A 56,675-nucleotide genomic window follows, 5' to 3' on the forward strand; every position below is an offset into this window, starting at 1 on the left:
CGATAATTTGGTGGTTTCAAAAAAAGGAGTGTCAAAAATAAGCTCTCCACCGCTACTGGCGGCGCTGAATAAGTTGCAAAGTTATAAAAATATTTCTAGGAGTGAACTCAATGAGGTGTTGTCGACGCATGGCTTAAATCCAGAACCCGCCTTTGATTTTCTAGAAAAAATAATCTCTATAAAGGATGCCTGTGAGGATCTGTATTTCGATAAAACGATTGTGGCTCATGATTGGGATGAGAATATTAATCTGGAGGAGTTGTTGCGATCTGAAATAAATACTCCGTTGGAGGTGTGCAGTATTTCTGGGTTGGTCAGGGATCAAACATTAAATAAAAAATATTACATTGTCATAATGTGCAGGAATTATGATTATGAATTAATAAAAAAAATATACTTCGAGCTTGCAAATGTGGCACCTGAAAGTGCGATCAGTGTTTGTTACTCTGTGGGTGATGCTTATTGTATCAGTCAGCCATATTGTCCGAAGATTGGGAATCCATGTCATTTTTGCAATATAGATAGGTTGATAAATTATGAGGAGTATCATAGTGCCAGGAAAACATGGTCAAAGTTACTTCGGTATTGCAAAAACAAGCACATGGCCGTTCCTGTCAATTCGCTGAGTTTACTACAGCAATCATTGGTGGTTGGAGCGGTCATAAGAAAAATAAAACTGCTAACAAGTAGTGATAATGAATTTCGCTATCAGGATAATATACTTCAAGATTCTCATATTGATTTTGCTGGATGTTTTGTAAGAGAGGTTGCCACCTCTCACTGGCATATGTGTGATTGCTTGAGGGTGCAGGGATGAAGTATATACCGCACGACTATTATCTAAAATTTATGAATTCGGCTGTTCATGAGGAAACTCTGAGCTTTCATGCGAAGGGTAATTATACGATTCATGATGCATTCAAGCATGCTACTCGTCTGCACTGTATAAATGATAAGCATCTTGCCAAGCTTACCGGCAACGAATTGCGACTTTATCCTGATCTAAATTTGACTTTTCCCGTTGGGGTCGAATTAGAGTCTGATTCGCCTATTCGTCGAAATGAGTCGTGTGATTCATTTTCCAGTACGAACATAGACTTTTCAAAGATTGAAAAATTAATTTCCCCGATTCTCTCTTCTCGCAAAGGTAGTTATAAACGCGGGTATCCAAGCGGTGGAGCGCTATATCCAGCTGAGGTTTTTATTTGTTCGTTTATGGAAGATGAGAAAAGTTGGCCTTGTCCGGAAAAAATATTGCATTTGCTACCTCAATCCAGAACATTTGAAATAGTGCAGGGAACACAAAACGTTGATGACATCAAGAGTGCAGTACTTTCTTCTCCTGGGAGCATTGGTACACCTTCGATTGTAATTGCTTATTTTGTTTACATTCCCAAGACGCTGTTCAAATATAGGTATCGTGGTTACAGACTTGCGTTGATGGAAGTGGGTTCCATTTATATGTTGATTGAATTGCAGGCCAAAAAACTGGGTCTGCGAAGCAGGTTATGGTCAGCGTATACCGATACGATGCTGAGTAAGGCAATAGGACTTAATCCGACGCTATTCTTTCCTGTATGTGTACACTTTATCGGTGAACAACATGATGCTGAATAATCCTGGTCATTTAGCAACGCTTCCAAGTGCGCTGATTTATCAACCATCCTGCTTGTTATCCTTTCCATCCTCAGTTGAGTTGGTAGATTCTTGGTTAAATGGTGGGTCTGGAATAGGTAACGGGTCATCCTCTATAAAGACGGCGTTAGGGGAGTATTTTGAGAGGCGGCATTTCTATATGGAAGTTAAATCGGATGTGGTTGGTCATCTCAATTACTCGCTAGCGAATATAGAGGCGGAGAAATTTGCCTTCGCATTTACTCAGACTAATGAGGACGGGTTGGTATTTGAACAGGCTCTCAATCATTCCTATAACTTAACCAAGGTGTCTCGTGTGTCGGACTGGTCTGACTGCTATATACCAACCGCATGTATATCTCTTAATTATCATAAAATTGAAAGCGAGAACACGATATATCCGTTGCGAGATACCTGTGGGTGCAGTTTTCACTGGCGCTTTGAGGAGGCTGTTTTCGGATCGATAAAGGAATATCTAGAGAGGCAGTTTCTTGCAAAGTTTTGGCTGACAAAACAATGCGCTCGTTTAGTTTCGGTAAATGATGTCCGATTAGCCCTGAGACAAAGTGGCGCATGCTCAGTGTACGAAGCACTTTCCAAATCCGGAGAAGTCACCATTATCGATGTTTCTGATGCTACCTATCCTGGTTTATGCCTATTAGCTGTTTACGGCCAAAAAGATAAAACGCGTCATGTCAAATATTGTGCCGGAATTTCGTACGCGGAAACACTTAAAGCTGCACTCGAAAAGTCGTTATATGAATTATGGCAGACCTATAGGTTTATAGACCTTTTTCAAGCTACCGGCGGTGATGTGGCGGAGATTGAGGATTCTTATCTGAGATATTTTCTAAGCTGTAACGCTTATGAGACTTATCAAGAAATCACGGATGTTGAATTTAATAAGGTTGTCGTTCCGAATTCGTTACCTGATTTCAGTTTGCAAAATTTTTTGACTGTCTTGAATAAACGGAAAGTGGATGGTTATTTGTATGTAAATTATCTGGCCATGAGTAATGAGTTGTATTATTTCTGCAAGTTTATTTCTCCCGATTTTTTTCTACATATGAATAACTCCAGGGGGATAAATATCCTCAATAAATATTCTGAAGAATTTGTTGGGAAGATATTTCCTGGTCGTAGAAAAATTATGGTTCCATTTCCATGAAAAGGTGACTTATGCCAACTTTTGCAATGATAAGGTGCTTTGCACTGTCGTGGTTATTTATAAAAGAACAGTTGAAAGAGCCAATCGCACTTTTTTGGATGATTGTTTCTCCCGTTGCGACATATTATTTGTTGGGTTATTCCAGAGGGGGATATCCTTTCTCGAAAATTAATTATCTGGAAAATACCTCTTGGTTTTATGCTTATCTTTCTTCAAGTGTCGCTTTTTTTGGTTTTGCTTTTTATATTATAGGCAGAAGGGAAAGTGGGTTTATTAGATCGTTTGTATACGCGCCTGATGCCAGGTTGTTATTCATGGCGTCGCAATTTCTGGCTTACTCTCTCATTGCTTTAATCTACTGCATTGTTTTTTATGTCTTGACTTGTTCCTGTGTTGGCGGGGGAGATTTGGTCGGGTTGTTTCGGGTTATTTCCAGGTTTTATGTATGTTACATGTTTTTTTGTGTGCTCGGCATTTTGCTTAGTTTGGTGCCGATGAATTATCAAAACAGTAATACCACGTTCTCAATAGTATTATTTTCAATGCTTGTGTTAGGTGTTCTTGGAAGTCGTGACTCTCATTATGCAATGGATGCGTTTAATAAAATCAATCCTCTTTATATTGCAAATCAAATTATGTTGGGTGGCTTTGAGCAGCATTATTTTCTTGTTGCTTGGGTTGTTATTTTGTTTGTCGTTGTCTTTTCGATTTCGCTTCGTTTTTTACGAATAAACCCTGTATGGAGTCGATACTGATGAGTGTTTTGAGTGCTCGATCGCTATGCTTCGGATATTCCAGGCGGACAATATTTAATGAGGCAAATATTGAAGTTTTTCCAGGAGCTATTACTGGGCTGTTGGGCCCTAATGGGTCTGGAAAAACTACTTTTTTTGACATCGTATGTGGGTTAATAAAGACGGATAACGGCCAGTTGTTTAATGGTTTTTCCAGTCAGCTTTATTTGTCGCAGACTATCATGACGCCTCCCGTGCTACGTATGTTTGATATCTTCAAGATGATTTCGTTGCTGTGCTCTCCGACACCTGTATCGCAAGAGCAGGCGTTGAAAAAGCTTGTGGTTTGGAGTCCGGAAATAGTTGAGCGTTATAAGGAAATCTGGGAAAAAAAGTCATCGGTTTGTAGTTATGGGGAGAAACGCTGGTTCTTCACGCTATCGTTGTTGGCGGTGGGGGCGAGTTTGGTGATATTGGATGAACCTACTGCGGGAGTAGATCCTGAATTTCGATATTACATTTGGAAATGTTTGCGTGGAGCGGCAAATGAGGGAGTGGCAGTTCTGGTTTCATCCCATAATATTGATGAGGTTGCGAGTCACTGTGACAAGTTTTACATGATCAGCAACCATCAGTTTAGCCCGTTCAGTTCTGGTGAAGAATTTATGCGTCGATACGAAGCGAACACACTCGATGAGGCATTTATCCGCGCAGCGGCTGCTCCGGTGGTCAAGGCTTCATCTGCTCAAAGAAACCGAGAATGATCTCTCACGCTTCGCCAGAAATCGGGCATGCCTTGCGAATAGGCAAGTCCCTCATCAGATGATCGATTTGGCAGAACCGCCAACACGACTGGCACGCAGGGCAAAACCTGCGAATCACCGACCACCGACAATCCTGATCAACCTGCCGGGGCACCGTTGTCCCGGCACTTTCAGAGTTGGCGTTCGCTTGCTGGCGAATGCGCGGATTTTCAAGGTCGTTTCCTATGTTTACCTCCCTGCGTTTGCCTCTTTTCGGATTGTTGTCGTTGGCCCTGGCCCAGGCGGCGCTGGCGGCCGATTGCGCCCCCGATCAACGCCACGGCGCCGAGGTGTTTGCCAATGAATGCGGGGTTTGCCATTCGGTGACCAAAGGCGCGACCGGCATGATGGGGCCGAACCTGGCGGGTGTGGTCGGGCGCAAGTCCGGCTCGCTGGAGGGCTTCAGCTACTCGCAAGCCATGCGCAACAAAAACATCGACTGGCAAGCCGAGAACATCGCGCAACTGATTACCCAGCCTCAGGCCTACGTGCCTGGCACCTACATGCCTTACATGGGCCTGGCTTCGGCGGACGATCGCCAGGCGGTCGTGTGCTTCCTCAAAGAACAACACTAAGCGGCCGGTTTCCTGGCTGATCCAACCTTCACACCGAACGGTTTTATTGAAAGGTGAATTATGAGTAACGTTGAAATCCTGCCGCAGGTGGCTGCATTTATCGAACGCCGCCACGGCTGCTTCATTGACGGTCAGTGGGTGTTTGCCGAAGGCGACAGCATTGCCGTGGTCAACCCGGCCACCGGGCAGACCCTCTGCGAAACCCTCGATGCACCGCCCGAAATCGTCGAGCGTGCCGTGCAGTCGTCGCACAAGGCATTCAAGTCCGGGGTCTGGTCGGCACTGCGTCCGGCGGATCGCGAGCGCATCCTGCTCAACTTCACCCGCCTGGTGGAAGAGCACGCCGAAGAGCTGGCGCAGCTGGAAACCCTGAGCCAGGGCAAGTCGATCAACATGGCCCGCGCCCTGGACCTGAACGCCACTGTGGAATTCATGCGCTACATGTCCGGCTGGGCGACCAAGATCGAAGGGCAGACCTTCGACGTGTCGATCCCGTTGCCACCGGGTGCCAGGTTCACCGCCTTCACCAAGCGTGAGCCGGTGGGTGTGGTGGTCGGTATCGTGCCGTGGAACTTCCCGCTGCTGATCGCCGCCTGGAAACTGATGCCGGCGCTGGCCACCGGTTGCACGGTGATCATCAAGCCGGCCATGGAAACCCCGCTGACCGCCATGCGTCTGGCGGAGCTCGCGCTGGAGGCCGGCATTCCGGCAGGCGTGTTCAACGTCGTGACCGGTGGCGGTGCCTCGGTCGGTGGCGTGCTGACCCAGCATCCGCTGGTGAGCAAGGTCTCGTTCACCGGTTCTACCGCCGTTGGCAAAAGCGTCGGCGTGGCGTGCATGGCCAACATGACGCGTTTCTCCCTGGAACTGGGCGGCAAGAACCCGATGATCGTGCTCGCCGATGCCGATGTTGAAAAAGCCGTGCAGGGGGCGATCCTCGGTGGCCTGCTGAACAATGGTCAGGTGTGTGCCGCCGCCTCGCGTTTCTACGTGCACCGCTCGATCCACGACCGATTCGTCGAAGCCCTGGCGGCGGCGGTGTCGGCCATGCCGATGGGCGCGGGCATGAACTGTGATGCGGCGATCAACCCGCTGGTGTCGCGCAAGCAGCAGCAAAGCGTGCTCAAGCACATCGAACTGGCCCGTCAGGAAGGCGCCCGCGTGGTCTCGGGTGGCGAACGGGTCGAAGGCGACGGCTTCTACGTCCAGCCGACGATCCTCGCCGACATCGACCACAGCATGGCCGTGGCCCGTGAAGAAGTGTTCGGCCCGGTGCTGGGCGTGATGCCGTTCGACGATGAGGATGCCGTGATCGAACTGGCCAACGACAACCGCTATGGCCTGGCCGCCAGCCTGTGGACCAACGACCTGAGCAAAGCCATGAACCTGGTGCCGCGCATCGAAGCCGGTACGGTCTGGGTCAACGCCCACGTGCTGCTCGACCCGGCGATGCCGTTCGGCGGGGTCAAACAATCGGGCATGGGCCGTGAGTTTGGGCGTGCGGTGATCGAGGCTTTTACCGAGCTTAAATCCGTGTGTATTGCGCATTGATGCAAGGGTCGCCTGCGGCGTGATCGGGTATCACGCCGCCGGTGGCGGTTTCGCCAGTTCGATCCCGGCGGCGCCCAGTCGCTTGAGTATCTCAAACAGCAGTTCGCTCTTTATCGAGCCGACCGTGCGTGGGCTGGCGACGTAACCGGTGATCGTCAGCGTAATGCCTTCGGGTTTCAGCTGGCTGAAACGCACGAAGGGCATCGGTTTTTCCAGGATGGATTCGTGCTCGCAGAAGGTGTCGTACAGCAGGTTGCGCACCTGCTCCGGGTCGATGTCCAGCGGGAAGGTCAGTTCAAGTATCGCCACGCCTTGGGCGCTGCCGCCCAGGGTGACGTTGCGCAGGTTCTGCGAAATCAGCTGCGAGTTCGGCACGATGACAATCGAGCGGTCGGCCAGTTGTATTTCGGTGGCCCGCACATTGATCCGGCGGATATCGCCTTCAACCCCGCTGATGCTGATCAGGTCGCCGACCTTCACCGGGCGTTCGGTGAGCAGAATCAGGCCGGAGACGAAGTTCTTCACGATCTCTTGAAGACCGAAGCCGATCCCCACGGACAAGGCGCTGACGATCCACGCCAGGTTGGTCCACTTGACCCCCAGCGACGACAGCATGAGCAGGATCACCAGGGCATAGCCGATGTTGGAAAACAGTGTGCTGAGTGAGGCGCACATGCCCGGGTCCATTTCCGTTTTCGGCAGCAACTCGTTGTCCAGCCAGCGGCTCAGGGTCCGCACCAGATACATGCCGATCAGCAGCGCCAGCAGGCCGTGCAGCAGATTGGCCGGGACAATGTTCAGTTTACGCAGGCCGTCACCGCCAAGCATCGCCAGGGTGTTGTTTGCCAGTTGGCCGAGGGTCGAGCCCACGCCACCCACCAGCAGCGAGATGAAAGCGATCAGCAACAGGGCGGCACGACCGACGCCAGACAAAATGACCGAGATCTGCTCCAGGCGCGTATCGCCAATACCGAGTAACTGCTTGAGCGTTTTGCCGGTGGGTTGCCGAGGTGAAAACAGGTACTCACAGCTGTCCTTGAGCAGCTGTATCAGCAAATAGAAACCGGCAAAAATGATGAACAACCAGACCAGTTCGTAAGTGATGAAGCGCGACAGCGACACGTAGCCAATGAGCAGGGCGAACAGCGAGGCCACGGTCGCGATGCTGGCGAAGGCATACACCACGCCAGCCAGCGTCCGGCCCGCCTCAGGCGCAGCGCCGGCCACCACCATGGCGCGCCGGGTTCTGTTGACCCGTAACAGAATCGAACCGATCAAGGTTGAGATGATAAGTGCGACCAATCCACGGACCGTGATCACGACCTCGGTGCTCATGCCGGTGGCATTGGTCATCTGGGCCAATGACACGGCCACCAGCAAGACGGCAGCCAATCGCCGGGGATAGGGTTTGATCGCCAGTGCCACCTCGTCGGCAATGGCCGGCAGTCGCCATGATGGATGTTGGGTGGACAACAGCGCACGGCTCAAACCGGTGATCATCACGCAGGTGTAGACGATTTTTTCGAATTCCTCGGAAAACCCTGCCAGTTGCGGTGTCAACGGCAGTTCGCGGGTGAGGGCAAAAAACAGTACACGCAGGGCGATACCGGCGGTCAGCACCGTGGCGACGACCGACGCGAGCGCGAGGGCGCTGCGGCGCAGTCGTCCCTCGGGCATGCGGTGAATGCACACCCAGGTCAGTCCGCGTTCGGCGAGCCGACGGCCCAGGCCCCACAGGACCACGGCGAATATCACGAGTACGCTGGTCAAGAGGCGCTTGCCCGGTTGCCAGACCGAATGCAGCGTGTTGCCCGCTTGCTGTATGAATTCGATCAGCCGTTGCCGGTCGTCGGCAGGTGGATCGAATAGCGGGACCCAAAACCAGGGATTGAGGATGCTCCGGGTGCGTTGGGTCACTTCGGTTTCCAGCAGGCTGCGCCGGATCACAGCAATCTGGGTGAGCAATTCGGCAGCACTGGCTTTGATCGCCGCCAGGGTTCCAAGTTTGTAATCGACCTTGTTCTTTTGATCTGTGAGCGCAGCCCTTTGGCTGGCGATATCGGACTCCTCCAGCGTGGCCTCGGCCAGCGGAGCAGGGCTCAGCACCCCCAGTTGGGACTGTAATTGCGCTTGGTCGGGCAACAACAGTGCCGACAGGCGATCAGCCTCCTTGATCAGCGCCTGAACCAAGTCCTGCGGGGCTTCCAGTTGGTTGTAATTGCTGACCTGAGAGACCTGTTGTTTGAGGCTGTTGAGTTGGCCTTGCAGCGCCTCCAGATCACTGTCGGACACCCTGGCAACAGCGCTGCTCGCGCCGGCGCCCGGGACATCGAGCATGGGCGCCGCCGACAGCATCGCGCCGCTTGACGCCAATAGCACGAAAACGATGAATATCACGGACTTCAAGGCATTGCGCATAGGCGTGCTCGATGGGTGATGAGTCATTTAGCCTATGAGGTTAGGTCATGACGCGCACGTTAGAGCGTTGTTTGGTCGGATGCGCCGGGCGATGCCCGGTATCGCGCTTGTGTGGCGAGGGAGCTTGCGCCCGCTGGACTGCATCGCAGTCCCCATTTTTGGGGCCGCTGAGCAGCCCAACGGGACGGTGCGGCGTTCCGGCAAGCGCCCTCGCCACAGGGTGGTGTTGGGCCTGGACCGTTCTGGCTCAAGCCAGCATCGACATCAAGCCGCCCTGGCGATCCAGTTTGGCCAGGTCGTCGAAGCCGCCGATATGCGTGTCGCCGATGAAAATCTGCGGCACGCTGCGCCGGCCACTGCGGCTGAGCATTTCTTCGAGTTTGCCCGGCTGGGTCTGAATGTTGATTTCCTGCAGGGTGATGCCTTTGCTGGCCAGCAGTGACTTGGCACTGCGGCAGTAAGGGCAGGTGTCGGTGGTGTACAGGGTCACGGTGTTCATGGTCGGTTCTCCGTTCTTGAAGTGGCTCAGGCATCGATGGCCGGGAAGTCGATATCGGTCAGCGCGACGTTGTTCAGGTAGTTGGTCAGCGTCTGCGAAGCCACATGGGCAATCACTTCGATGATCTTGCCGTCGTCGAGACCGGCGGCGCGTGCCGCTGCTATCTGCTCGCTGCTCAGGTGTCCACGACTTTCAGTGATTTGCTGTGCCAGCAGGGCATAGGCGTCGAGCTTGCCGTCACGGGCGCTCAGGATGTCCTGGCTGGACAGACCGGCCTTGCCGGCAAACAGCGTGTGGGCCGCCAGGCAGTAGTCGCAACCGTTGACCTGTGACGTGGCAAGGAAGATGGCTTCCTTTTGCGTTGCGCTCAGGGACGTCTTGCCCAATGCTGCCGAGTTCTGCACGTAGGAGGTGAGCACGGCAGGGGCGTGGGCCAGGACTCTGAAAACGTTGGGCAGGAAGCCGATTTTCTTTTGCACGCCTTCCAGCAGCGGGCGGGTGGCGTCGGTGGCGTGTTCGAGGCTGACAGGGGAAATGCGGGTCATGATGATTCTCCGAGGGTTCTAGCGCGACAGGCGCTGGGTACGGAGTTCATGCTAAAGACCTGGGCTGGTCTATTGGGTGCAAATCGTCGACGATATGCAACAGATCGTCCAGAACTGCCTTCGGGAGCCCCCCTCATGGATCGCTTGTCCACGTTGCTCACGCATTTCGGCGTCAATGCCGGCACCTTTCACAGCGGCACGTTTTGCGGCACCTCGGCTTTCGATGGCAGCCAGACGTGCGGTCATCTGCATTTGCTGCAGGCCGGGGAGGTCGTGCTGAAACTGGCCGATGAGCGGGAGCTGAAGATCACCGAGCCGACGCTGATCTTTTTCCCCCGGCCTTACCGTCACCGCTTATCCGCCACGCAAGCATCGGCCACGCAGTTGGTTTGTGCCTCGCTGAACTTCGATGGCGGCTCGGGCAATGCCCTGGCCGGCGCGTTGCCGGATTACATGGTGCTGAAACTCGATGAAATCCCGACCCTGGCCAGCACCCTGGAATGGCTGTTCAACGAGGCTTTTGACGGCACCTGCGGGCGTGAAGCCGTCATGGACCGCTTGTTCGAGCTGCTGGTGATTCTGTTGCTGCGGCACATTCTGAGCAGCCGCAATCAACAGCCGGGCATGATGGCCGGTCTCGCCGATTCGCGTCTGGCACGCCCCCTGAACCTTATGCACGAGGCCCCCGGCAAGGCCTGGAGCGTGGCGGAACTGTCGGTGGCGGCCAACATGTCGCGGGCCAGTTTCGCCGAGCATTTTCGGCGGGTGGTCGGGCAGACGCCGGTGGATTATCTGGTGAGCTGGCGCATCAGCCTGGCGCAGAAACGCTTGCGCGAGGGCAAGCCCATTGCCCTGATCGCCGAAGAGGTCGGTTACGAAAGCCCCTCGGCTTTGGCTCGGGCGTTTCGGCGCAAGACCGGGGTGAGCCCGCGGGAATGGAGGGGGTAAACGCTGATGATCCAGTGCAAGCCTGTCGACGAGCCTGTCGCCGCCGAAGATGGACGACGTGTCCTGGTCGATCGGCTATGGCCGCACAATTGGCCCAAGGCCACGGCTTCGTTGCACGCCTGGCTGCCCGACCTTGCCCCCGCGATCGATCTGCCCCCCCACGCCGGACAGCCATTAAAAAAAGCAGCCCTCAGGCACCGATAACATCGTTTCTCGGGGGCGCGGCTTTTCAATATATTGGCCGCCAGATCCGGTGAGTGACTCAACATTCGCCGCCCTCAGTGCGAGTAGTCTTTATGAATAAAAAACCAGGCAGCGCGGCGTTGGTAAATGCGGGTTCGGGGACCCGCGCAGTGTGGGGCGGGGAGCAAGTCAGGCATCCCTACAATGCCACTCAAACCCCGATCGTCGTCAGTGCGGCATATGGTTACGACGACATCGACGTCTGGTACGACGTCGCTTTGGGCAAGGCACCGGGCTTCATTTACAGCCGCATGGGCAACCCGACGGTCGAGACCCTCGAGGCAAAAATTCGCGAGTTGGAAATGGCCGAGTCTGCCGTGGCGTTCAGTAGCGGAATGGCGGCGATAAGCAGTGTGCTTTACACCTTCCTGGCCCATGGCGATCGCGTCGTGTCGACCAAGGACAGCTATGGCGGCACCAACAAGATTTTCGAAGAGTTCCTGCCGCGTACCGGTGTGCAGGTGACGTTGTGCGAGACGTTCGATCACGAAGAAATCGAACGGGAAATCGCCAAGGGTTGCCAACTGGTGTACCTGGAAACACCCACCAATCCGACCCTCAAAATATTGGATATCCAGCGTCTGGTGGCCGCTGCCAAGCGTGTGGGTGCCATTGTGGTGGCGGATAACACGTTCGCCACGCCGTTGAACCAGAACCCGCTGGCGCTGGGTGTGGACGTGGTCATTCACAGTGCGACCAAGTTTCTCAGCGGGCACGGCGACGTGCTGGGTGGCCTGGTGTGCGGCAGCGAAGGGCTGATGGCCAAGGTGCGTCACTACCGGGAAATCAACGGTGCAACGCTCGACCCGTTCTCCGCCTACATGATCATTCGCGGCATGAAAACCCTGGTGCTGCGCATGCGTCAGCAGCAACGCAGTGCCCAGGCCCTGGCGGAGTACCTGTGCACCGAACCGTTGGTGGAGTCGGTCAATTATCCCGGCTTGCCCGGTCACCCGAATCACGCGGTGGCGTGCGCGCAAATGTCCGGCTTTGGTGCAATCGTCAGCTTTGTCGTGATGGGCGGCATGGACACGGTCAAGGTGCTCTTGCCACGCCTGCGTTTCGCTCACTGCGCAGGCAATCTCGGTGCGGTGGAAACCATCTATGGCCCGGCCCGGACCACCAGTCATGTCGAGAACACGCTGGAGGAGCGACTGGCCCTGGGTATCTGCGAAGGATTGGTGCGGATCTCCGTCGGCATCGAAGACACCGACGACCTGCTCGACGACCTGAAACAGGCTTTTGCCTTTGTCAGAAGTTCGGGCCACTCAGCGGTACAGGAAAACTCTCAACTTTCAATCAATGAAACATGTGCAGGGATAGCCGGTTGAAGATTTAACGTTAATGCCTCACTGCAAGGATTTAAGTGGGGAGTTCATGAAGTGGAATAATAATAAAACCTAGTGGCAACTTTTTTACTCTGCCCTGTTAGTCGTAGCAGACGTTAATTCGTGCCCTAATAACTTTCATGAGAACAACCATGTCCATAAAAGAACAACAACTTGATACGCGCTCGGGTTTTAAACAGGAAATGCAGACCCGCCATATTGTCATGCTGGCATTAGGCGGCGTCATTGGGACCGGGCTGTTTCTCACGTCCGGGTATACGGTCAACCAGGCCGGTCCCCTGGGCGCGGTGATCGCTTACATCATCGGTGCACTCATGGTTTACATGGTGATGATGTGCCTGGGCGAGTTGGCGGTGCAGATGCCGGAAACCGGTTCATTCAGTACGTACGCCACCCGGTTTCTCGGGCCGGGTACCGGGTATACGGTGGCCTGGTTGTATTGGCTGACCTGGACGGTGGCCATCGGTTCTGAATTCACCGCCGCCGGCATTTTGATGGTGCGCTGGTTCCCGGAAACGCCTGTATGGATCTGGAGCGCGTTATTTGCAGTTATGGTGTTTCTGACCAATGTGGTTTCGGTTCGCCTGTTTGCCGAGACCGAGTTCTGGTTGTCGCTGGTTAAAGTGGTGACCGTGATCGTGTTCCTGATGATTGGCGGTGGCGCAATTCTCGGTCTGTTGCACATTGAGCAAGGCCACAGTATCGGCTTGAGCAACTTTACCCGTGAAGGACTTTTCCCTACCGGGTTCATGCCGATTGCAATGACATTACTGGCTGTCTCCTTTGCCTTCTCCGGCACTGAATTGATCGGTATTGCCGCTGGGGAAACCAAAGATCCACAGCGCAACGTGCCGCGTGCCATTCGCACGACCGTGCTGCGCCTGGCGATCTTTTTCGTGGGGACCATTTTCGTTCTGGCGACCCTGTTGCCCCGTGAACAGGCCGGTCTGGTAGAGAGTCCCTTCGTGACGGTGTTCACCTACATCGGGATTCCGTACTCGGCCGACATCATGAACTTCGTGATCATCAGTGCCTTGCTGTCGGCCGCCAACTCCGGGTTGTACGCCGCGTCGCGGATGCTCTGGACGCTGAGTGACCAGGGGCACCTGCCCAAGCAGTTCTCGGCCCTGACCCGCATGGGCACGCCGCTCAACGCGATTATCGTCAGCATGGCCGGTGGCGCTGCTTCGTTGCTCAGTAGCGTGTTTGCGGCCGATACCATCTATCTGGCGCTGGTGTCGATCTCCGGGTTGGCGGTCGTGGTGGTGTGGATGAGTATCGCGGCGAGCCAGATTGCTTTCCGCCGTCACTATGTGGCCAATGGCGGTGATATCCGCGACCTAAAATTCCGCGTCCGGGGTTATCCATGGGTGCCGTTGGGTGCGCTGGTCTGCTGCAGCCTGGCGTGTGTCGGGATTGCTTTCGATCCTGAGCAACGGGTGGCGTTGTACTTCGGTTTGCCCTTCATCGCCTGGTGCTACTTCGTGTATTACATTACCCGCAAAAGCCGCGAGCGACGCTTGTCGGTGGCCCCCTTGGCACAACCGTCCGATGCGTTCTAGCCAGCGTCGACGGGATGGGCAAGCGTGCTCGGTGGAGGGGGCGTCCAAGAGGTTCAAGCCATGAAGCAAAAGACGCTACCCCCACTGAACTGGCTGCGGGCATTCGAGGTGTCTGCCCGCTGTTTGAACTTTACCCACGCCGCCGAAGAACTGTGTTTGACCCAGGGCGCCGTGAGCCAGCAGATCCGCCAACTGGAAAGCCACCTCGGGGTCGCACTCTTCAAGCGCCTGCCCCGTGGCCTGGGACTGTCGGAGGAAGGCCAGGCGTATCTGCCGGTGGTGCAGGACGCCATCACGCGACTGGCCGTGGGGACCAACGAAATTTTTGGCCAACACAAACGTCGGCCGATCAAGGTGCGCGGCAGCCTGGCGTTTTTCGTGCACTGGCTGGCACCCAAGCTGCTGGCGTTCAGCCAGGCTCATCCCCATGTGGATATCCGCTACATCAGCAATATCTGGGTCAAGGAGCTCGATGGCGAGGACGACATGGAGATTCGCTGGGGCCACGGTCAATGGCCCGGGCTGGTGTCGCAACGACTGACCTGGGACACGCTGTTCCCGGTGTGTTCGCCGGACCTGATGGCGAAGTCACCGCTGACGGTCCCTGCGGACGTATCGAACCATCCACTGTTGCATGTGCTGGGTTACGAGGAGGGTTGGGGCTACTGGTTGAACATGGTCGGCGCGCACAGCGTCGACTTCTCGACCGGCATGCAATTCGACACGTTGATTTCCACCCTGCGCATGGCCGAGCTGGGGCAGGGGATTGCCCTGGCGCGGTCCTCGATGGTCGATGACATGCTTCGGGACGGGCGACTGGTCGAGCCCTTTACCCAGCGTATCGACGCCAGCGAGTCTTTTTACCTCGTACGCGATTCCGGGGCCGAGCAGCACCCCGACGCGGCGATATTTTCCACCTGGCTGGTCGAGCAGGCCCATCGTTTCAAATAAATCGCCGGAGCCAACCATGCGTTATGTGAGTACCCGGAATTCGGCCGTGCAGGTCGATTTCGAAAAGGTCGTGTTGTCGGGAGTCGCCGAGGATGGAGGGCTGTTCGTACCGCTCCAATTGCCGCTGTTTGAATCACAGGACATTGCCAATTGGTCGACCTTGTCCTACGACGAGCTGGCCTACAGAGTGATCAGCCCGTTTGTGGGTGAGGCGATCGCCGAGGCTGACCTCAAGCGCCTGTTGAAAGAGGCAGGCAGCCAGTTCAGTCATCGCTCCCTGGCACCTTTGCATCAGGTCGATCGTAACGAGTGGGTGTTGGAGTTGTTCCACGGGCCGACTCGCTCTTCGAAGGATTTCGCTGCTCAGTTGCAGGCTCGGCTGGTGCAGCACTTTCTGCGTAAACGCGGGCGCAGCGGGGTGGTGATCGGCGCCACCAACGGCGATACCGGGCTGGCGGCCATCGAAGCGTTCAAGCACTGCGAAGAAACCACCGTGATGGTGTTTTACCCGGAGACGGGCGTGCCCCAGGACCAACTCCGGCATCTTCAGGCCGTGGCACACCCAAGGGTTCATCAGTTTGCCGTCAACGGCAGCTTCGACGAGTGCCAGACCATTGTCACCCGGCTATTGCGACAGTGGCCCTGTGCGCAGCATGAGGTGATCAGTTTCAACTCCAGCAATTGGGTCAGCGTATTGGCGCAACTGGTGTTTTACTTCCACGCGGTGCTGCAACTGGGAGGTGGTCAACGACCGATCGGTTTCAGCGTGCCCGCCGCGAGTTTTGCCGAGGTGTATGCCGGCTACATCGCGCAGAAAATGGGCCTGCCGATCACCCAGGTGATTGTGGCGACCAATCAGAATGACGCGTTGCATCAGCTGTTTCAGAAGAACCACTACAGCCGATCGCGCGCCAACAAGACGTTGTCGCCGGCCATGGACCTGTCGGTTTTTGCCAATCTGGAACGTTTTGTCTGGGAGCTCTACGGGCATGACGATCAGGCGGTAAGTGCCCTGATGGCGGGTTTCGAGTCCAGCGGCGAGATGGTCATTGCCAACGAGTTCTGGTTGCAGGCGCGGATGATCATCGACTCCTACGCGGTCAGTGATGAGCAGACGCTGAAGGAAATCACTTCGCTGTATCACGACACCGGTTACGTCATCGACCCGCATACCGCCACCGGCGTCCTGGCGGCCAGGTTGTATCGTCGAAGCCTGGTCGCGCCGATGGTGACCCTGGGGGAAATTTCACCGGCCAAGTCAGCGGCGCTGTTGGGCGAACTGGGCATCAGCCTGGCGGTGCCGCAACGTGAGGTCGCGGCACAAGGCCACGCGCAGCTTTACCGGATTGAGCCGGACGACCTCGATACCATCCATGCGTTGCTGAACACGCTGTGAAGACGCGGCAACAGGAGGCCAAGTGAAGCGAATTCTGGACCCTCTCGATGAGCACATCATCGCGCAGCTACGGCTCAATGCCAGGGCTGCACACGCCGAGTTGGCGGCCAAGGTCAACCTGTCGCGCAACGCCGTGCGTCAGCGTATCGAGCGACTTGAACGGGACGGTGTCATACAGGGCTATACGGTGAAAACCGGCGAAGGGCGACAAGCCGCCTCGGACATCAACGCGGTGATTTTCGTGTACCGCTACGACCGGATGCGCGGCGCAGAAGTGCTGCAAGCGCTGCGGGAAATTCCGGAGGTCCTCCAGTGCGATGTAATGAGCGGCGAGTTCGACTTGATGCTGCGGGTCGGCGCGGCGAGCCCGCAACGGGTGCACAAGGTCTGGACTGAAATTGCCGCATTGCCTGGCGTGGAAAACACCGTGACCTCCTTCGTCTTGTCGTCGGTCGTATAGCCCTGTTCTCGTGCAGCCATAAGCCAACCTGCGTTGGCTTTTTTTTTGCCTGAAACTTTGCTCCGGCGCTGGTCAAAACGCCCACAAAATAGAGCAAATTGGCCTATTTCACTGCCCTGGCCTGAGCCCTAACCTAGTCCCCAACAACCCATCACCCGGATCAGGGGGCATAACAAAATGACTGAATACAAACTGGCGCTGGTTGGCTTTGGCGGTGTGAACCGGGCGTTGGCTCAGCTGATTGCCGAACGTAACGAACAGTGGAAAACCGAGCTGGGTTTCACCCTGAAAATTGTCGGTGTGACCGACTTGTTTCTAGGCTCGATCATTGGCCGTGAAGGATTGGACGCCGGCGTGCTGGCCCGATTGCCAGCCGCCAAAGGTGCCTTGGCGCAGCTGCCGGGTGGTGAAGTCACCGCCCTCAATGAAGCGGTGATCAAGGATTCGGGAGCGGACATCATTGTTGAAGCCACCTTTACCAACCCGGTGGACGGTGAACCGGCGACGTCGTTCTGCCGTTGGGCGCTCGAGGGTGGCAAACATGTCGTGACCACCAACAAGGGGCCCATTGCCTTGCACGGTAGCGAGCTCAAGGCACTGGCCCGCCACAACAACGTTGCCTTCGAATACGAAGGTTCGGTGATGAGTGGCACGCCAGTCATTCGCCTGGCCAGGCAGGCGCTGGCGGGCAGTTCCATTGTCGGTTTCGAGGGGATTCTCAACGGCACGTCCAACTTCGTTCTCACCTCCATGGAAGGTGGTCTCGGGTTCGCCGAGGCCGTTGCCAAGGCGCAGGAGCTGGGTTACGCCGAAGCCGACCCGACTGCCGATGTCGAGGGGCATGACGTGCGCCTCAAGGTTGTGATCCTGGCCAACGAACTGCTGGACGCCAGGCTGACGGTCAACGACGTCACCTGCAGCGGTATTTCGTCCCTCAACCTTGGCGACATCGAAAAGGCCCGGCAGGACGGCGCTCGCTGGAAGCTGATCGGGGCGGCCCAACGTCATGTCGATGGCTCGGTCAGCGCCAGTGTCGAGCCACGTCTGTTGAGCAACGACCATCCGTTGGCCAGTGTCTGCGGCGCGACCAATGCCGTGTCTTTTACCACCGGGCTGCTTGGCGCCGTGACGGTTTCGGGGCCGGGGGCCGGGCGCACGGAAACAGCGTTCGCATTGCTGTCGGACATCATCAGCATCCATCAAACCCATGCACACAACCAGGAGTAAGCCTGTGAAACCATCGCGCCTGGCCCTGGATATCGTGGAGCCGCCCATTGAAGTCTTGAACCCCTTTGACGGCACCGTCATCGGCAGCGTAACCAATGTCTGCGCATCGCAGGTTCCGCAATTGCTGGAGAGCGGGCGCCAGGGCGCCCGGGCTTGCGCCGCACTGCCGCGTCATCGGCGGGCGCGCATTCTCGAGCAAGCGGCTATCAACATCGAGCGAGATGCCGGTGCGTTTGCCCGTCTGATCGTCGCCGAGGCCGGAAAGACGCTTAAGCAGGCGGAAAAAGAGGTCAAGCGCTGCATCAACACCTTGAAGTTGTCGGCCGAGGAAGCCAAGCGCAATGCCGGCGAGGTGGTGCCCTTCGACGCGTATGAAGGCTCCGAATCGCGTCAGGGCTGGTTTTCCCGCGAGCCCTTGGGCCTGATCGTCGCGATCACGCCGTACAACGATCCGCTGAATCTGGTGGCGCACAAACTCGGTCCGGCCATCGCCGGTGGTAATGCGGTGATTCTCAAGCCGTCGGAGCTTGCGCCGTTGTCGGCCATCAAGCTGGTGTCCTGTCTGGTCGCGGCGGGCTTGCCTGAAACAGTGGTGACGGTCGCCACCGGTGGTGCGGAGCTGGGCAAGGCTTTGGTCGCATCCCGTGAAGTGCGGATGATTTCCTTCACCGGCGGCTTCGTCACCGGTGAGCAGATCGCCCGCACGGCCGGCTTGAAGAAACTGGCCATGGACCTGGGCGGCAATGCGCCGGTGATTGTCATGGGTGATTGCGACCTTGAAGCCGCCGTCGAGAGCTGCCTGTCCGGTGCCTTCTGGGCGGCAGGGCAGAATTGCGTTGGCACTCAGCGCTTGCTGATTCAGGCGTCGATTTATGACGCCTTCCGGGAGCGTTTCGTCAGCCGGGCCCGAGCGCTTGTAGCCGGCGACCCGATGCTGGCCGATACCGACATCGGGCCGATGATTACGGCGCAAGCGGCACAGAATGCCGAGCAAGTCGTGAACGAGGCGTTGCAAGCGGGCGCGACTTTACTGTGCGGTCATCGACGCCAGGGATCGTGCTACGCGGCGACTGTACTGGAAAACGTCGACCACTCCAGTCGTCTCTGGCGCAATGAAGTCTTCGCTCCGGTGGTGGTCTTGCAGTGCTTTGAATCGTTCGACGAAGCCATCGATCTGGCCAATGAACCCGAATACAGCTTGCATGCGGGGATCTTCACCAATGACCTGGCGACGGCGATGAGCGCTGCACGGAGGATCGAAGCCGGAGGGGTGATGATCAACGACTCTTCCGACTACCGCTTCGATGCAATGCCGTTTGGCGGTTCGAAGTACGGCAGCCTGGGCCGGGAAGGGGTGCGCTTTGCCTATGAGGAAATGACTCAACCCAAGGTGGTGTGTTTGAACACCTTGGGTTAGGCGATTCACGAAGGTCTGTCAGGTCGTTTGCGTTGGGCAGGTTTGGTCACCTGCCCAACGCGTTTAGCTGAACGGGAAATGGTGCAGGCGGGGGCACCGCGCTCACGCAACAGGCTCATTCGTTCCGATGGTTACTAAGGCGCCTGTCGCAGGCCAATCGCGGATCATCTCGTGCGAGTTGATCCGCGTGCTGTTCCCTAGTCTTTGGTGCCAACCTTGTTTTGAACGGCTTCCTTGCCCGCGACATTCAACTGCGTTGGTTCGAGCTTGACGGTCAGTTTGTGCAGTGAACCGGTGAATGCAAACGGTACCTGATAGTCCTTGTCATCGACGGGGGTGCCGGTGTCGGAACCCACATCGAAACTTTCATCCACACCGAAGACGAATGGAACACTGTGGGGGATCGTCTGACTGGCCAGTTGCTTGCCATCCACCGACAGCACGCCGGTGCCGCCTTTACCGAATCCCGGCCCGGCATATTTGAAATCAAAGCTGATGCTGTGCTTTCCGGGGGTGAGCGCCTCGGTCCCTTCCCAGCGGAATCGCGCAACGCCTTCAAGGTTGTAGTTGAAGATCGGCTTGCCTTTCAGGAGGTACAGCGCGTAACCCCCAAAGCGGCCGCCGTCGGTCACCAGGACACCGTCGCCGCCGTTTTCCGGAACAGTGATGTCAGCCGTAATGAGGTAGGACTTGTTCAACACGTTGGGCTCGTTGCCTGGAAGAATGCCCGTCACCGGCGAAAGGTATTCGAACTCGGTGCGTCCGGCCACGATGCTCGGCCTCTGTGCAATGACGCGCGTAAAGCCGGAAGCGTCGAGCGGCAGCACCTGATATTTGTTCGCTTCCACCCAGAACAGATCCTGTAGCTCCTTGAGTTTTGCAGGGTTGGCGGCGGCGATATCGTCATTCTGCGTCCAGTCCTTGGTGATGTCGTACAGCTCCCATTTGACGCCATTGACGATGTCCTTGGGTGGCTGAGAAGTAATGTCCCAAGGTGCGCGGTAGGGCGTCGTCGATGCCATCCAGCCTTCGTGATAAAGCGCGCGCATTCCAAACATCTCGAAATACTGCGTGGTGCGTGTAGACGGCTTTTCGGCATTCTGCTTGTCGAAGAGGTAAGTCATGCTCGTGCCTTCGATGGGCTTTTGCGCAATGCCGTCTACCTGGAGCGGTGCATCAATGCCGGTGGCTTCAAGAATCGTCGGCTCAATGTCAATGACGTGGTGGAACTGGTTACGGATGCCGCCGGCATCCTTGATCCGGTTCGGCCAGGAGATGGCCATGCCCTGGCGGGTGCCACCAAAATGCGAAGCAATTTGCTTGGTCCACTTGAAGGGGGTGTCCATGGCCCAGGTCCAGCCCACGGCCATGTGTGGATAGGTCTGGTCCGACCCCCAGGCATCCAGGTACTTCATTTGTTCGGCGACCGGCACGTCGATTCCGTTGAAAGTGGTCATCTCGTTTGGGGTGCCGTTAGGGGTGCCTTCTGCGCTACTGCCATTGTCACCACTGATGTAGATGATCAGCGTGTTGTCGAGCTTGCCCATGTCATCAATCGCCTGGATCACCCGACCGATTTCATGATCGGTGTACGCGAGATAGGCCGCATAGACTTCCATCTGGTGGGCATACAGTTTTTTCTCGTCCGCCGAAAGTTCGTCCCATTTTTTCAGTGAATCCGGCCACGGTGTGAGCTTGGCGGTCGGCGGGATAACGCCAAGCCGCTTCTGATTGGCGAAGATCTGTTCGCGCGCAGCATTCCACCCCATGTCGAACTTGCCCTTGAATTTGTCGACCCATTCGGGCGTCGGGTGATGCGGTGCGTGGGTACCACCGGGCGCGTAGTAAAGAAAGAACGGTTTCTTCGGATCGAGTGCATTCAATTCATTGACATAGCCAACGGCGTCATCGGCCATTGCGGTGATCAGGTTCCACCCCGGTTTGCCGACGTAAGGGTGGATGGGCGTGGTGTTGCGCATCAGATTACCCGGTTGCCACTGGTTGGTTTCGCCACCCATGAAACCGTAGAAATAGTCAAAGCCCATACCAATGGGCCACTGATCAAACGGACCGGCCTGACTGATCTGGAATGACGGCGTGTTGTGGTTTTTACCGAACCACGACGTTGCATAGCCGTTGTCCTTGAGGATTTTGCCAATGGTCACTTTGTCCTTGGTGATGACGCTGTTGTAACCGGGGTATCCCGTTGAGATTTCCGAGATGACGCCGAAACCGACGGAGTGGTGGTTGCGTCCGGTGATCAAGGCTGCACGTGTGGGCGAGCACAGTGCCGTCGAATTGAATTGCGTGAAGCGCAATCCAGCTGCCGCAACGCGATCCATGCTCGGCGTCGGGATGAGACCGCCGAACGTACTGGGCGCGCCGAAGCCGACGTCGTCAGTGATGATCAACAAGACGTTCGGCGCATTTTTGGGAGGCACGACGGTCGGGGACCAGTAGGGCGTGGAGGTCGTGGCGTCGAGGTTGATGACCCCGCCAAACGCCGGAGGAGGGTTGGGCAGGTATCTGCCGTCGATGGTCGTGGTCGCACTGGGTGAACCGGGCGTGCCATTGACTTGCTGTGGCGCTGCATGGGCACAAGAGAGCGTAAGCATGGCAAAGGCCAGTACAGCACCAAGCCTGTTATGCAGCCGATTTGATTGAGTCCAGAATGCATTGGCCATGGCCAGCTCCTGTAACCCCCCGAAACCCCAAGTTCCGAGTGTAGAACCGTTTTCGTCGCTTGCCAGTCCATCTCATGGGAAACCCGCATGTCGTTGACTTTGGAGGCGTGGTGTCTATACCTGATCTTGATACTCATCAGGTTCAGCAAGATCCGCAGACTGATATGAGGAGGCGCGCAAATGCTCGTCAGGAAACGGCGTTTCGGTATCACCATCGTCTGCGCCGTGATCGTGTTGGCTTGCGTGGCGTTTGTGGGTTACCGGCACATTCGCGGCCCCGAGCCGTTGACGCTGGGTGATGGAAAAAATGGCCCAGTGGAAATGGTCTGGCTTCCTGCCGGCGAATTTTTGATGGGGAGCGACCATAAGCAGGCTCGTCCAAACGAGGGGCCGGCGCACAAGGTTCGACTCGACGGGTATTGGATCGACCGCTACGACGTCACCAATGCCGATTTCGCCCGTTTCATTTCTGAAACACATTACGTCACCACCGCCGAACGCAAGCCCAGATGGGAAGACCTGAAAGTCCAACTGCCGCCAGGGACGCCTGAGCCAGATGACAGCGACCTGGTGCCTGGCGCGTTGGTTTTTGTCGGTACAGACAGGCCAGTCCCACTTAATGATTTCAGCCAGTGGTGGGCATTCGTTCCGGGGGCCGACTGGCGTCACCCGCTGGGGCCAGACAGTACAATCGAGGGCAAGGAAACCCATCCTGTGGTTCAGGTTTCACGTGAAGATGTGCAGGCGTACGCCGCATGGGCGCACAAGCGCCTGCTCACCGAGGCTGAATGGGAGTACGCCGCAAGAGGCGGGCTGGAACAAGCGAATTATGCATGGGGCAATGACTTCTCACCCGGGGGGGAAAAGATGGCGAATACCTGGGATGAAATACAGCCGTTTCCCGTGACCGGACCCAGTAACACATTCAAAATTGGCACCAAGCCGGTCGGCAGTTACCGACCTAACGCCTATGGACTCTACGACATGTCCGGGAATGTTTGGCAATGGGTCGCCGATTGGTATCGTGCCGACGCGTTTAGAGTGGGGCTCAAGCGTCAACCGGCGGGCGAAGCAGCGGTAAACCCGGTGGGGCCTTCCGACAGCTACGACCCCGAACTTGGGGTGACGGCCCATGCACCGCAACGTGTCATCCGAGGCGGATCCTTTCTGTGCAGCGACAGTTACTGCACGAGCTTTCGAACCAGTGCCAGGCAGGGCGCAGACCCTATGAATTCCATGTCGCATCTCGGCTTTCGCTTGGCGATGAGCCATGACCAATGGGAAAAAAACCGTTGAATACAAAAAAAACACGCGTGCCACGCGTGAAAACACGTTTAGTCGACGTGACCCCGTTGCGAAAACTTCAGGTCCGTCTGAATGAGCGAGTACGCTGACGGTCTCATTCTGTTGGGTGAAACCCTGCAATGTTCAGTCATCCGCCTGTTTGCCGATAATTGGAATACCACTTTTCGAGTTTTCATAACGTCGCCGACTGTTGGAGTGATTCGCAGGCTGCCGCGGCCCTGGGTATCAGAACTTACGTGAGCGCGCCCATCAGATCCCAGGATGGCCAGGTGCTGGGGACGGTAGGTGCCGCCAGCTCGGACCCAGTGACTTGCTCTGCTGAAGTGAAACCCTTGCTGATGCTGCTCTCAGGGTTGCCGGGGTATTCCCTTGAACGAGGGCTGCTTGTTGAGCGACTTCAGGCCGCCAACGCCGAATTGACCCAACTGGCCCTGACAGATCCGCTAACCGGCCTGTCCAATCGGCGTGCCATTTTGAACATCGGGACAACCGTTTCCACAGGGTGTTTTGGGGAGTGATGTGAAGCTGCCATTCAGGGCGGCAGTTATTTGAAAAGATGTTTGCCGCGGTTCAGACAAGAGAGTTGCTTTTTCAATAGAATCGAGCCCTCACGGCCCATGATCTGTGCCTGCAAAAATCAAGGGCAATACGCTGCCTGTCCACCACCACTCACTCCTCCCAGATCGACACCCATGCCCGAAGAGTTCGAAGTTCCAAGCCCACACGAGCAACATATTGAGCACACCACCCATCATGCCCATGCACGAGGCGACAGCTTTGCCAGCAGGATTGCGGTGATGACGGCGATCATGGCGACCGTCGGCGCCATGATGAGCTATCAGGCCGGCTCAACGGAGAGTGAGGCGGCCATGGACAAAAACAACGCCGCCATCCAGAAGACCGAAGCCGCCAACGAGTGGAATTACTACCAGGCCAAGTCCAGCCGGCAGAACCTGTCGGAGCTGGCGAGCCATCTCCCAGGGCTGGATTCTGCCCACTATGCCGCTGAGGCGCGGCGCTACGGGGAGCAGAAAGAGGAGGCGCGCAAGAAGGCCGAAGCACTCGAGCAAGGGGCACGCGAGTGGGACGAAAAGTCAGAGCTGGTGCTGCATCAGCATCATCGCTGGGCCCAGGCAATGACGGCGATCCAGATCGCCATTTCGCTGGCGGCCATTACCTTGCTGACGCGTAAGGAATGGCTCAAGCGGGTCTCGTTTGGGGCCGCCGGTGTTGGCGTCCTGTTGGGCTCACTGGCCTGGCTGCACCTCTAGGCGAGGCCTGAATGTTCCGCGGTCATTCAGGCAAACCGGCCAACCGCAGTCCATCGACGAAGCGCGCGAAATCTTCGGGTCGCTGGATCGGCAGCCAGTCTTTCAGGTTGCCGAGGCGCAAAGCGGGATCCAGCTCCCGGAGACGCTGCATCGCCAGCCTCGCTTTATCCATTCGTCCGCTGAGGGCATGACTGGCCGCGATCACTGCCACCGGGGGCAGGAAACCGGGCAGGTTGCCCAGCGCCTTTTCCGCCCATTGCGTCGCGAGATCGAAGCGTCCGGCGAAAAAATGCGCGAGCGCCATTCCGATCTGCATCCTGAACATTTCCGGATCCAGCGGACTCAAGCGAACGGCATGGGCCAGATGCTCGATGGCGGCGTCCGTTTCACCGCGCAGTGCACGCAGGATGCCGCCCAGGAACCAGGCGGGGGCGAGGTTGGGATTGAGCAGGCGCGCCCTGTCGAGCAAGGCAATGCCGCCGTCCACATCACCGGTGAGATGGCCCAATGCATGTCCACCTCGGGTCAACGCGACCGCATCATCCCGGCCAAGCGTCACCGCCATACGCCCAAGTCGTATGCCCTCGGCGATCTCTTGCGTCCGATCGGTCATCCAGCCATTGATTTTGCGCCAGAAGTGGCACCAGGCTGCCATGCCATAGGCCGATGCAAATTCCGGATCGAGCTCGATGGCCTTGTAGAACAGCGGCAACGCCTCATCGAGGGCTTCCCGGGTGCCGTTGTGCAGTTTTGCCATTGCGCGCAGATAGTAGTCGTAGGCGCCCAGGCTTTCCGTCGGTTTGCGCTTGGCGCGTTCGATTTCTGCCCGTTCCAGTTGCGGCGCGATGGCGCCGACGACGCTTTCGGTGATTTGGTCCTGTAGCTCGAAGAGGTCGTTGAGCGTGCCTTCGAAGCGTTCCGCCCAGATATGCGTCCCGCTCGTCGCGTCGATGAGTTGCCCGGTGATGCGCACTTTTTCCCCGCACTTGCGCACGCTGCCTTCCAGCAGGTAGCGAACGCCCAATTCCTGGCTGACGCCCTTGGCGTCCACCGTCCGCCCCTTGTAGGTGAAGCTTGAATTGCGCGCGATGACGAACAGCCAGCGGATACGCGACAGGGCCGCGATCAGATCTTCCACGATGCCGTCGGCGAAATACTCCTGCTCCGGATCGCCGCTCAAATTCTGGAAGGGCAAGACGGTAATCGAGGGTTTGTCCGGGAGGAGCAAGGAGGGGGGCATTGCGTTCGCTGCTGGGGCCGAGTGCTCATCGATGACCGTCCGTTGCGGCTGCTGCGTTTCGCCGCTCCCGCTGACCTTGATCTGGCCGACGAAGCGGTAGCCCTTGCGGGCGACCGTGCGCACCAGGCGCTGTTCCTCACCGGTATCGCCAATGGCTTTGCGCACTGCATTGATGTGGCTGGTGATCGTCGATTCCGAGACGATCCGGCCGTTCCACACCGCCTGGAGCAGATCGTCCTTGCTCATGACGCGATCAGGGTTGTTGACGAACAGCAGCAACAGATCGAAAACCTGCGGCCCGACGGCCACGACTTGCCCGCGCAAGGTCAGTTCCCGGCGCTCTTCGTCGAGCAGGTAGTCTTCAAACACGAATGGCAAAGTGAGGATCCCCTGGCAAAGCGCCCTCAACTCCGTGTCCCAGGCGGCTGACGTTTTGTATTGAATATCAATGATACGGCAGCGCTGAACCCGCCGCATCGTCTGCGGCCGAGGCAACATAAGGCTTCGGCGTCTTTGGACGAAAAACCAAGCCTGCGTGGAGGGAAAACCACAGCAGGCACAAGGACTTCGTTCATGCGCACAGGCAATCTCCCTTCACACCGACGCAATGCTTGCCGTCGACACGTGGAGAACGCCCATGAAAATCGTCGTCATCGGAGGCTCCGGCCTCATCGGATCAAAACTTGTGAAGAACCTGCGCGAGCGTGGCCATGACGTGCTCGCAGCCAGCCCCAGCACGGGCGTCAACAGTATCACCCGCGAGGGCCTGGCCCAGGCGATGGATGGTGCCGACATCGTTGTCGACGTGGCGAACGCGCCGTCGTGGGAGGACCAGGCCGTCCTCGAGTTTTTCGAAACGTCCAGCCGTAACCTGCTGGCCGCTGAAGCGGCCGCCGGTGTTCGGCATCACGTTGCGCTGTCGATTGTCGGGACCGAACGGCTGCCCGAGAACGGCTATTTCCGGGCCAAGGTTGCGCAGGAAAGCCTTATCAAGGCTTCCGGCATTCCTTACTCCATTTTGCGTGCCACGCAGTTCTTCGAATTCGTCAGCGGCATTGCCGATTCGTTTGCCGTCGGCGAGGAACTTCATGTGTCGCCAGCGCTGATCCAGCCGTTGGCGTCCGACGACGTGGTGGCGGCACTCACCGACGTCGTGCTGGCAGCGCCGCTCAATGGCACGGTCGAAGTCGCGGGGCCCGAGGCCATGCCGATTGACGAGCTGGTCAGGCGCTTTCTGCGAGCCACTCGGGATACTCGCCGGGTCGTGCCGGACGTGCACGCGCGCTACTACGGCGCCGTGCTCGACGATCAATCACTGACCCCCGGCCAGCATCCGCGCCTGGGCGCGATCCGTTTTGAAGACTGGCTCACCCGGTCAATGGCCGAAGCCGGTCGCTGAAGCCACCAGCGACCCCTCAGGAAGGCGTCGCCCCGGTCATGGGGCGCGCCGTCATCACCCTTACCCTCGAAGGAGTATTGCCATGGTTACCCGATATCTATTGGCTGCGGCTTTCGCAGCACTTTCAATCGGCACAGCGTCGGCCGCCGAGCCGCCCCCCGGCAAGGTGACCGTCGTGTTTGACCGTCCCATTCCCAACATCCCCGGCAAGAGCATGAAGGGCGTGGTCGTCGAGTATGGGCCGGGCGCCGCGTCGCCATCCCACACCCATCCGAAAACGGCCTTCATCTATGCAACGGTGCTGGAGGGTGCGTTTCGCATCAAAGTCAAAGGCCAGCCGGAAAAGATCTACCACGTCGGCGAAAACTTCGTAGAAGAGCCGGGTTCCGTACACGAAGTCAGCGCCAACGCCAGCGACACCGAACCGGCACGCCTGTTGGCGGTGTTCGTCCTCGACACTGACGAAAAAACGCTCGTCACCCCCATCAAAAAGTGAGCCGATCCGCCCGCTGATAAAGGCTCGACAGTCGGGCGGCAGGCCTCTGTTCTATCCATGTACTGAACCGGGGCTTTTGCGCCTTTAGACGCCCTCGCGCAGCGCATTGGAAACAAGCGAAAACGCCGGAGAGGGTTGCCGTCGGCTGGGGTAGTACAAATAGTATCCAGCGAACGGGGGGCACCAGTCTTCCAGTACCCGCATCAGCCTGCCTTCCTGAAGATGGGGTGAAAATTCCTCTTCGGGCAGGTAGGCAATGCCCAGTCCCGCCAGCGCCGCCTCCACGATGTGGACAGAGGTGTTGAACGTCAGTTGTCCGTTGACGCGCACGTTCAATTGCTTGTTGCGCCGCTCAAAGTCCCATACGTAAAGCCCGCCGGATGTCTGCATGCGCTGGTTGATACAGTTATGGTCCATCAAGTCCCGTGGGTTTTTCGGAATGGCACGGGTGGCAAAGTAGGCGGGTGTGGCAACCACAGCCATTCGTAACGGTGGCCCTATGGGCACGGCAATCATGTCCTTATCGATGGTGTCGCCCAACCGAACCCCGGCATCAAAGCGATCCGCCACGATGTCTCTGAATCCGTAATCGACGTCGAACTCGACCTTGATATCCGGGTATTGGTGCAGCAATGGGGTGAGCTTGGGCAGCAGGGTTTTGCGCAGGACGTGATCGCCGCAGGTGATGCGTACCAGGCCGGCTGGCTTGTCGCGCAGTTCTGTCAGTACATCCAGTTCCGCTTCGATTTCATCGAAGCGGTGGCCGATGGCCTGCAACAGCCGCTCGCCAGCGACCGTCGGCGAGACGCTGCGCGTGGTACGTGTCAGTAACCTGATCTGAAGGCGCGCTTCCAGGCCGCTGATCGCCTGACTCAGCGCCGATTGGGTCACACCCAGCAGCGAGGCGGCGCGGGTGAAACTCCCTTCTCGCGCCACGGTGACAAAGGACAGTAAATCGTTGAGGTTCCTTCTGACCATATCGCCACTGCCCTTGATTCCATTGATTAGTTGCACTTATAGCCTTATTAAGTATTCATTAGCTAGTCGCTGGAAAGTCCTTGCCTCACCATGCCAGTCATGAATATGAATGAAAGTGAGGCCTCGATGGCCACTGTTGTCCCAATACCTGAGGCCAATGAACAACCCGCGTACTGGAGCGGGGTGTTTGCAATGACACTGTGCGTTTTCGCGCTGATCGCTTCGGAATTCATGCCTGTCAGCCTGCTGACGCCAATGGCCGATGATCTGCATGTCACCGAAGGGCTGGCCGGGCAGGGCATCACGATCTCCGGCGCGTTCGCGGTACTGACCAGCCTGTCGATCCCCTGGTTGGCTGGAGCCGTCAACCGCAAGACGCTGTTGTTGGCCCTGACCGGGATGATGGCTGTATCCGGTGTCGTGGTCGCAATGGCGCCTGACTATCAGACATACATGGTTGGCCGTGCGCTCATCGGTGTGGTCATCGGTGGTTTTTGGTCCCTGTCCGCTGCAACGGCCATGCGCCTGGTGCCTGCCAGCCAGGTGCCCAAGGCCTTGGCCATCTTCAACGGTGGTAACGCGTTGGCGACTGTGATCGCCGCACCGCTGGGCAGCTACCTGGGGGCGGTCATTGGCTGGCGCGGTGCTTTCTTCTCTCTGGTACCTGTAGCGGCGATCGCCCTGGTTTGGCTGTGGGCCAGTCTGCCGGTCATGGAGGCGGGTGAGCGCACGTCGGGCTCCGCCAATGTCTTCAGACTGTTAAGGCACCGTGCCGTAGCGTTGGGCATGGCCGCCTGTGCTGCTTTTTTCATGGGGCAGTTCGTGTTGTTTACCTATCTGCGGCCGTTCCTCGAAACAGTGACGATGGTTGATGTCTCTACGCTGTCGTTGATCTTGTTCGTGATGGGCGCAGCGGGCTTTATCGGCACCTTGATTGTCGGTTCGTTCCTGAGGCGCGGCCTGTTCCGGACACTCGCGACCATTCCCTTGCTGATGGCTGTGATCGCCTTGGCGCTGATCCCCTTTGGAGCCTCGGTCGTTGCCATTGTCATGCTGCTCGGATTCTGGGGGCTCGTGGCTACGGCGGCGCCTGTCGGCTGGTGGAGTTGGATAGCGCAAGTCCTGCCCAGGAATGCCGAGGCCGGAGGCGGCCTGATGGTGGCCGTGATTCAGTTGGCCATCGCTTTGGGCTCGACCGTTGGCGGCTTGCTGTTCGATCGCCATGGCTATCAGAGCACTTTCGTGGCGAGCGCAGCGGTGCTGTTGCTGGCGGCACTTCTGACTTATTTGACATCGGGTTCCAAGGCGCCCCGGGGCGCCTGAGACAGGCCGAGGGTCTACGAATCGTGGTTACCGAAGGCCAGTTGCACACCAACTGTTTCCGACGTTATGCACTCGGTGCGCTCCACAGTGTCCTGGCTGAGTATCTTTAGCTGATATCATCCGGCAACTGTAAACCGAGTAGAAAACATGAATCGTCAAAAGAAACTGAAGCAGTTATTCAAGGCCAAGGCCAAAAAGGCGAGCGCCAAACTGGCACCGGTAAAAAAGAACAAATACATCAGTAAAGCCGACCGCTTGAAGCTGGCTGCCGAAGCCAGTGTCGACTCAAGCACGCCCTCTGAGAGCTGATCCGGATAGCTTGAGGCCCAACGGAGTTTCCAGGGTTGAATGCACTGCGACGATTCCGGACTCAATCCCGCCAAGGCTGATTTTTTCAACGGAACCGGCCGATAGCTGCACGATTCAACCGCAGCTATCGGTTCCAGCGGCCATTTGGCGCGCAGGAAAAAGCCGAAAAACTCACCCCTTCGCCGCACAGACAATCACTTCAACCAATAACCGCGGATCAGCGAGTTTTGCTTCGCCACAGGCTCGGGCCGGAGCTTGTCCCGACGGTACCCAGGCATCCCATACCGCGTTCATCGCGGCGAAATCGGCCATGTCGGCTAGCCAGATAGTAGCCTGCAATAGATGTTCCCTGGATGAACCGGCTTGCTCAAGCAAGGCATCGACCCGTGCCAGCGCATCACGGGTTTGATCGGCAACATTGTGATGGTATTCGCCCACTTGCCCGGCCAGGTATACCGTATTGCCGTGAATGACGATCTGGCTCATACGTTGATTGGTCTGTTTTCGCTCGATGGTTTGCATCCATTGTTCTCCTGTGGAATGGCGTGGTTCAGAAGCGTTGCACGGAAAAACTGTCCAGCCACTGCGGCGCTTTGCCGGCGATGCAGTCGGCGACCAACTGTCCGGTTGCTCCAGCCAGCGTCAGGCCCAGGTGCTGATGGCCGAAGGCGTAGATCATTCGCGGCTCGTTAGGCGAGGGGCCAATGACCGGTAACGAGTCGGGCAGGGAAGGGCGGAACCCCAGCCATTTGCGTGCGACCGGTTGTGTCAGGCCCATGACCTGGCGTACGTGCCGTTCCAGATAATCGAAACGTTGCGTATTGGCAGGGTCATTGATCGATCCCAGTTCAACCGTGCCCGCCACCCGCAGTCGACCCGCCATCGGTGTCATGTAGAACGCGCGCTCTACCGGACAGCACGGGCGGTTGAGCAGGGTGTCCTGCAGGTCGAATTCGAGGTGGTAGCCGCGCTCGGTGTCCAGCGGAATGTGATCGCCCATCTGCCGGGCCAACGCCGCAGACCAGGCACCGCCACACAGTACGACGCGGTCGGCGCGCCAGGACTTCCCTTCTGCGCTGCTCAGGTACAAACCGTCGCTTTTTCGTTGCACGCCGTTGATCGTCGCCTGATGCAGCACGCCTTCGGCAATCAGCGGCGCCGCCAGTGCTTCGATGAACGCCCGTGGGTCATCCATGTGCGACGACTCGGGAAACAGAATCCCGGCCACTGCTTTGCCCGCCAGCGCCGGTTCCAGTTGTTCGACATCCGCGGCGTTCAACACTTGTTGGGCGATGCCCAGCGATCGCCGCAATTCGATGGCCGCCCGTGCGCCGGCGAAACCTTGCTCGGTGCCGTACGCATAAAGACAACCGTTATGACGCAGATGTTGATCGGCCAGCGGGCAGTCGGCCAGCAACGGCGCATAGCCGCTGTAGGTGTGCTGGAGGATATTGGCCAGCGCCTGGGTGTTTGTTTCACAGCGCGAGGCGCGACATTCATTGAGAAACCGCAACAGCCACGGCATCAGTCGGGGCAGGCGCGCCCAGTTGATGACAAAGGGTGACTCCTTCGAAAACAGCAGCGACGGAATGGCCTTCAACAATGATGGCTGGGCGATCGGCATCACGCCATAGGGCGCCAGGGTGCCAGCATTGCCGTAAGACGCGCCGCTGGCGATCGCGTCTCGCTCCAGCAACACCACCCGGTAACCCTCGCGGCGTAGCCAGAGCGCGGTGGCTACGCCGACCACCCCGGCACCGATAATGGCGATTTCGCAATGAACTGGCTGTGTCATGTCCTCAGATCCGGTTGTGCATATGGAGATGACCCTGGCGTGCCAATTGACTGATGACACTCAAGGCTTTGATCAGCTGTTCCCGTGACAGGGCCGCCGAGATGTTGATGCGTACCGCCTGCGGCGAAAGCTCCGGCCGCAAGGTAAAGGCGCCCCCGGCAAGCAGCACCACGCCGCGGTCCTGGCACAGGCGGGCGAAGCGCGAGCCGGTCCAGGGCTCGGGCAGCACCAGCCAGGCATGGGTGCCTGTGGCGCTGTGCCGGAATTCCAGGCCTTCGAGGTGAGTGGCGAGCAAGGCCTGGCGAATGCGCAGTTCTTCGCGTTGTTCCGAGACCAGGTGTTGGGCATGACCGTCCTCGATCAATCGGGTGGCGATCAGTGCCGTCAGCGGCGAAGTGCTCCAGCAATCAATACGCTGCATGGCAGCAATGTCTTGCACCAACGCTTGAGGGGCCATGACAAAACCCATGCGCAACCCCGGCGCGATGCATTTGGACAGGGCAGAAATATAGATCGTCCGCTCCGGCATCAGCGCGGCGAAGGGCGCAGGCGACTGATCCAGCAGTGGGCGATAGACATCGTCCTCGAGGACCAGCAGATGGGTTTCACGAATCACGGCAGCCAGCTCCTCGCGACGCTCGGCGTCCAGGGTGATGGCGGTCGGGTTATGGATCGAAGGCACCAGGAACAGCAGTCGCGGCTGATGCTCGACGCACGCCTGGCGCAGGGCCTGGGGCGACATGCCCCGTGCATCCGCGTCAACGCCCACCAGAATCAGGCCCAATGACCGGCACAGCGCATTGATGCCTTGATAGGTCACGCTGTCGGCCAGCACCGTATCACCGCTGTTGGTCAGGCTGCGCAAGGTGTTGGCGATGCCGTGCTGGGCGCCTTCGACTATCAGCATTTGCGAGGCATGGGCCTCGACGCCGGTGTGGCGCAACCATTGCGCGGCGGCTTCCCGGGCCCACAGCGGACCTTCGGAGGGGTGATAGTCCTTCATGTCGGCAAAGCGCGGGTCGCTGGAAAGACGTGGCAGAAGTTGCGCCAGGACCCGATTGAATCCATCGGTGGCCGGGCGATTGACACTCAGGTCGACGGTGCCCGGGTCATTGATCGGTGCGGACTGGAACTGCGCCGCCGGATGCCGTGGCTGCGCGACTTGCGTGCCACGCCCCGGACGGCTTTCGACCAAGCCTTTTTGCTGCAGCACGGCCATGGCTTTGGTCACCGTGGTGATGTTCACCCCCAGCGCACTGGCGAACTCGCGATGAGGCGGCAGGCGCTCACCCGGTTTGAGTTTGCCGTTGCCGATCGCCTCAGCCAGAGAATCGGCCAATTGGGCGTAAAGGGTTCCCGCTTTGTCGCGCTGCAAAGCCGCATTGGCTTTGAGTTCGTCCAGCAGTTGTTCGAATTGACTCATGGTGCTTTATCCCTGCTTGTCATGCTTGTAGCAAGACAATAAGCAAATTTGTATTGCTTTTTATCCGATACAAAGGCCATTGACAAGCTAAAAATCCGTGATTAGTGTGTGAGTTGTAATGCTTGTCATGCAACACAATAAGAAAATGGCTGCCATGCTCAGCCCAATGGGTACGTACATGACTATCGAAACGTTTCAGCCGGGTTCGCCCTCGGCGCTTTGGCACCTCCGACTGTTCAGCCTGTCTGCGGGCGGCACAGAGTATCCGGTGTGTTGTCCCCCTCGTGCAAAGTCTTCGATGAAATTATCCGGTCGATCGACCCCACCCAATCAAGCGGAGGTCATCCAATGAACCACGCCCACCCAACCGATACAAAACCCGGTCAACAACGCCTCAGCGGGGCCTTGCGCCAGCGCCACATCACGATGATCTCCCTCGGCGGGATCATTGGCGCAGGCTTGTTTGTCGGCAGTAGTGCAACGATTCAGGCGATTGGCCCGGCGGCCTTCCTGAGTTATCTCGCTGCCGGCATCGTGGTGATGCTGGTCATGCGCATGCTCGGCGAAATGGCCGTGGCCTTGCCCGGTGTCGGGTCCTTTACCGAGTACGCCCGAATCGGCCTGGGCAATTGGGTCGGCTTCACCAGTGGCTGGTTGTACTGGTACTTCTGGGTGATCGTGGTGGCGGTGGAAGCGGTGGTCGGTGCCAACATTCTTCAGCAGTGGATACCGCTGCCGGCGTGGATGATCGGCCTGACGCTGTTGGCCGTGATGACCGCAATCAATTGCCTGTCCGTGAAGTCTTACGGTGAATTCGAATACTGGTTCGCTTCACTAAAGGTCTTCGCCATCATCGTTTTCATCTTCGTGGTCGGCGCCTACCTCTTCGGGTTTGCCCCGAGTACCAGCGACCTGTTGGGCAACCTGGTGAATGACCGCGGCTTCATGCCTTATGGGGTGAGTGCGATTCTGGCCGGTGTACCCACGGTGATTTTCGCCGTGGGCGGCGCCGAAATCGCCACCATCGCCGCCGCTGAATCCGACGACCCCTCGAAGAACGTGGCGAACATGACCCGCTCGGTGATCTTCCGCGTCATTACCTTCTATGTAGGCTCGATCTTCCTGATTGTCTGCGTAGTGCCCTGGGGCCAGATCGTCGCCGGCCATTCGCCGTTCGTGGCGGCGCTGGAGGTCCTGCACATTCCCGGCGCGGCGATGATCATGCAAGCGGTGGTGCTGGTGGCCGTGCTGTCGGCGCTGAACTCCGGGTTGTACGTGTCTTCGCGGATTCTGTTCGGCCTCAGTCAGCGCGGTGATGCACCGGCGAAGCTGTCGACCCTCACCGGGCGCAAAGTGCCAAGGGCGGCGGTGCTGCTCAGCAGTGTGATCGGCTACATCGCCATCATGGCGGCGATCATTTCTCCGGAAGGTGTGTTCCTGTTTCTGGTCAACGCGTCGGGTGCGGTGATGTTGTTCGTGTACCTCGCAGTAGCGCTCGCGCAAATCAAGGTTCGCCGTCAGGTAGACGCCACGGCGCCGGCCCGACTGACCCTCAAGATGTGGCTGTTCCCGTGGCTGTCCTATGCTGTGGTGGCAGTCATTGCGGGTGTTTTGGTCGCCATGGCGTTCCAGGAATCCTTGCGTACGCAGTTCCTCGCCAGCCTGGTCAGTCTCGGCGTGGTTTCTGTCGCCTATCTGCTGCTCAAGCGTCGTCGGCAGTCAGCCGGCAAGCCACACGTCAATGCCATCGACTTGTTGGCGGGGTTGTCGACACGGTCGTGAAACTTAGGGGAATAGAGCCACGGATGGCGGTTGAGTTGTTTGGCTTGAAACGGTCCAAAACTATAATTTGCCCAATAGGTGATCTATGTCCGACTACAAATTCGACACCCAAGGTTTCTCCCGGCGCGGGCTGCTCAAAGCCACGGGTTACGGTTCACTGGCTGCGCTGTTGAGCGGGGTCGTAGGTCCGATACCGATGTCATTCGCTGCCGGGCAACCGATCAAGACCGTGCGCCCTGGCTACCTGACCGCCGCGTGCCTGGGCGACATGCCCTTGGGCGCGCTGCGCGAAGGCGTCCCGGTCGGCACCGATCTGGAATTGCTGAAAATCATTGCCGATCGCCTCGAACTCAAGCTCGATGTGCTGACCATGGGCTTCCCGGCGGTGGTCGAAGCGGTGAGGTCGGGACGGGCCGACTGGTTCGGCGGCAACTTCGCCTGGAACCCGATGCGCTCCAAGATCCTGCTATTGACCGACCCGGTGTTCTACACCGGCGCCTACGTGATCATGCGCGACAATGAGCCATTCGAAACCTCCATCACCGTGAACGACGTGAAGGGCCGCACCATCGGTGCCATTACCGGATATTTCACCATCCCGGACATGAAGAAAATCGAAGGCGTGAAGGAGGTCAAACTCTACGACAACACCGACTCCTGCTTGCGAGACGTGCGCGCCGGGCGACTGGATTTTGCCGTACTGGATGCCCCGACCATCGACTACATGATCCTTCAGGACCCGAGCCTCAAGCTCAAACAGATCCCCATGTCCTACGATGAGAAATTTCCCAGCCTGACCGCCAAGTTCGAGGCGATCTGGGGTGTTCATCCGCAGAACCAGGATTTGTTCGATGGCATAAACCAGGGCCTGCGCTGGCTCAAAAGCAGCGATCAGATCAAACCGATCCTCGCCAAGTACGGCATCAAGAACCCCGACTACCTCGTGCCTCCCGCCAAGGATCCGCGCATTGGCGTGGACCGCGACGAGAAGGGCAACCTCATCGGGCCGTTCGAGCACCCGCCGCGAGATTTCAGTCAGGCCTTCGCCTGAGTCGACGTCGCGATCACAGTTTGCGTCATCCACTTACGGACATTGCTCATGGCTGAATCAACTCCACTGGTGCGTATCGAAGGGCTCTACAAGTCCTTCGGTAGCCTGGACGTGCTCAAAGGCATCGACCTCAACGTGCAGCAGGGTCAGAAAATCTCGCTCATCGGCCCTAGCGGCTCGGGCAAGACCACCCTGCTGCGCTGCGTCAACTACCTGGAAGAGCCGACCAAAGGTGACATTTACATCGATAACGAACTGATCGGCCAGCGGCTGGTGGGCACCCGCAAAGTGCCCATGAGCGACAAGGAGCTGGCGCGGATGCGTACCGAGATCGGCATGGTGTTTCAACGCTTCAACCTGTTCCCGCACCTCTCGGTGCTGGACAACATCATCCTCGGCCCGCTCAAGGTGCAACAACGCAGCCGTGCCGAGGCGGTGGAACTCGCCGAGGATCTGCTGAACAAGGTCGGCATGTTCGCCAAGCGTGACGTGTACCCGGAACAGCTCTCGGGTGGGCAACAGCAACGTATCGCCATCGCCCGGGCGCTGGCGATGCAGCCCAAGCTGATGTTGTTCGACGAGGCCACTTCGGCCCTGGACCCGGAACTGGTGGGTGAAGTGCTGACGGTCATGCGCAAGCTGGCAGAGGAGGGCATGACGATGATTATCGTGACCCACGAAATGCATTTCGCCGAAAGCGTCTCCGATCAGGTGATCTTCATGGCCGACGGCAACATTGTGGAGCAGGGGCCACCCCGACAGATCTTTCGCGAGAGCCAGATCGAACGCACCCGCTCGTTCATCCGCGCCGTTCAGGAGCACTGATCGATGTTCGATTCCACTGCTCTGCACAAAGCCATCGAGATGCTGCCGTACTTTTTGAATGTGCTGGGCATCGGTGCGCTGACGACAGTCGGCCTGACGGCCGCCGCGTTTGTGGTGGCGACCTTGCTGGGTTTTTGCCTGGCGTTGATGCGGCTCTCGCGCAGCCGGGTGCTGAGCCTGATTGCCAGCGTGTACCTGGAGGTGTTTCGCAATATCCCGATCCTGACCCAGTTGTTCATCCTGTACTTCGGGCTGACCTACATCGGTATCACGCTGCCGGCGATCGGTGCGGCGATCATCGGTTTTGGGCTAAACGGTGCGGCTATTCTCTCGGAAGTGTTCCGTTCGAGCATCCGCACCATCGATCGCGGGCAAAGCGAAGCAGCGTACTCCATCGGCATGACCCGCTCCCTGGCGATGCGCATCATCGTGCTGCCCCAGGCGTTCAAGGTCGCGATTCCGGGGATGGCCAACTTTGCTATCGGCTTGCTCAAGGACACGTCCCTGGCCTCGGCAGCGGCGGTGCCGGAGCTGACGTTCAAGGCAAAAATGCTGGTCAGCGAAACCTACCAGACCAACCTGATTTATTTCCTGTTGGCGACCATCTACCTGGTGTTGAGCCTGGTGCTTTCCCATTGGGCGGCGCGCACCGAACGCCGTCTCAAAGTCGTCAAGGAGAACTGATATGGGCTATGGCGAGTTGTGGGAAGCAACCCATGTCGAATTGCTGGCCGCGGCCTGGGCCACGCTCCAGTTGGCGTTCGGTGCGTTGGTTATCGGCTTGATCGTCGGTTTACTGGTGGCGCTGGCGCGATTGTCTCGCAGTCGGCCATTGCGCCGTGCGGCGCTGATCTACATCGAGGTATTTCGTGGCACTCCGGCGCTGGTGCAACTGTTCATTGTCTACTTCAGCCTGACCGAAATCGGCGTTCAGTTCAGCTCGTTTCAGGCCGCGATGATTGGTTTGGGGCTGAATGCGGCGGCGTATCTATCGGAGATTTACCGCTCGGGTCTGGAGGCGGTGCCCAAGGGGCAAGTGGAGGCGGCGAAGGCGATTGGCATGCCGCATCTCAAGGTGTTGCGCTGGGTCGTGTTGCCCCAGGCCATTCGCATCGTGCTCGCGCCTATCGGCAACGTCGCGATCTCGCTGTTGAAGGACACCTCTGTGGCCTCGCTGATCGCGGCACCGGACCTGATGTTGCGGGCTCAGGACTTGAGTTCCGTGTACTTCATGCCGCTGGAAATCTACATCCTTGTGGGCGCGATCTACTTTGCGCTGTGTTATCCGCTGTCACTCGGCGTGCGATTGCTGGAGCGTAGGACGAGGCATTGAACCATTCAATTTGAGGTAAACGGCAGCCGTTCCTTGAACCAGGTCACGGCTTGCTTTTTGAACGCTTCGGCGGGTGGCGTTAACGGGTAGCGCTGGTCATAAGCCAATACGATGCGCTGCGCGGGCAGCTCTTCGCGTATGGGACGACAGACCAGCGGTTGACCATCGTAGCTGTGGTCGCCGAAGGGTCTGGTATAGGTCAGCGCCACGCCGAATCCATTGGCCACGAGACTGCGCTGAAACTCGAAACTGTGGGTGCGCTGGACGCTGTTGGGCGAGAGCCCATAGAAGTTGAACAGGTCCAGCACGTGCTGCCAGCTGTGGATTTGGTCAGTCACCACCAGATTGCATTCGCTGAGTGCTTGCAGGCTGACATGGGTCTCGTTTGCCAGCGGGTGATCAGCCGCCAACAGGGCATGGGCCGTCAGCTGGCGCAGCTCGGTGCATTCCATGTTTGCCGGCAATCCCAGGTCGTACGTCAGCGCCAACTCCAGGGTGCCTTCGGCGAGACGCTTACCGAGATATTCGAACCCGCCTTCGCGCATATCGACGGTGACCTGAGGATGGTCCTGCTGCAGTCGTCTGAGGATCTGCGGCAGGCAATAAGGTGCCAGATCCTCGTAGCAACCCAGCACCAGCTCCCCGGAAAAGTCGCTGCTATTACTCCCGATATCCGAAAAGGTCCGAGCCTCGGCCAAGACGCGTTTTGCCTGCGCCATCACCGTGCGGCCGAAGGGTGTCAGGGACACGCCGAGCCCGCGTTGGCGCACAAACAGTGGCTGGCCGAAAAGCTGTTCCAACTCGGTAATGGCCGTGGAGATCGAGGGTTGGGAAACGTGCAACTCCTCGGCCGCTAGCGTGAGGTTGCTGTGTTTGGCCGCAGCGAGTGCGTAACGGAGTTGTCGCAGGCTGAACTTCATAAGATTTTCTTCGGTGATAAATCAATACATATTATTTTATCTTCGTTGAGTGTCATGAAATATTTGTCCTGCGCCCACCTTTATTTCTTGCTTGAGGGAGTTTCAGGTCATGACACGCAGTTCCTACACCATTAGTGAAAAAGACATCGAGGCCTTTCAGCGCGATGGGGCGGTTTGCCTGCGCGGCGTCTTCAGTGACTGGATCGAAACCATCGCCGCCGGTATCGAGCGCAACCTCGCCGAGCCGGGTGTTTACGCCAGTCGATACGTCGAGAAGGAGGACAAACCGGGCGGCTTTTTCGATGACTATTGCAACTGGCAGCGGATTCCAGAGTTTCGCGCGATGGTGGAGCAGTCACCTGCGGCGTCTGTCGCTGCCGCCGTCATGCGTTCGAAATCGGCACAGTTCTTCCATGATCATGTGCTGGTCAAGGAGCCGGGTGCGCAGAAAGCCACGCCATGGCATCAGGACATTCCCTACTACTTTGTCGAAGGCAGCCAGAACGTCAGTTTCTGGATACCTGTGGACCCGGTGCGCGAGTCAACGCTGCGGCTTCTTGCAGGCTCACATCGTTGGGAGAAAGGGATAAAACCTGTTCACTGGGCCGATCAAAGCGATTTTTACAGGGACGCTGACGGATACCGCGACGCTCCCGATCCGGATTCGGAAGAGGGCATGCAAGTCCTTGAGTGGGAGATGCAACCTGGCGATGCGGTGCTATTCGATTTTCGGACGGTGCATGGCGCCAGAGGCAATGCGTCAGCGCAGCGGCGACGTGTGTTGTCGCTTCGCTGGGTCGGCGACGACATGCGTTACATCGAGCGTCCAGGACGGACCTCTCCACCGTATCCAGGGCATGCGATGCAGACCGGTCAGAGACTGCGCGAAGATTGGTTCCCGACGATACATCAAGGAGCTTGAGTTTCACGTTGATGACAGATGTTCGCCACTGACGTGGCGAACACTTGCACTGCCATAACCCTGTTCACTGTGTTGGAGCGTGCGATTGTGAAAATTAAAAAAAACCTTACCGCTACACTGATTTCCCTCGGCCTATTGGCCGGCAGTGCTTCGAGTCATGCCGCCAGTTGGTGCGAATCGGGTAAACCGGTGAAGTTCGCCGGGCTCAATTGGGAAAGCGGCATGTTGCTTACCGATGTGTTGCAGATAGTGCTCAAGGAAGGCTACGGCTGCGGGATCGACACGTTGCCGGGTAACTCCATCACCATGGAGAACGCCTTGAGCAGCAACGACATTCAAGTGCTGGCGGAAGAATGGGTCGGTCGCAGTGAAGTCTGGAACAAGGCTGCAGCCACCGGGAAGGTAGTGGGTGTCGGCGCTCCGATTATCGGTGCAACCGAAGGCTGGTACGTACCGCGTTATGTGGTCGAGGGCGACACTAAACGCAACCTCAAACCCAAGGCTCCAGACCTGAAAAAAATCGCCGATCTGACTCAGTACGTGGGACTTTTCAAGGATCAGGAAGAACCGAGCAAGGGCCGCTTTTACAACTGCCCGGCCGGCTGGACCTGCGAACTGGAAAACAGCGAAATGCTGAAAAGTTACGGCCTCGAAGCGAGCTACACCAACTTCCGCCCAGGCACCGGCCCGGCCCTGGATGCCGCAGTCCTGTCGAGCTACAAGCGTGGGGAGCCGATTCTGTTCTACTACTGGTCTCCGACGCCGCTGATGGGACAAGTTGATCTGGTCAAACTGGAGGAGAAGCCGGGTGTCGACAAAAAGATCAGCATCCAAGTGGGTCTCTCCAGCGTCTTCCATGAACAGGCGCCAGAACTGGTTGCAGTGCTGGAGAAGGTCAATCTGCCGATCGACCTGTTAAACCAGAACTTGGCCCGGATGACCAAGGAGCACATTGATTCCCCCAAGCTGGCCAGGATTTTCTTTAAGGAACACCCGGAAATCTGGCATACCTGGGTCAGTGAAGCGGCTGCGAAAAAAATCGACGCGACGCTCTAACTTGTAATAGGGCAGGGACGCCCTTGGCGCGGCCATCGTTGCAGTATCACCTTGCGTGATCGCTGACACCCAACCCCACTCATGTTCTTTCTTCGCCCCATGACGAAGTGTCCCTTGGCACCCAGGAAAAAAGACAATGATCAAATCACGAGCCGCGGTGGCCTTTGCGGCTAACCAACCCCTGCAAATTGTCGAAGTCGATGTGGCTGCACCGCAGGCCGGTGAGGTATTGGTGCGCATCATCGCGACCGGCGTCTGTCATACCGATGCGTTTACCCTGTCCGGCGCTGATCCGGAAGGTATCTTTCCGGTCATTCTCGGCCATGAGGGCGGCGGCATCGTCGTGGCCATCGGTGAGGGCGTGACCTCCGTAGAAGTGGGCGATCACGTGATCCCGCTCTACACCCCGGAATGCGGTGAGTGCAAATTCTGCACCTCAGGCAAGACCAACCTCTGCCAGAAAATTCGCGCCACGCAGGGCAAAGGCCTGATGCCGGACGGCACCAGCCGTTTTTCCTACAAGGGCCAACCGATATTCCACTACATGGGCACTTCGACGTTCTCCGAGTACACGGTACTGCCCGAAATCTCGTTGGCCAAAATCCCGAAGGACGCTCCGCTAGAGAAGGTTTGCCTGCTCGGTTGCGGTGTAACGACGGGGATTGGCGCGGTGCTCAACACGGCCAAGGTGGAGGAGGGTGCCAGCGTGGCCATCTTCGGTCTTGGCGGCATCGGCCTGGCAGCCATTATCGGCGGCGCCATGGCCAAAGCCGGTCGGATCATCGCGATCGATATCAACCCGGCCAAGTTCGACATCGCCAGGCAATTGGGGGCCACCGACTTCATCAATCCGAAGGATTACGACAAGCCGATCCAGGACGTGATCGTCGAGATGACCGAGGGTGGTGTGGATTACTCCTTCGAATGCATTGGCAACGTCAATCTGATGCGCGCGGCGCTTGAGTGCTGCCACAAGGGCTGGGGCGAGTCGGTGATTATCGGCGTCGCCGGTGCCGGGCAGGAAATCAGTACCCGTCCGTTCCAGTTGGTGACCGGTCGCGTCTGGCGCGGTTCGGCTTTTGGCGGGGTGAAAGGGCGCAGTGAACTGCCCAGCTATGTCGAGAAGTCCCGCACGGGCGAAATCCCGCTGGAGACCTTCATCACCCACACCATGGGCCTGGAAGACATCAACCGGGCCTTCGACCTGATGCATGAAGGCCGCAGCATTCGCACCGTCATTCATTTCGATCGCTGATTCAACCACTACCACCCACCGTGTCTTTACCAGAGAGAACATCACAATGAGCATCTTTACCCATGTCACCGTCGGCACCAACGATCTGCAAAAAGCCCGCGACTTTTACGACAAAGTCCTCGGCGCACTGGGCCAGAAGCGCCTTGCCGACCTCGATGACAATGGCTCGATCTGGGGACAGGACGCCCCGTCCTTCTTCGTGCTGAAACCGGCCAACGGCGCCCCGGCGAGCGTGGGCAACGGTGTCACGGTCAGCTTTGAAGCACCTGATCGCGCCGCGATCGATGCCTTCCACGCTGCCGCGCTGGCCAATGGCGGCACCGACGAAGGCGCACCGGGCCCTCGTGGCTGGGCGCCTAATGCCTACGCGGCCTATGCCCGCGACCTCGACGGCAACAAGCTGGCGGCGTATTGCTTCAAGCCTGCCTGAGTTTCATGTCGAGGCATCGTCAGATGCCTCGTCTACACATTTTCCCGCCTGCTTGAGTCAGCGAGCGATTGCAACGGATAGTTTGAATACGCCCTGATGCAGCCTGGCATGACTGCCTGAAATCGTTTCTCCGCCCACCGCGTCGCCCATTACCGAGCGCTTTCACCAAGCGCTGCGCCAACAGCCATCACCGGTTGCGTTGACACCTTCCCGATATTTTTTGCCGCCTCGTGTTGACAGCCCGATTCGTTCGCTTCTAATCTGCATACAGCGCTGCACACATGACGGCGCACAGCGATGTAGATTTGTACCTTCCTGCCTACAAGAACGAAATATCGGAGAGGTCAAAATGGCTCGGTTCCTTCCTCGCACCATCCGCAACATGCTCGTTTGTGCATCCGCTATCGGCGCGCTGCTCACCCAGGTCCCGGCCCAGGCGGCTGACGTTTCACTGTGGAAAGACATACAGAAGGCCGGTGTTTTGCGCTGCGGGGCCGCGGTTGCCGCGCCCTACGTCATGCGCGATGCGCGTTCCGGCGAATACAGCGGCTACTTCGTGGACCTGTGCCGTGACTTTGGCGAGCGGGTGCTGAAGGTCAAAGTCGAGTTCGTCGACACCAACTGGGACAACCTTGTCGCGGGGTTGCAGGGGGGCAAATGGGACATGGCCATGGCGCTCAACCAGACGCCTGAGCGTGCATTGGCGGTGAGTTTTTCAGTGCCGGCCACGGACTATCAGGTCTCGTTGCTGATCAACAAGGACAACCCGAAATTGGCCAGTGCCGGCAACACCATCGGCGACTTCGACAAGCCTGATGTGACCTTCGCCGTGATGTCCGGCACCGCTCAGGACAAGGCCATTTCGGGCGTCATCAAGCAGGGCAAAATCATGCGCCTGCCGGGTATGGATGAAGTGCGCATGGCCGTGATGTCCAAGCGTGCCGACGTGCTGGTCGATGCCAGCGACACCAATCATCTGTTCGCCGTGGCCAATCCTGGCTGGACCAAGGAGGTGCTGCCAAAACCCGCGCTGGCCAAACAGGGTGTGGCGTTTGGGGTGCGCCGGGACGTGAGCGCCGCCGATTTGCAGACGCTGAATATCTACCTCGCCCAGCGCCGCGAAACCGGTGAAATCGACGCCTTGGTCGACAAAGCCTCGCAACTGGCCAACGCCGACAAAACCCCTCAGTAAATCCCGCCGATGGCGAGCGCGCAGCGGGCTGCGCGCTCCCGGAGAACGTCCGATGAAAGCTTCCAATCTGGCGGCGGTGCCGTCACGGCCTCTGCACGCCTGCGAAACGAAGAGCAGCGAGTTCATCCAGCTGCGCGATGTCTACAAGTCCTACGGCGAAAACCTGGTGGTCATGGATCACCTGGACCTGGATATGCGGGCCGACGATCGCCTGGTGATCATTGGCCCAAGCGGCAGCGGCAAAAGCTCTTTGCTGCGAGTGATGATGGGGCTTGAGAGTATTCAAGGCGGGACCATCCGCTTTCAGGGCAAGCCTTACATCGACGGCAATGCCCGGGGCAAAGGCAAGCCGATGGACTGCTCGCTGCAAACCCAGGTGGGCATGGTGTTCCAGCACTACACCTTGTTTCCGCACCTGTCGGTGCTGGGCAATCTGATTCTGGCGCCGATGAAGGTGCACGGCCTGTCCCGGACGCAGGCCACCGAAAAGGCCCGGGCGTTGCTGGCGCGGCTCGGCCTGGAAAGCAAGCTCAACGTCTACCCCAGCCAATTGTCCGGCGGCCAGAAGCAGCGCGTGGCGATCGCCCGGGCGCTGATGCTGGAGCCCAAGCTGATGCTGTTCGACGAAGTCACCTCGGCGCTCGACCCTGAAATGGTCATCGAGGTGCAGAACGTCATGCTGCAATTGGCCGAACAGAAGATGGCGATGATCATCGTCACCCACGACATGCACTTCGCCCGCCATATCGCCACCCGCGTGGTGTTTTGCGCCAACGGCAAAGTGGTCGAGCAAGGCCATCCCGACCAGTTGTTCACTCAGCCCAGGGAACCGCGCACCCGCGAGTTCCTGGAAAAAGTGCTGCACCTGGACTGAGGAGCCTGATCATGAACTACCAATTCGATTTCAACTTTCTGCAGGGCAATTTCGGCCTGCTGTGGGACGGACTGAAAGTCACCCTGCAACTGGCGCTGGTGTCGAACATCGTCGGCCTGGTGCTTGGGTTCGGTCTATGCCTGCTGACCTTGAGTCGCTGGTTTTTCCTGCGCTGGCCGGCGCAGATGTTCATCGAGTTCTTCCGTTGCACACCAGTGTTGTTGCAGATCGTCTGGTTTTTCTACTGCGTGCCGATGCTGTTCAACGTGTTCATCGACCCCATCACCATGGGCGTGCTCGCCCTGGGGCTGAACCTCACCGCATTCAATGCCGAAGCCTATCGGGCCGGTGTGCAGGCGGTGCCCCATGAACACCTCGATGCCAGCGTGGCCCTGGGGCTGCGCCCCTGGCAACGCACGCTCTACGTGATTCTCCCGCAGGCGCTGCGCACGGCCATTCCGGTGTTGATGACCAATGGCATCTCGATTCTTCAGCAGAGTGCGCTGGTGGCCATCGTCGCCGTGGGCGACCTGATGTACGTCGGCAAAAGCATCGCCACCGAAGCCTACCGACCGCTGGAAACCTATTCACTGATCGCACTCATCTACTTCGCCCTGTCGTTGCCCATCGCGCAGTTCGTGCAATGGCTGGAACGTCGTCAGGACACCGCGCTCGCGCGCTGAGGAGGTCGTCATGAATCTTGATTTCACCGTGGTGTTTTCTTACTGGCAGGCCTTGCTGCAAGGGCTCGCGCTGACCCTGGTGTTCACCGTCGGGTGCGCAATCATGGGCAGTCTGTGCGGCTTTCTGCTGAGCCTGTTGCGGGCCTCGCGCAGCCGCTGGTTGAGCGTCCCGGCCGGCCTGTATGTGGAGTTGTTCCGCGGTACGCCACTGCTGATCCAGCTGTTCTGGGTGTTTTTCTGTTTTCCGGTGGTGTTCGGTATCGACATCCCGCCCTACGTGTCGGTGTTGCTGGCACTGACCCTGTACATGACCGCGATCACCAGTGAGACCTTTCGTGGCGCACTCAAGTCGATACCCGGCGAACAGCATGACGCCTGTGTCGCCCTGGGCCTGGCGTCGTGGAATAAAACGGTGTTCGTGGTGTTCCCCCAGGCTTTGCTGCGAGGCATTCCGCCGCTGCTGTCCAACGTGGTCTCACTGTTCAAGGAAAGCGCGCTGATTTCCTCGGTGGGCATCGCCGACCTGATGTTCGTCGGCCAGAACATCTCCAACAGCACGGCCCGGCCGGTCGAGTTTCTCTCGGCGGTGGCGGTCATCTATTTCCTCGTGGCGTTCCCGCTGACCCGACTGGTCGGCGTGGTCGAGACGCGGATGCTGCGTCGTTATGCGTACTAACCCCAACCCTCGTACACAAATCCGTGGAGTGTCTGCAATGACTCAACTCAAAGGCATCTTGCCTGCTCTGGTCACACCGTTCGACAAGGCCGGCAACGTCAATTACGACATGCTGGGCGACATCATCGAGTTTCAACTCAAGGCGGGCGTCACGGGCTTCGTGCCGCTGGGTTCCACCGGTGAGTACTACGCGCTGACCAATCAGGAGCGACGGCAGATCCTGTCCACCGTGCGCGAAGTGGTGGGGGACCGTGGGGTGTTGATCGCCGGTGCCAACGGCGCCTGCACCCGCGAGGTGATCGAGCAGGTGAAGCAGACCCGCGACGCCGGCTACACCAACCTGCTGATCGCGCCGCCTTACTACGCACTGCCATCCCAGGACGAGCTGATCGGTCACTACCAGGCCATTCTCGACGCCGCGCCCGACATCAATGTGGTGCTGTACAACTACCCGGTGCGAACCAACGTCGAAGTCGGCTTTACCGTGCTGGACGCGTTCAAGGACAACAAGCGCGTGATCGCGATCAAGGAAAGCAGCGGCAACCTGCTGCGCGCCATCGAGATCGGCAACACCTACAAGGACAACTATCAACTGTCGTGCGGTTCCGACGATCAGGCGCTGGATTTCTTCCTGTGGGGCGCCAGCAGCTGGATCTGTGGCCCGGCCAACTGCCTGACGCAGCAGGTCTGTGATTTCTACAGCAAATACACCAGCGGCGACCTCAACGGTGCCCAGGCCATCGTCCGCTCGCTGTTCCCGGTGCTGGCGGACATGGAGTCGGGCAAGTTCATCCAGAAGGTCAAATACGGCTGTGAGCTGGCAGGTTTCGATGCCGGCGCCGCACGCATGCCGCTGCAACCGCTGACCAGCGACGAGAAGGCCAGCTTCCGCAAGGCTTTCGAAGTGGCGCTGGGTTAATGGCACTGGCCGCATCGGTCGCCACACCCGATCGATGCGGCACGACGGAGTGAATACGATGACCCGACACGTTTTCAACAGTATCGAAGGCCATACCGAAGGCATGCCCGTACGCATGGTGATCGCCGGAGCCCCAGCCCTCAAAGGCCGGACCATGAGCGAGCGGCGCGAACACTTCATGGCCGATTTCGACTGGATTCGCCGTAGCCTGATGCTTGAACCGCGCGGTCACTCGCACATGTCGGGCACGATTTTCTACCCGCCGATGCGCGCTGACAGCGACTTCAGCCTGCTGTTCATCGAGACTTCCGGCTGTTTGCCCATGTGCGGGCATGCCACGCTGGGCTCGATTACCTTTGCCCTGGAGGCCGGTCTGATCGAGCCGAAAGTCCCGGGCACCGTGGTGGTGGATGTGCCGGCGGGGCAGATCCAGGCGACCTATGTACGCGATGGCGACAAGGTCAGCGCGGTGCGTTTCACCAACGTTCCGTCGTTCCTGCTGCACCGTGATTTGCTTCTCGACTTTCCGCCCCTGGGGTTGCTGAAGGTCGACATCGCCTATGGCGGCAACTTCTACCCGATTGTCGAGGTGCAACCCAACTATCCGGGCTGCGAACATTTCAGCCCGCAGCAACTGCTGGAATGGGGCCGGGAGATGCAGGACCTGGTCAACCGGACGGTTGACGTGGTTCACCCGGAAAACCCGGCCATCAGGGGCGTCAAGCATTGCATGTGGACCGGCGCGCCGTTGTCCGCACAATCCCAGGGCCGGGCCGTGGTGATTGCCGGTGCGAGCCTGATCGATCGTTCGCCCTGCGGCACCGGCAGTTCGGCCCGGGTCGCCCAGCGCTTTGCCCGGGGCTGGTTGGCGGAAGAGGGCGCCTATCGTCACGAAAGCCTGATCGGCAGTGTTTTCGTCGGCCGCGTGGCCCAGACCCTGCAACTGGAAGATGGCCGTGCCGCGATTCGCCCCAGTATTGAAGGAAGGGCATGGATCACCGGGCGCGCCGAGTTTATTGTCGACGACACCCAACCCTGGTGGGACGGCTTCAGTCTGGAAGATTATGCCGCTCCAGCCGCTGCTCAAGAGACTCCTCTATGACGCCTGCACAGCCCGTTGCACAAGCACCCTTTCCCGCAGAAAAGGCTGTGGTGGTCGGCGGTGGCATCGTCGGCGTCTGTTGCGCCCTTTATCTGCAACGCGAAGGCTACGCCGTCACGCTGATCGACCCGGCCGCGGCGGGCGACAGCACCGCCAAATGGAGCTGCGGGCAAATGGCGGTCAGCGAAGTGATTCCGCTGTCCAAGCCCGGCATCCTGAAAAAAATCCCCGGCTGGCTGCTCGACCAGAAGGGACCGCTGGCGCTCAGGCCCGGCGCCTTGCCCGGCATCCTGCCGTGGTTCCTGCGCTTTCTGGCCTGTGCCCGGCATTCGAAGATCGTCGAGATCGCCGAAGACATGGCGACCCTGACGCACCAGGTCTACGAGGACTATGGACCCTTGTTGGCGGCTTGCCCGGACAAGACCCTGATGGGGCAGCGGCCGATCATCGAGTTGTTCGATACCCCGGCAGGCCTGGAACACGAACGGGAGCATCTGGCATTGCGCCAGGCACTGGGTTTCAAATCCGAAGTGCTGGATGCAGCCGCCATCTCTGATCTCGAACCGTCGTTGGCCGGCAAGTTCAGCCATGGCCTGCTGTTTCCAGACTGGCGCGCGGTCAGCGATACCAAAGGTTTTATTGCTGCATTGACGCAAAGCTTTCTCGATCAGGGCGGCGTGCGCGTGCGTGGCCAGGTCAAGCGCATCGATGAGGTGGCCGACCGTGCCAGCGGCGTCACCCTCGCCGATGGCCAACGCTACGCGGCCGATCAGGTGGTGATCGCCGCCGGCACGGGCTCGCGACAGTTTTTCGGGCAGATCGGTGCGCAGGTTCCACTGGCCGGCATCGCCGGTTATCAGGTGTTGCTGCCCACCCCCGGCGTGGAGATTCGCCATTCGGTGATTTATGCCGATGGCGGGTTCTGCTTCAGCCCGATGTCCCGTGGTTTGCAAATTGGCGGCACCATCGAATTCGCCGGCCCGAACGCCGAGCCGAATTTCAAGCGCGCCGACATCATTCTCGAGAAAGCCCGAAAAATGCTTCCCCGGTTGCAACTGGACAACCTCGAATACGGCGTCGGCTATCGCCCGTTTCTGCCCGACACCAAACCGGTGATCGATCGCAGCAGCCGGCTGGCGAACGTGTTCCTGGCGTTCGGCCACGGCCAGCTCGGCCTGACGCTGGGTGCAACCACCGGACGACTCATCACTGACCTGGTTGTCGGGCGCAAACCCGCCCAGGACCTGACCCCTTTCAGCGCCCAGCGCTTTACCCTTGTTGGAGGACACGCATGAAATCCCATGATCAGCTCTATATCGACGGCCAGTGGGTTCGCCCCAAAAATGGCGGCACCTTTGACACGATCGATCCGAGCGATGAGTCGGTGATCACCCAGGTCGCGGCGGCCACCGCAGGAGACATCGACCTGGCCGTCAGTGCCGCACGCCGGGCATTTGATGACGGTCCCTGGCCACAAATGACCGGGGCCGAGCGCGCGACGATTCTGCGGGCCATCGCCAACGGCATTCGCCAGCGCCAGGACCAACTGGCCGAGCTTGAGGTGCGCGACAACGGCAAGCCGCTGCCCGAAGCCCAGTGGGACATTGCCGATACCGCAGGCTGCTTTGACTTTTATGCTGATCTGGCCGACGGCCTGGACGGGCAGCGTGAGCAGCACATTGCGCTGGCCGATGAGCGCTTCACCTCCATTGCGCGCAAGGAGCCGGTGGGCGTTGCCGGTGCGATCATTCCCTGGAACTTCCCGATGCTGATGGCTGCCTGGAAAGTCGCACCGGCACTGGCCGCCGGCTGCTGCATGGTGCTCAAGCCGTCGGAACTGACACCGCTGACTGCCCTGGAACTGGCGGACATCGCCCATCAGGCCGGTCTGCCTGCCGGCGTACTCAACGTGGTCACCGGCCTCGGCCCGGAGGCCGGCGCGCCCCTGAGCGAGCACCCCGGTATCGACAAACTGGCCTTTACCGGCAGCGTGCCAACCGGGACGCGGATCATGCAGGCCGCCGCCCGCGACATCAAAAACATCAGCCTGGAACTGGGGGGCAAGTCGCCCTTTATCATCTTCGACGACAGCGATATCGAAGCCGCGGTCGAATGGATCATGTTCGGCATTTTCTGGAATCAGGGCCAGGTGTGTTCGGCGACTTCAAGGGTGCTGGTCCAGCGCGATCTGTATGAGCCGCTGCTCAAGCGGCTGGTGGAGCAGACCGAGCGCGTCAGTATCGGCCACGGCATGGATGAAGGCGTGCTGCTCGGCCCGTTGGTCAGTCGTGGTCAGTACGACAAGGTACTGGCGGCCATCGCCCGTGGCCGGGAGGAGGGCGCGACGCTGCTCACCGGCGGCACGCGTCCGGCCCATTGCGAGAAAGGCTACTTCCTGACCCCGGCGATTTTTGCCGACGTGCCGCAGGACAGCTGGATCTGGAAAGAAGAAATCTTCGGCCCGGTGGTGTGTGTGCGTCCCTTCGATGACGAAGCCGATGCGGTGCGCAGCGCCAACGACTCCCGCTTCGGCCTTGCCGCTGCCGTGATGTCCCGGGACAGTACCCGTGCCGAACGGGTCGCCCGCCGACTGCGAGCGGGCATCGTCTGGGTCAATTGCTCCCAGCCGACCTTCACCGAAGCCCCTTGGGGCGGCTACAAGCAAAGCGGTATCGGGCGCGAATTGGGCGAGTGGGGCTTGAACAATTATCTGGAGACCAAGCAGATCACCCGCTATGACAGCGAACAGCCCTGGGGCTGGTACATCAAGTAAAGGATCCGGACATGCGCTGGAAAAAGACGCTGCAATTGGCTGATGTGCATTGTGAAGGCGAGATCGGCAAGGTCATCACCGGCGGAGTCATCGATATCCCCGGCAAGACCATGCTCGACAAGATGAACTACATCAACGAAATCGACGACAGCTTGCGGCGCCTGGTGATTCTGGAGCCGCGCGGTTGCCTGCAGATGTCGGTGAACCTGCTGTTGCCGCCGACCCGGCCCGAAGCCCAGGCCGGTTTTATCGTGCTACAGGCGGACAAGGCGCACCCGATGTCTGGCAGCAACTGTATCTGCGTGGTCACCGCCCTGCTGGAGCTGGGGATGCTGGAGATGGTCGAGCCCGTGACCACGGTGGTGCTCGACACTCCGGCGGGCCTGGTGACCGCCCGTGCCCGGTGCACGGACGGGCGCTGTCAGAGCGTTTCGCTGGATATGGTGCCGTCCTTTGTCGAGCAACTGGATGTGCCGATCGAGACCGCGGACTTTGGTGTGATCAAGGCCGACATTGCCTTCGGTGGTGTCTACTACGCGCTGGTGGACGTTGACCAGATCGGCCTCAGCATTGCCCCCGAGAATGCCCGTGAACTGGCCACTCAAGGCGTGCGCCTCAAAGGCTTGATCAATCAGCAGGTGAAGGTGAGCCACCCGTTGTTCAAGGCGCTCGACGAGGTGGCGTATGTGATGTTCCGCCACCGCGTGGACCGACTCACCTACCAGACCTGTACCACGCTGCCTCCGGGGCGGGTCGACCGCTCGCCCTGTGGCACGGGCAGTTCGGCGAACCTGGCGACCTTGAGCGCACGCCATCTGGTCGAAGTGGGGGATGCACTCATCTCGCGCTCGACCATTGGTGGTGAGTTTCAGGTCGAGCTGCTGGGGCTGACGACTGTGGGCGGTAAACCGGCGGTGTTGCCCAGGGTCACCGGGCGGGCCTGGATCTATGGGCTGCACCAGATCGGCCTCGATCCCGACGACCCGTTGGCGGCCGGTTTTATGCTGAGTGATACCTGGGGTGAGGGTTTCTAACTATCCCCGGGCGAATGTTAAAGTTGCGGGCTGGCCGGATGACTGGCCTGCATTGTCGAGAGCATGACCCTATGAGCAAAGAAACGACTGAAGCGACCAGTGGTGCCAAACGCCATGGCGGTCGTTACATTTACGAAGAACTGCGCAAGCAGATCCTGACGCTGAAGCTCAAGCCGGGCGTGCCGCTGGACGAGGTGTCCCTGGCCGCCCAGTTCGGCCTTTCCCGCTCGCCGGTGCGTGATGCGCTTGCCCGTCTGATCAGCGAAGGCCTGGTCACCATCCTGCCGAACCGCACGCTGTTGGTGACCCCCTTCGAAATCGAAGAATTCCCCAACTACATTTCTGCCCTGGACCTGATCCAGCGCGCGGTGACCCGCCTGGCGGCCCTGCACCGTACCGATGAAGACCTGGTGCGTATCCGCGCCGCCGACGCGGCCTATCTGGATGCCGTCAGTGCCGGGGACTTTCAGGCGATGTCCGAAACCAACAAGGCATTGCACATGGCGATTGCCGAGGCCGGGAAGAACCCGTATTTCATCAGTTACTACGAGAAGCTGTTGGGCGAAGGTCAGCGCCTGCTGCACCTGCACTTCGACTACATCGTCAGTACGGCCAGCGCCCCCATCGGCCGCGACCATGATGAAATCGTCGATGCCATACAGGCACGTAATGCTGACGAAGCAGAAAAGGCCGCGCACGAGCATACGATGCTGTTCCAGCGACGCTTCCTGGCGTACCTGCAACAGAACCTGACCGCGAAGATGTCGGTGGGTTGAGACCTACTGGAAGGGCGCGTTATTTGATCTGCACAATGACCGGCCCTTCCGTCACGATCGGCGGGTTCGCGCGGATATTCGAGGCGTTTTTCTGAATCCAGTCACGCGCGACTTTCAAGCTTGCATCGGTGCTGGCCTTGTCCGTGCAGACGGTCACCGCAGTACCGCCATCGCCGGTATTGAGCAGGGTGTAGCTGACGAGGCCAGGCACTGTCCGAAGGGTCGCTTCGACGTCGGCGCTACGCTCTTCCAAAAGCTCGAAAAGCTGCTTTGCTCCAGTCCCCAAGTAGGTTCTTATCACCGCGTACATAGTGGTCTCCCGGGGCTACTGCCTTGACGCCAATCCAGATCCGCTCGTAGCCGCTGTCACTCAAGATTGAGTTCGTCCTGATGTATTCAGCTTAGCCAAACGCCGGCGACGAGCGAAATGCGACGACCATCGGCCAGTCTTGAGCCCTTGCGGACGGTCAGGGTGCCTTCGCACTAGCGCCGATAGTAACGGTGATCGTCCTCGTAACGGTGCCGCATGGCCCGATCCTCGTTACGCTCCCAATCACGACGGCGCTCAGCTTCCCGGCGGGCTTGCTCTCTGCGCCAATTTTCTCTGCGCCATTCGTCTCGGCGCCACTCGTCTCTACGATCGTGCCAACGGTCGTCATGCCAGTCTCGGTCGTCATGGGCAAGCAACGGCCCTGGCTGCTTGCCGGCCATACCGGCCAAGGTCGGCCAAGGGTTGTCGGCGGCGTGGACAGGTGGCTTAACGGCTGTGGCTTCAGGGGCGAAAACAGGGGTTGAGGTCTTCATCGGTGTGGCGGATGCCGAGCCCATTGCCGCGAACGCGAACAGACCGAAGAGCACCTTCCGTGGGACAAGGAATTTCATGAACGAAGACAACCTCTGATTGGCCATTGGACGTGTGGCCATCCGGCTGCGGTAAGCCAGCAGGGGGGCGTGCTTACCGAGTGGATGTGCCTATCCACATAGACCGATAAACAGGGAAAAGTTCGAGGGAGCCGTTGCTGAAATAGCCACGGCCTCGCCCCTTTTGACCTTGAAGGCCAAGCGCTACCCCCACGGAACCGGGTGGCTCAAGCCTTCAGGTATGGCGCCATCAACGTGGTAAACCAATCGATGAAAGCGCCGAGCCGACGAGAGCGCTGACGCCGGTTCGGGTAAAGCACCGAGACGGTCATGGGCGCGGGACGGTAGGCGGCCATGACTTCCACCAGGTCGCCGCGTTCCAGCAAGTGCTGAACATCGAACAGCGGTACCTGAATCAGGCCAAGCCCTGCGCAGCACGCAGCGATGTAGCTTTCTGCGTTGTTGACCACCAGGCGCCCGGGCAGATCCAGCGAGTGTTCGACACCGTCGACGCAATACTCCCACGGTGCTTGCTGTGTGGTCCCACCGGCCATATAGCCGATACAGAGGTGCTTGTCTTGCAGGTCGGCGGGCTGTGCGGGGACACCAAATTCGGCCAGGTAGTCGGGGCTCGCGCAGTTGATCAGCAACACCTGACCCAAAGGCCTCACCACCAGGCTGCTGTTCTGTGGTGTCCCAAACCGAATCACGCAATCGACCCCCTCCAGCACCAGGTCTATTGCGCGATCAGTGGAGCCCAGACCCAGTTGCAGTCGCGGATAGTGCTTGAGAAATTCGGGTAGCGCCGGAATGAGCAAGCGTCTGGCAATGCGGCTCGGGACATCAACCTCGAGACGGCCCATGACCTGTTCTTGATGGCTCTGGAACAACTGGTCGATGTCATCGATATCCAGCAATACCTGACGCGCACGCAGCAACAACTGGGTGCCATCGGTGGTCAGCGACACCTTGCGCGTCGTACGGTGCAGCAGACGGGTGCCAGTGCTGGCCTCCAGTTGTTGAATGGCCGATGACACGGTCGCGCGCGGCAGCTTCAGCAACCGCGCGGCCTGAATGAAACTGCCCAGCTCTGCCACCTGAACAAAGATGCGGTATTGCTCGATTCTATCCATAGGTCTTCAATGCTCGATGACAGCGCCTGCCTGTTTCGCACGAAACCGGCGGACCACTCGCCATTCGACAAAACATACGATCAATAACACCAGCGTGGTCAGCGTGCCGACCATCAGCAGATCCGTGGCGTAGGCCAACGGCACGAGGGCCAGTAACAGGACCATGCCGGCGAGGTGGGACTTGGCGATCACCTGATACACCTCGCGTTTGTAGAGCAGGCTGGCGAACAGAAAGATCATCGGCCCCAGGACCAGGGTCACCACGTAGGCCGTGGTCAAGTGCTGGTCGGGGTGGGCCATCACCAAATCATTGCCGACTGCCGTAGCAATGATGCCAGCCACCAGAATCGCGTGGATGTAGTGGAAGTTGGCACCGGTGCGCCCAGGATCGCCGGAGACGGTGACACGGTGGATAGCGTCTTTGCTGGCAGTGCCGAAGTACAGCCACCACATTGCCAGAGTGCCCAGCAGAGTGGTCAGCAAACCGAGCAGCACGGGAATCCCCCAATGATCGGTCTCCGCGAGAACGGCGCCGCTGGCCAGCAGCGTTTCACCCAGGGCGACGATCACAAACAACTGGCAACGCTCGGCCAGGTGTGCACCTTCGATGGTCCAGTCACTGGTGCGCGAGCGCCCCAGTCCCGGCAGGGCAAAGCCGAACATGGGCGACACGTACTCACATAGCACCGCGACCAACCACAGGCCAATACGCCATGGCCCCTCCAAAAACGCGCCGGTCAGCCAGAACGCAGCCGCTATCACCATCCAGCCGAGCATGCGCCGGAAGTTCGGTGCCAGCGGGTGTTCACTGGGCAAATGCAGAACGATATAGGCCGTACGCCCCACCTGGATCAGTACATAGGCCAGCGCAAACACCAGCCCTCGATCGCCAAACGCTTCGGGAATGCTGGCCGCCATCAGCAACGCAGGAAACATGATGGCGAAGATCAGCCCGCGCACCCTGGGCATTTCCGGATTGAACCAGTTGGTGACCCAACAGGTGTACTGCCAGCCGAGCCATACGGCAAACCACATGATCAGCGTCTCCACCACCCCAAGCAGCGTCAGGTGGTGGAGCAGGCCATGGCTGAGTTGGGTCACGGCGAATACATACACCAGATCGAACAACAGCTCCTCGAACGTCACCCGTGCGTGGTGACCGTCACGATGGCGAAGCAGCGGGTGACCCGCAGACGAGTTGGCACTCATAATGACCCCATGGCCGGGTGATTCAGGAAACTATCAGCGCGCTATCACGGGGTGCAACCGCTTTATCGCACGTCACTTGGTGGTATAGCCGCCATTGATCAGAATCGTCTGGCCCGTCACCCACCAGCCCTCACCGACCAGATTCCGAATGAACGGAACCACATC

56 protein-coding genes (2 of these 56 only partly in view) are annotated in these 56,675 nt (G+C 58.6%); 41 read left to right on the forward strand and 15 right to left on the reverse strand.

Features of this window, described 5'->3' with window-relative positions; genetic code table 11:
- The 7 genes from ACX3YD_RS11250 to ACX3YD_RS11280 form a co-directional block, all read left to right on the forward strand.
- A protein-coding gene (locus tag ACX3YD_RS11250) for an McbB family protein (protein WP_458959957.1) crosses the window boundary here: on the forward strand, positions 1–817 show its 3' portion. It extends 41 nt beyond the left edge of the window; only the last 817 of its 858 coding nucleotides appear in the window; the start codon falls outside the window, past its left edge; the stop codon is at positions 815–817.
- Positions 814–1,617 carry a SagB/ThcOx family dehydrogenase gene (locus ACX3YD_RS11255; protein WP_458959958.1) on the forward strand — a complete coding sequence of 268 codons (804 nt, stop codon included), beginning with the start codon at positions 814–816 and terminating at the stop codon, positions 1,615–1,617. Before ACX3YD_RS11250 ends, ACX3YD_RS11255 begins: the two co-directional genes overlap by 4 nt.
- Complete coding sequence (locus tag ACX3YD_RS11260) at positions 1,604–2,803, forward strand: YcaO-like family protein (RefSeq protein WP_458959959.1); 1,200 nt, start codon at positions 1,604–1,606, stop codon at positions 2,801–2,803. The genes ACX3YD_RS11255 and ACX3YD_RS11260 overlap by 14 nt, the downstream gene beginning before the upstream one ends.
- 11 nt (positions 2,804–2,814) lie before the next feature.
- The gene (locus tag ACX3YD_RS11265) at positions 2,815–3,558 is read left to right on the forward strand and encodes an ABC transporter permease (protein ID WP_458959960.1); all 744 of its coding nucleotides are present in this window, start codon (positions 2,815–2,817) and stop codon (positions 3,556–3,558) included.
- Positions 3,558–4,301, forward strand: a complete 744-nt coding sequence (locus ACX3YD_RS11270; RefSeq protein ID WP_458959961.1) for an AAA family ATPase — start codon at positions 3,558–3,560, stop codon at positions 4,299–4,301. The genes ACX3YD_RS11265 and ACX3YD_RS11270 overlap by 1 nt, the downstream gene beginning before the upstream one ends.
- Before the next feature lie 224 nt (positions 4,302–4,525).
- On the forward strand, positions 4,526–4,915 hold the full coding sequence (locus tag ACX3YD_RS11275; RefSeq protein WP_090462842.1) for a c-type cytochrome: 390 nt from the start codon (positions 4,526–4,528) through the stop codon (positions 4,913–4,915).
- 60 nt (positions 4,916–4,975) lie between these two features.
- Positions 4,976–6,466, forward strand: coding sequence for an aldehyde dehydrogenase family protein (locus ACX3YD_RS11280; protein WP_458959962.1), 1,491 nt, complete (start codon positions 4,976–4,978; stop codon positions 6,464–6,466).
- A 30-nt stretch (positions 6,467–6,496) separates the two neighbouring features.
- Here ACX3YD_RS11280 and ACX3YD_RS11285 read toward each other — a convergent pair whose 3' ends face one another.
- The 3 genes from ACX3YD_RS11285 to ACX3YD_RS11295 all read right to left on the reverse strand — a co-directional run bounded on the left by ACX3YD_RS11285 (position 6,497) and on the right by ACX3YD_RS11295 (position 9,928).
- Positions 6,497–8,884: a DUF3772 domain-containing protein gene (locus tag ACX3YD_RS11285; protein WP_458959963.1), complete on the reverse strand. Its 2,388-nt coding sequence runs from the start codon at positions 8,882–8,884 to the stop codon at positions 6,497–6,499.
- Between the two features lie 247 nt (positions 8,885–9,131).
- A complete protein-coding gene (grxC, locus tag ACX3YD_RS11290; protein WP_103404993.1) occupies positions 9,132–9,383 on the reverse strand; it encodes a glutaredoxin 3 in 252 nt (83 codons plus the stop codon).
- 26 nt (positions 9,384–9,409) lie between these two features.
- A complete protein-coding gene (locus ACX3YD_RS11295) occupies positions 9,410–9,928 on the reverse strand; it encodes a carboxymuconolactone decarboxylase family protein (RefSeq protein ID WP_458959964.1) in 519 nt (172 codons plus the stop codon).
- A 135-nt stretch (positions 9,929–10,063) separates the two neighbouring features.
- On the opposite strand from ACX3YD_RS11295, the gene ACX3YD_RS11300 reads away from it, so the two are divergent.
- The 9 genes from ACX3YD_RS11300 (at position 10,064) to ACX3YD_RS11340 (ending at position 19,481) form a co-directional block, all read left to right on the forward strand.
- Positions 10,064–10,876 carry an AraC family transcriptional regulator gene (locus ACX3YD_RS11300; RefSeq protein WP_103404991.1) on the forward strand — a complete coding sequence of 271 codons (813 nt, stop codon included), beginning with the start codon at positions 10,064–10,066 and terminating at the stop codon, positions 10,874–10,876.
- Between the two features lie 6 nt (positions 10,877–10,882).
- Complete coding sequence (locus tag ACX3YD_RS11305) at positions 10,883–11,080, forward strand: DUF488 family protein, N3 subclade (protein WP_458959965.1); 198 nt, start codon at positions 10,883–10,885, stop codon at positions 11,078–11,080.
- Positions 11,081–11,172: 92 nt separating this feature from the next.
- A complete protein-coding gene (locus tag ACX3YD_RS11310; RefSeq protein ID WP_458959966.1) occupies positions 11,173–12,450 on the forward strand; it encodes a cystathionine gamma-synthase family protein in 1,278 nt (425 codons plus the stop codon).
- Positions 12,451–12,599: 149 nt separating this feature from the next.
- Positions 12,600–14,030, forward strand: a complete 1,431-nt coding sequence (locus ACX3YD_RS11315) for an amino acid permease (RefSeq protein ID WP_103404989.1) — start codon at positions 12,600–12,602, stop codon at positions 14,028–14,030.
- A gap of 60 nt (positions 14,031–14,090) precedes the next feature.
- The gene (locus ACX3YD_RS11320) at positions 14,091–14,981 is read left to right on the forward strand and encodes a LysR substrate-binding domain-containing protein (protein WP_458959967.1); all 891 of its coding nucleotides are present in this window, start codon (positions 14,091–14,093) and stop codon (positions 14,979–14,981) included.
- Between the two features lie 16 nt (positions 14,982–14,997).
- Entirely contained in the window at positions 14,998–16,377 is a 1,380-nt protein-coding gene (thrC, locus tag ACX3YD_RS11325) for a threonine synthase (protein WP_458959968.1), read from the forward strand.
- Between the two features lie 22 nt (positions 16,378–16,399).
- Entirely contained in the window at positions 16,400–16,837 is a 438-nt protein-coding gene (locus ACX3YD_RS11330; protein WP_047530378.1) for an Lrp/AsnC family transcriptional regulator, read from the forward strand.
- A gap of 177 nt (positions 16,838–17,014) precedes the next feature.
- Entirely contained in the window at positions 17,015–18,064 is a 1,050-nt protein-coding gene (locus ACX3YD_RS11335) for a homoserine dehydrogenase (RefSeq protein ID WP_458959969.1), read from the forward strand.
- 4 nt (positions 18,065–18,068) lie between these two features.
- Positions 18,069–19,481 carry an aldehyde dehydrogenase family protein gene (locus tag ACX3YD_RS11340; RefSeq protein ID WP_458959970.1) on the forward strand — a complete coding sequence of 471 codons (1,413 nt, stop codon included), beginning with the start codon at positions 18,069–18,071 and terminating at the stop codon, positions 19,479–19,481.
- A 197-nt stretch (positions 19,482–19,678) separates the two neighbouring features.
- Here ACX3YD_RS11340 and ACX3YD_RS11345 read toward each other — a convergent pair whose 3' ends face one another.
- Positions 19,679–22,165, reverse strand: a complete 2,487-nt coding sequence (locus ACX3YD_RS11345; RefSeq protein ID WP_458959971.1) for an arylsulfatase — start codon at positions 22,163–22,165, stop codon at positions 19,679–19,681.
- 180 nt (positions 22,166–22,345) lie between these two features.
- Here ACX3YD_RS11345 and ACX3YD_RS11350 point away from each other — a divergent pair, with 180 nt between their 5' ends.
- Both ACX3YD_RS11350 and ACX3YD_RS11355 read left to right on the forward strand, forming a co-directional pair.
- Positions 22,346–23,461 carry a formylglycine-generating enzyme family protein gene (locus ACX3YD_RS11350; protein WP_458959972.1) on the forward strand — a complete coding sequence of 372 codons (1,116 nt, stop codon included), beginning with the start codon at positions 22,346–22,348 and terminating at the stop codon, positions 23,459–23,461.
- Positions 23,462–24,162: 701 nt separating this feature from the next.
- Complete coding sequence (locus ACX3YD_RS11355; protein WP_103404982.1) at positions 24,163–24,741, forward strand: DUF4337 domain-containing protein; 579 nt, start codon at positions 24,163–24,165, stop codon at positions 24,739–24,741.
- A gap of 22 nt (positions 24,742–24,763) precedes the next feature.
- On the opposite strand, the gene ACX3YD_RS11360 is transcribed toward ACX3YD_RS11355, so the two are convergent.
- A complete protein-coding gene (locus ACX3YD_RS11360; RefSeq protein ID WP_458960408.1) occupies positions 24,764–26,359 on the reverse strand; it encodes a winged helix-turn-helix domain-containing tetratricopeptide repeat protein in 1,596 nt (531 codons plus the stop codon).
- A gap of 259 nt (positions 26,360–26,618) precedes the next feature.
- On the opposite strand from ACX3YD_RS11360, the gene ACX3YD_RS11365 reads away from it, so the two are divergent.
- Entirely contained in the window at positions 26,619–27,380 is a 762-nt protein-coding gene (locus ACX3YD_RS11365) for an SDR family oxidoreductase (RefSeq protein ID WP_458959973.1), read from the forward strand.
- An 82-nt stretch (positions 27,381–27,462) separates the two neighbouring features.
- Positions 27,463–27,876 (forward strand): cupin domain-containing protein, encoded by a 414-nt coding sequence (locus ACX3YD_RS11370; protein ID WP_047530358.1) that lies wholly within the window; start codon positions 27,463–27,465, stop codon positions 27,874–27,876.
- An 84-nt stretch (positions 27,877–27,960) separates the two neighbouring features.
- On the opposite strand, the gene ACX3YD_RS11375 is transcribed toward ACX3YD_RS11370, so the two are convergent.
- Positions 27,961–28,854 (reverse strand): LysR family transcriptional regulator, encoded by an 894-nt coding sequence (locus ACX3YD_RS11375; RefSeq protein ID WP_103404979.1) that lies wholly within the window; start codon positions 28,852–28,854, stop codon positions 27,961–27,963.
- Between the two features lie 126 nt (positions 28,855–28,980).
- Between ACX3YD_RS11375 and ACX3YD_RS11380 the strand changes: the two genes are divergently transcribed.
- A complete protein-coding gene (locus ACX3YD_RS11380) occupies positions 28,981–30,177 on the forward strand; it encodes an MFS transporter (RefSeq protein WP_458959974.1) in 1,197 nt (398 codons plus the stop codon).
- A gap of 147 nt (positions 30,178–30,324) precedes the next feature.
- On the forward strand, positions 30,325–30,486 hold the full coding sequence (locus ACX3YD_RS11385; protein ID WP_081997906.1) for a DUF2986 domain-containing protein: 162 nt from the start codon (positions 30,325–30,327) through the stop codon (positions 30,484–30,486).
- Between the two features lie 171 nt (positions 30,487–30,657).
- Here the strand turns inward: ACX3YD_RS11385 and ACX3YD_RS11390 are convergent, their stop codons facing one another.
- Genes ACX3YD_RS11390 through ACX3YD_RS11400 form a run of 3 tightly spaced genes read right to left on the reverse strand, consistent with a single transcriptional unit; the run spans position 30,658 to position 33,704 of the window.
- Positions 30,658–31,008, reverse strand: a complete 351-nt coding sequence (locus tag ACX3YD_RS11390) for a RidA family protein (protein ID WP_458959975.1) — start codon at positions 31,006–31,008, stop codon at positions 30,658–30,660.
- A 28-nt stretch (positions 31,009–31,036) separates the two neighbouring features.
- The gene (locus ACX3YD_RS11395; RefSeq protein WP_458959976.1) at positions 31,037–32,281 is read right to left on the reverse strand and encodes an NAD(P)/FAD-dependent oxidoreductase; all 1,245 of its coding nucleotides are present in this window, start codon (positions 32,279–32,281) and stop codon (positions 31,037–31,039) included.
- Between the two features lie 4 nt (positions 32,282–32,285).
- Positions 32,286–33,704 carry an aminotransferase-like domain-containing protein gene (locus ACX3YD_RS11400; RefSeq protein ID WP_458959977.1) on the reverse strand — a complete coding sequence of 473 codons (1,419 nt, stop codon included), beginning with the start codon at positions 33,702–33,704 and terminating at the stop codon, positions 32,286–32,288.
- Positions 33,705–34,052: 348 nt separating this feature from the next.
- On the opposite strand from ACX3YD_RS11400, the gene ACX3YD_RS11405 reads away from it, so the two are divergent.
- From ACX3YD_RS11405 to ACX3YD_RS11425, 5 genes are all read left to right on the forward strand, one after another.
- Positions 34,053–35,486 carry an amino acid permease gene (locus ACX3YD_RS11405; protein WP_458959978.1) on the forward strand — a complete coding sequence of 478 codons (1,434 nt, stop codon included), beginning with the start codon at positions 34,053–34,055 and terminating at the stop codon, positions 35,484–35,486.
- 85 nt (positions 35,487–35,571) lie between these two features.
- A complete protein-coding gene (locus ACX3YD_RS11410; RefSeq protein WP_458959979.1) occupies positions 35,572–36,537 on the forward strand; it encodes an ABC transporter substrate-binding protein in 966 nt (321 codons plus the stop codon).
- Between the two features lie 48 nt (positions 36,538–36,585).
- The gene (locus ACX3YD_RS11415) at positions 36,586–37,362 is read left to right on the forward strand and encodes an amino acid ABC transporter ATP-binding protein (protein WP_111448791.1); all 777 of its coding nucleotides are present in this window, start codon (positions 36,586–36,588) and stop codon (positions 37,360–37,362) included.
- 3 nt (positions 37,363–37,365) lie between these two features.
- A complete protein-coding gene (locus tag ACX3YD_RS11420) occupies positions 37,366–38,046 on the forward strand; it encodes an amino acid ABC transporter permease (protein ID WP_458959980.1) in 681 nt (226 codons plus the stop codon).
- 1 nt (position 38,047) lies between these two features.
- Complete coding sequence (locus ACX3YD_RS11425; protein ID WP_458959981.1) at positions 38,048–38,695, forward strand: amino acid ABC transporter permease; 648 nt, start codon at positions 38,048–38,050, stop codon at positions 38,693–38,695.
- A gap of 5 nt (positions 38,696–38,700) precedes the next feature.
- Here ACX3YD_RS11425 and ACX3YD_RS11430 read toward each other — a convergent pair whose 3' ends face one another.
- The gene (locus tag ACX3YD_RS11430) at positions 38,701–39,615 is read right to left on the reverse strand and encodes a LysR substrate-binding domain-containing protein (protein ID WP_458959982.1); all 915 of its coding nucleotides are present in this window, start codon (positions 39,613–39,615) and stop codon (positions 38,701–38,703) included.
- Between the two features lie 109 nt (positions 39,616–39,724).
- Here ACX3YD_RS11430 and ACX3YD_RS11435 point away from each other — a divergent pair, with 109 nt between their 5' ends.
- From ACX3YD_RS11435 to ACX3YD_RS11500, 14 genes are all read left to right on the forward strand, one after another.
- A complete protein-coding gene (locus ACX3YD_RS11435) occupies positions 39,725–40,537 on the forward strand; it encodes a phytanoyl-CoA dioxygenase family protein (RefSeq protein WP_458959983.1) in 813 nt (270 codons plus the stop codon).
- Positions 40,538–40,624: 87 nt separating this feature from the next.
- Positions 40,625–41,593, forward strand: coding sequence for an ABC transporter substrate-binding protein (locus ACX3YD_RS11440; RefSeq protein WP_458959984.1), 969 nt, complete (start codon positions 40,625–40,627; stop codon positions 41,591–41,593).
- Positions 41,594–41,729: 136 nt separating this feature from the next.
- Entirely contained in the window at positions 41,730–42,848 is a 1,119-nt protein-coding gene (locus tag ACX3YD_RS11445; RefSeq protein WP_458959985.1) for an S-(hydroxymethyl)glutathione dehydrogenase/class III alcohol dehydrogenase, read from the forward strand.
- A gap of 46 nt (positions 42,849–42,894) precedes the next feature.
- Positions 42,895–43,278 carry a VOC family protein gene (locus tag ACX3YD_RS11450; RefSeq protein ID WP_458959986.1) on the forward strand — a complete coding sequence of 128 codons (384 nt, stop codon included), beginning with the start codon at positions 42,895–42,897 and terminating at the stop codon, positions 43,276–43,278.
- A gap of 349 nt (positions 43,279–43,627) precedes the next feature.
- Positions 43,628–44,470 (forward strand): transporter substrate-binding domain-containing protein, encoded by an 843-nt coding sequence (locus ACX3YD_RS11455; protein ID WP_090462807.1) that lies wholly within the window; start codon positions 43,628–43,630, stop codon positions 44,468–44,470.
- A 52-nt stretch (positions 44,471–44,522) separates the two neighbouring features.
- Positions 44,523–45,344 (forward strand): amino acid ABC transporter ATP-binding protein, encoded by an 822-nt coding sequence (locus ACX3YD_RS11460; protein WP_047530349.1) that lies wholly within the window; start codon positions 44,523–44,525, stop codon positions 45,342–45,344.
- A gap of 11 nt (positions 45,345–45,355) precedes the next feature.
- Positions 45,356–46,027 (forward strand): amino acid ABC transporter permease, encoded by a 672-nt coding sequence (locus ACX3YD_RS11465; RefSeq protein WP_047530348.1) that lies wholly within the window; start codon positions 45,356–45,358, stop codon positions 46,025–46,027.
- Between the two features lie 10 nt (positions 46,028–46,037).
- Positions 46,038–46,703 carry an amino acid ABC transporter permease gene (locus ACX3YD_RS11470; RefSeq protein ID WP_047530346.1) on the forward strand — a complete coding sequence of 222 codons (666 nt, stop codon included), beginning with the start codon at positions 46,038–46,040 and terminating at the stop codon, positions 46,701–46,703.
- Positions 46,704–46,740: 37 nt separating this feature from the next.
- The gene (locus ACX3YD_RS11475; protein ID WP_458959987.1) at positions 46,741–47,622 is read left to right on the forward strand and encodes a dihydrodipicolinate synthase family protein; all 882 of its coding nucleotides are present in this window, start codon (positions 46,741–46,743) and stop codon (positions 47,620–47,622) included.
- A gap of 58 nt (positions 47,623–47,680) precedes the next feature.
- Complete coding sequence (locus tag ACX3YD_RS11480; protein ID WP_458959988.1) at positions 47,681–48,724, forward strand: 4-hydroxyproline epimerase; 1,044 nt, start codon at positions 47,681–47,683, stop codon at positions 48,722–48,724.
- A complete protein-coding gene (locus ACX3YD_RS11485; RefSeq protein WP_458959989.1) occupies positions 48,721–50,019 on the forward strand; it encodes an NAD(P)/FAD-dependent oxidoreductase in 1,299 nt (432 codons plus the stop codon). Before ACX3YD_RS11480 ends, ACX3YD_RS11485 begins: the two co-directional genes overlap by 4 nt.
- Entirely contained in the window at positions 50,016–51,497 is a 1,482-nt protein-coding gene (locus tag ACX3YD_RS11490; protein WP_458959990.1) for an aldehyde dehydrogenase family protein, read from the forward strand. The genes ACX3YD_RS11485 and ACX3YD_RS11490 overlap by 4 nt, the downstream gene beginning before the upstream one ends.
- An 11-nt stretch (positions 51,498–51,508) precedes the next feature.
- The gene (locus tag ACX3YD_RS11495; protein ID WP_458959991.1) at positions 51,509–52,531 is read left to right on the forward strand and encodes a proline racemase family protein; all 1,023 of its coding nucleotides are present in this window, start codon (positions 51,509–51,511) and stop codon (positions 52,529–52,531) included.
- A 71-nt stretch (positions 52,532–52,602) separates the two neighbouring features.
- A complete protein-coding gene (locus ACX3YD_RS11500) occupies positions 52,603–53,307 on the forward strand; it encodes a GntR family transcriptional regulator (protein ID WP_052193580.1) in 705 nt (234 codons plus the stop codon).
- A gap of 19 nt (positions 53,308–53,326) precedes the next feature.
- On the opposite strand, the gene ACX3YD_RS11505 is transcribed toward ACX3YD_RS11500, so the two are convergent.
- The 5 genes from ACX3YD_RS11505 to ACX3YD_RS11525 form a co-directional block, all read right to left on the reverse strand.
- Entirely contained in the window at positions 53,327–53,617 is a 291-nt protein-coding gene (locus tag ACX3YD_RS11505; RefSeq protein WP_047530334.1) for a hypothetical protein, read from the reverse strand.
- Between the two features lie 173 nt (positions 53,618–53,790).
- Entirely contained in the window at positions 53,791–54,189 is a 399-nt protein-coding gene (locus ACX3YD_RS11510; protein ID WP_458959992.1) for a hypothetical protein, read from the reverse strand.
- Positions 54,190–54,395: 206 nt separating this feature from the next.
- On the reverse strand, positions 54,396–55,301 hold the full coding sequence (locus ACX3YD_RS11515) for a LysR family transcriptional regulator (protein WP_458959993.1): 906 nt from the start codon (positions 55,299–55,301) through the stop codon (positions 54,396–54,398).
- Between the two features lie 6 nt (positions 55,302–55,307).
- The gene (locus ACX3YD_RS11520; protein ID WP_458959994.1) at positions 55,308–56,510 is read right to left on the reverse strand and encodes a low temperature requirement protein A; all 1,203 of its coding nucleotides are present in this window, start codon (positions 56,508–56,510) and stop codon (positions 55,308–55,310) included.
- 72 nt (positions 56,511–56,582) lie between these two features.
- Positions 56,583–56,675 carry the 3' end of an SDR family oxidoreductase gene (locus tag ACX3YD_RS11525; RefSeq protein WP_458959995.1) on the reverse strand. Its footprint extends 681 nt past the window's final position, so only the last 93 of its 774 coding nucleotides appear in the window; the start codon falls outside the window, past its right edge; the stop codon is at positions 56,583–56,585.

The organism is Pseudomonas fluorescens group sp. PF-1, assembly GCF_054481335.1.

Coding starts and splice junctions, on each gene's coding strand:
- ACX3YD_RS11255 (WP_458959958.1), top strand. CDS start 814: ATGAAGTATATACCGCACGACTATTATCTAAAATTTATGAATTCGGCT.
- ACX3YD_RS11260 (WP_458959959.1), top strand. CDS start 1,604: ATGATGCTGAATAATCCTGGTCATTTAGCAACGCTTCCAAGTGCGCTG.
- ACX3YD_RS11265 (WP_458959960.1), top strand. CDS start 2,815: ATGCCAACTTTTGCAATGATAAGGTGCTTTGCACTGTCGTGGTTATTT.
- ACX3YD_RS11270 (WP_458959961.1), top strand. CDS start 3,558: ATGAGTGTTTTGAGTGCTCGATCGCTATGCTTCGGATATTCCAGGCGG.
- ACX3YD_RS11275 (WP_090462842.1), top strand. CDS start 4,526: ATGTTTACCTCCCTGCGTTTGCCTCTTTTCGGATTGTTGTCGTTGGCC.
- ACX3YD_RS11280 (WP_458959962.1), top strand. CDS start 4,976: ATGAGTAACGTTGAAATCCTGCCGCAGGTGGCTGCATTTATCGAACGC.
- ACX3YD_RS11285 (WP_458959963.1), bottom strand. CDS start 8,884: ATGCGCAATGCCTTGAAGTCCGTGATATTCATCGTTTTCGTGCTATTG.
- grxC (WP_103404993.1), bottom strand. CDS start 9,383: ATGAACACCGTGACCCTGTACACCACCGACACCTGCCCTTACTGCCGC.
- ACX3YD_RS11295 (WP_458959964.1), bottom strand. CDS start 9,928: ATGACCCGCATTTCCCCTGTCAGCCTCGAACACGCCACCGACGCCACC.
- ACX3YD_RS11300 (WP_103404991.1), top strand. CDS start 10,064: ATGGATCGCTTGTCCACGTTGCTCACGCATTTCGGCGTCAATGCCGGC.
- ACX3YD_RS11305 (WP_458959965.1), top strand. CDS start 10,883: ATGATCCAGTGCAAGCCTGTCGACGAGCCTGTCGCCGCCGAAGATGGA.
- ACX3YD_RS11310 (WP_458959966.1), top strand. CDS start 11,173: ATGAATAAAAAACCAGGCAGCGCGGCGTTGGTAAATGCGGGTTCGGGG.
- ACX3YD_RS11315 (WP_103404989.1), top strand. CDS start 12,600: ATGTCCATAAAAGAACAACAACTTGATACGCGCTCGGGTTTTAAACAG.
- ACX3YD_RS11320 (WP_458959967.1), top strand. CDS start 14,091: ATGAAGCAAAAGACGCTACCCCCACTGAACTGGCTGCGGGCATTCGAG.
- thrC (WP_458959968.1), top strand. CDS start 14,998: ATGCGTTATGTGAGTACCCGGAATTCGGCCGTGCAGGTCGATTTCGAA.
- ACX3YD_RS11335 (WP_458959969.1), top strand. CDS start 17,015: ATGACTGAATACAAACTGGCGCTGGTTGGCTTTGGCGGTGTGAACCGG.
- ACX3YD_RS11345 (WP_458959971.1), bottom strand. CDS start 22,165: ATGGCCAATGCATTCTGGACTCAATCAAATCGGCTGCATAACAGGCTT.
- ACX3YD_RS11350 (WP_458959972.1), top strand. CDS start 22,346: ATGCTCGTCAGGAAACGGCGTTTCGGTATCACCATCGTCTGCGCCGTG.
- ACX3YD_RS11355 (WP_103404982.1), top strand. CDS start 24,163: ATGCCCGAAGAGTTCGAAGTTCCAAGCCCACACGAGCAACATATTGAG.
- ACX3YD_RS11365 (WP_458959973.1), top strand. CDS start 26,619: ATGAAAATCGTCGTCATCGGAGGCTCCGGCCTCATCGGATCAAAACTT.
- ACX3YD_RS11370 (WP_047530358.1), top strand. CDS start 27,463: ATGGTTACCCGATATCTATTGGCTGCGGCTTTCGCAGCACTTTCAATC.
- ACX3YD_RS11375 (WP_103404979.1), bottom strand. CDS start 28,854: ATGGTCAGAAGGAACCTCAACGATTTACTGTCCTTTGTCACCGTGGCG.
- ACX3YD_RS11380 (WP_458959974.1), top strand. CDS start 28,981: ATGGCCACTGTTGTCCCAATACCTGAGGCCAATGAACAACCCGCGTAC.
- ACX3YD_RS11385 (WP_081997906.1), top strand. CDS start 30,325: ATGAATCGTCAAAAGAAACTGAAGCAGTTATTCAAGGCCAAGGCCAAA.
- ACX3YD_RS11390 (WP_458959975.1), bottom strand. CDS start 31,008: ATGCAAACCATCGAGCGAAAACAGACCAATCAACGTATGAGCCAGATC.
- ACX3YD_RS11395 (WP_458959976.1), bottom strand. CDS start 32,281: ATGACACAGCCAGTTCATTGCGAAATCGCCATTATCGGTGCCGGGGTG.
- ACX3YD_RS11400 (WP_458959977.1), bottom strand. CDS start 33,704: ATGAGTCAATTCGAACAACTGCTGGACGAACTCAAAGCCAATGCGGCT.
- ACX3YD_RS11405 (WP_458959978.1), top strand. CDS start 34,053: ATGAACCACGCCCACCCAACCGATACAAAACCCGGTCAACAACGCCTC.
- ACX3YD_RS11410 (WP_458959979.1), top strand. CDS start 35,572: ATGTCCGACTACAAATTCGACACCCAAGGTTTCTCCCGGCGCGGGCTG.
- ACX3YD_RS11415 (WP_111448791.1), top strand. CDS start 36,586: ATGGCTGAATCAACTCCACTGGTGCGTATCGAAGGGCTCTACAAGTCC.
- ACX3YD_RS11420 (WP_458959980.1), top strand. CDS start 37,366: ATGTTCGATTCCACTGCTCTGCACAAAGCCATCGAGATGCTGCCGTAC.
- ACX3YD_RS11425 (WP_458959981.1), top strand. CDS start 38,048: ATGGGCTATGGCGAGTTGTGGGAAGCAACCCATGTCGAATTGCTGGCC.
- ACX3YD_RS11430 (WP_458959982.1), bottom strand. CDS start 39,615: ATGAAGTTCAGCCTGCGACAACTCCGTTACGCACTCGCTGCGGCCAAA.
- ACX3YD_RS11435 (WP_458959983.1), top strand. CDS start 39,725: ATGACACGCAGTTCCTACACCATTAGTGAAAAAGACATCGAGGCCTTT.
- ACX3YD_RS11445 (WP_458959985.1), top strand. CDS start 41,730: ATGATCAAATCACGAGCCGCGGTGGCCTTTGCGGCTAACCAACCCCTG.
- ACX3YD_RS11450 (WP_458959986.1), top strand. CDS start 42,895: ATGAGCATCTTTACCCATGTCACCGTCGGCACCAACGATCTGCAAAAA.
- ACX3YD_RS11455 (WP_090462807.1), top strand. CDS start 43,628: ATGGCTCGGTTCCTTCCTCGCACCATCCGCAACATGCTCGTTTGTGCA.
- ACX3YD_RS11460 (WP_047530349.1), top strand. CDS start 44,523: ATGAAAGCTTCCAATCTGGCGGCGGTGCCGTCACGGCCTCTGCACGCC.
- ACX3YD_RS11465 (WP_047530348.1), top strand. CDS start 45,356: ATGAACTACCAATTCGATTTCAACTTTCTGCAGGGCAATTTCGGCCTG.
- ACX3YD_RS11470 (WP_047530346.1), top strand. CDS start 46,038: ATGAATCTTGATTTCACCGTGGTGTTTTCTTACTGGCAGGCCTTGCTG.
- ACX3YD_RS11475 (WP_458959987.1), top strand. CDS start 46,741: ATGACTCAACTCAAAGGCATCTTGCCTGCTCTGGTCACACCGTTCGAC.
- ACX3YD_RS11480 (WP_458959988.1), top strand. CDS start 47,681: ATGACCCGACACGTTTTCAACAGTATCGAAGGCCATACCGAAGGCATG.
- ACX3YD_RS11485 (WP_458959989.1), top strand. CDS start 48,721: ATGACGCCTGCACAGCCCGTTGCACAAGCACCCTTTCCCGCAGAAAAG.
- ACX3YD_RS11490 (WP_458959990.1), top strand. CDS start 50,016: ATGAAATCCCATGATCAGCTCTATATCGACGGCCAGTGGGTTCGCCCC.
- ACX3YD_RS11495 (WP_458959991.1), top strand. CDS start 51,509: ATGCGCTGGAAAAAGACGCTGCAATTGGCTGATGTGCATTGTGAAGGC.
- ACX3YD_RS11500 (WP_052193580.1), top strand. CDS start 52,603: ATGAGCAAAGAAACGACTGAAGCGACCAGTGGTGCCAAACGCCATGGC.
- ACX3YD_RS11505 (WP_047530334.1), bottom strand. CDS start 53,617: ATGTACGCGGTGATAAGAACCTACTTGGGGACTGGAGCAAAGCAGCTT.
- ACX3YD_RS11510 (WP_458959992.1), bottom strand. CDS start 54,189: ATGAAATTCCTTGTCCCACGGAAGGTGCTCTTCGGTCTGTTCGCGTTC.
- ACX3YD_RS11515 (WP_458959993.1), bottom strand. CDS start 55,301: ATGGATAGAATCGAGCAATACCGCATCTTTGTTCAGGTGGCAGAGCTG.
- ACX3YD_RS11520 (WP_458959994.1), bottom strand. CDS start 56,510: ATGAGTGCCAACTCGTCTGCGGGTCACCCGCTGCTTCGCCATCGTGAC.